Source organism: Sporichthya brevicatena (genome assembly GCF_039525035.1).
Lineage (GTDB): Bacteria > Actinomycetota > Actinomycetes > Sporichthyales > Sporichthyaceae > Sporichthya > Sporichthya brevicatena.
The window spans coordinates 29696-86533 of sequence record NZ_BAAAHE010000030.1 but is presented as its reverse complement, the minus strand read 5'-3'; the positions used below and the strand labels follow the sequence as shown (position 1 = coordinate 86533).

At 72.0% G+C, this 56838-nt stretch carries 53 protein-coding genes (1 of these 53 running past the window's edge); 18 read left to right on the top strand and 35 right to left on the bottom strand.

Annotation, left to right across the window (positions count from 1 at the left end; genetic code table 11):
- The 5 genes from ABD401_RS17440 to ABD401_RS17420 form a co-directional block, all read right to left on the bottom strand.
- Window positions 1–306, bottom strand: the beginning of a protein-coding gene (locus tag ABD401_RS17440) for an ATP-binding cassette domain-containing protein (RefSeq protein ID WP_344607032.1). 672 nt of this gene lie to the left of the window's left edge; only the first 306 of its 978 coding nucleotides appear in the window; its start codon is at window positions 304–306; the stop codon falls past the left edge of the window.
- A 77-nt stretch (window positions 307–383) separates the two neighbouring features.
- Window positions 384–2033 carry a choice-of-anchor G family protein gene (locus tag ABD401_RS17435; protein WP_344607030.1) on the bottom strand — a complete coding sequence of 550 codons (1650 nt, stop codon included), beginning with the start codon at window positions 2031–2033 and terminating at the stop codon, window positions 384–386.
- A 133-nt stretch (window positions 2034–2166) separates the two neighbouring features.
- Window positions 2167–2652 carry a CAP domain-containing protein gene (locus tag ABD401_RS17430; RefSeq protein WP_344607028.1) on the bottom strand — a complete coding sequence of 162 codons (486 nt, stop codon included), beginning with the start codon at window positions 2650–2652 and terminating at the stop codon, window positions 2167–2169.
- Window positions 2653–3018: 366 nt separating this feature from the next.
- Window positions 3019–4983 (bottom strand): ATP-binding protein, encoded by a 1965-nt coding sequence (locus ABD401_RS17425; RefSeq protein WP_344607026.1) that lies wholly within the window; start codon window positions 4981–4983, stop codon window positions 3019–3021.
- A 7-nt stretch (window positions 4984–4990) separates the two neighbouring features.
- Window positions 4991–6214 (bottom strand): EAL domain-containing protein, encoded by a 1224-nt coding sequence (locus ABD401_RS17420; protein WP_344607024.1) that lies wholly within the window; start codon window positions 6212–6214, stop codon window positions 4991–4993.
- A 321-nt stretch (window positions 6215–6535) separates the two neighbouring features.
- Between ABD401_RS17420 and ABD401_RS17415 the strand changes: the two genes are divergently transcribed.
- Both ABD401_RS17415 and ABD401_RS17410 read left to right on the top strand, forming a co-directional pair.
- On the top strand, window positions 6536–7924 hold the full coding sequence (locus ABD401_RS17415) for a putative glycoside hydrolase (protein WP_344607022.1): 1389 nt from the start codon (window positions 6536–6538) through the stop codon (window positions 7922–7924).
- An 85-nt stretch (window positions 7925–8009) separates the two neighbouring features.
- Window positions 8010–8987: a lytic transglycosylase domain-containing protein gene (locus ABD401_RS17410; protein ID WP_344607020.1), complete on the top strand. Its 978-nt coding sequence runs from the start codon at window positions 8010–8012 to the stop codon at window positions 8985–8987.
- 24 nt (window positions 8988–9011) lie between these two features.
- Here ABD401_RS17410 and ABD401_RS17405 read toward each other — a convergent pair whose 3' ends face one another.
- Complete coding sequence (locus ABD401_RS17405; RefSeq protein ID WP_344607018.1) at window positions 9012–9695, bottom strand: hypothetical protein; 684 nt, start codon at window positions 9693–9695, stop codon at window positions 9012–9014.
- 100 nt (window positions 9696–9795) lie between these two features.
- Window positions 9796–10344, bottom strand: a complete 549-nt coding sequence (locus ABD401_RS17400; protein WP_344607016.1) for an RNA polymerase sigma factor — start codon at window positions 10342–10344, stop codon at window positions 9796–9798.
- Window positions 10345–10363: 19 nt separating this feature from the next.
- Between ABD401_RS17400 and ABD401_RS17395 the strand changes: the two genes are divergently transcribed.
- From ABD401_RS17395 to ABD401_RS17385, 3 genes are all read left to right on the top strand, one after another.
- Window positions 10364–11299 carry a serine/threonine-protein kinase gene (locus ABD401_RS17395; protein ID WP_344607014.1) on the top strand — a complete coding sequence of 312 codons (936 nt, stop codon included), beginning with the start codon at window positions 10364–10366 and terminating at the stop codon, window positions 11297–11299.
- 328 nt (window positions 11300–11627) lie between these two features.
- Complete coding sequence (locus ABD401_RS17390; protein ID WP_344607012.1) at window positions 11628–12161, top strand: C40 family peptidase; 534 nt, start codon at window positions 11628–11630, stop codon at window positions 12159–12161.
- 348 nt (window positions 12162–12509) lie between these two features.
- Window positions 12510–14120, top strand: coding sequence for an HNH endonuclease signature motif containing protein (locus ABD401_RS17385; RefSeq protein ID WP_344607068.1), 1611 nt, complete (start codon window positions 12510–12512; stop codon window positions 14118–14120).
- Between the two features lie 63 nt (window positions 14121–14183).
- Here ABD401_RS17385 and ABD401_RS17380 read toward each other — a convergent pair whose 3' ends face one another.
- Window positions 14184–15113, bottom strand: coding sequence for a TIGR03619 family F420-dependent LLM class oxidoreductase (locus ABD401_RS17380; protein ID WP_344607010.1), 930 nt, complete (start codon window positions 15111–15113; stop codon window positions 14184–14186).
- 61 nt (window positions 15114–15174) lie between these two features.
- Between ABD401_RS17380 and ABD401_RS17375 the strand changes: the two genes are divergently transcribed.
- On the top strand, window positions 15175–15591 hold the full coding sequence (locus ABD401_RS17375; protein WP_344607008.1) for a TIGR03668 family PPOX class F420-dependent oxidoreductase: 417 nt from the start codon (window positions 15175–15177) through the stop codon (window positions 15589–15591).
- A gap of 9 nt (window positions 15592–15600) precedes the next feature.
- Here the strand turns inward: ABD401_RS17375 and ABD401_RS17370 are convergent, their stop codons facing one another.
- Window positions 15601–16590 (bottom strand): LLM class flavin-dependent oxidoreductase, encoded by a 990-nt coding sequence (locus ABD401_RS17370; RefSeq protein ID WP_344607006.1) that lies wholly within the window; start codon window positions 16588–16590, stop codon window positions 15601–15603.
- A 68-nt stretch (window positions 16591–16658) separates the two neighbouring features.
- Between ABD401_RS17370 and ABD401_RS17365 the strand changes: the two genes are divergently transcribed.
- Both ABD401_RS17365 and ABD401_RS17360 read left to right on the top strand, forming a co-directional pair.
- A complete protein-coding gene (locus tag ABD401_RS17365; RefSeq protein WP_344607004.1) occupies window positions 16659–18632 on the top strand; it encodes an acetoacetate--CoA ligase in 1974 nt (657 codons plus the stop codon).
- 46 nt (window positions 18633–18678) lie between these two features.
- Window positions 18679–19689 carry an LLM class flavin-dependent oxidoreductase gene (locus tag ABD401_RS17360; RefSeq protein WP_344607002.1) on the top strand — a complete coding sequence of 337 codons (1011 nt, stop codon included), beginning with the start codon at window positions 18679–18681 and terminating at the stop codon, window positions 19687–19689.
- Between the two features lie 21 nt (window positions 19690–19710).
- Here the strand turns inward: ABD401_RS17360 and ABD401_RS17355 are convergent, their stop codons facing one another.
- Complete coding sequence (locus tag ABD401_RS17355; RefSeq protein WP_344607000.1) at window positions 19711–20049, bottom strand: STAS domain-containing protein; 339 nt, start codon at window positions 20047–20049, stop codon at window positions 19711–19713.
- Window positions 20050–20216: 167 nt separating this feature from the next.
- On the opposite strand from ABD401_RS17355, the gene ABD401_RS17350 reads away from it, so the two are divergent.
- Window positions 20217–20960, top strand: coding sequence for a GAF and ANTAR domain-containing protein (locus tag ABD401_RS17350; protein ID WP_344606998.1), 744 nt, complete (start codon window positions 20217–20219; stop codon window positions 20958–20960).
- A gap of 35 nt (window positions 20961–20995) precedes the next feature.
- Window positions 20996–21292 (top strand): DUF6665 family protein, encoded by a 297-nt coding sequence (locus tag ABD401_RS17345; protein WP_344606996.1) that lies wholly within the window; start codon window positions 20996–20998, stop codon window positions 21290–21292.
- Window positions 21293–21295: 3 nt separating this feature from the next.
- Here ABD401_RS17345 and ABD401_RS17340 read toward each other — a convergent pair whose 3' ends face one another.
- Window positions 21296–23365, bottom strand: a complete 2070-nt coding sequence (locus ABD401_RS17340; RefSeq protein WP_344606994.1) for an acetate--CoA ligase family protein — start codon at window positions 23363–23365, stop codon at window positions 21296–21298.
- A gap of 119 nt (window positions 23366–23484) precedes the next feature.
- On the opposite strand from ABD401_RS17340, the gene ABD401_RS17335 reads away from it, so the two are divergent.
- The 5 genes from ABD401_RS17335 to ABD401_RS17315 all read left to right on the top strand — a co-directional run bounded on the left by ABD401_RS17335 (window position 23485) and on the right by ABD401_RS17315 (window position 29762).
- A complete protein-coding gene (locus tag ABD401_RS17335; RefSeq protein ID WP_344606992.1) occupies window positions 23485–24156 on the top strand; it encodes a GntR family transcriptional regulator in 672 nt (223 codons plus the stop codon).
- Window positions 24157–24251: 95 nt separating this feature from the next.
- Entirely contained in the window at window positions 24252–25850 is a 1599-nt protein-coding gene (locus tag ABD401_RS17330) for an acyl-CoA carboxylase subunit beta (protein WP_344606990.1), read from the top strand.
- Window positions 25851–25859: 9 nt separating this feature from the next.
- On the top strand, window positions 25860–27860 hold the full coding sequence (locus ABD401_RS17325) for an acetyl/propionyl/methylcrotonyl-CoA carboxylase subunit alpha (protein ID WP_344606988.1): 2001 nt from the start codon (window positions 25860–25862) through the stop codon (window positions 27858–27860).
- Window positions 27861–27903: 43 nt separating this feature from the next.
- Entirely contained in the window at window positions 27904–28761 is an 858-nt protein-coding gene (locus ABD401_RS17320; protein WP_344606986.1) for a mycofactocin-coupled SDR family oxidoreductase, read from the top strand.
- Complete coding sequence (locus ABD401_RS17315; RefSeq protein ID WP_344606984.1) at window positions 28758–29762, top strand: TIGR03617 family F420-dependent LLM class oxidoreductase; 1005 nt, start codon at window positions 28758–28760, stop codon at window positions 29760–29762. The genes ABD401_RS17320 and ABD401_RS17315 overlap by 4 nt, the downstream gene beginning before the upstream one ends.
- Before the next feature lie 55 nt (window positions 29763–29817).
- On the opposite strand, the gene ABD401_RS17310 is transcribed toward ABD401_RS17315, so the two are convergent.
- From ABD401_RS17310 to ABD401_RS17265, 10 genes are all read right to left on the bottom strand, one after another.
- Window positions 29818–30864, bottom strand: a complete 1047-nt coding sequence (locus ABD401_RS17310) for a CaiB/BaiF CoA transferase family protein (RefSeq protein ID WP_344606982.1) — start codon at window positions 30862–30864, stop codon at window positions 29818–29820.
- A gap of 4 nt (window positions 30865–30868) precedes the next feature.
- Window positions 30869–31276: a VOC family protein gene (locus ABD401_RS17305; protein WP_344606981.1), complete on the bottom strand. Its 408-nt coding sequence runs from the start codon at window positions 31274–31276 to the stop codon at window positions 30869–30871.
- Window positions 31277–31280: 4 nt separating this feature from the next.
- Window positions 31281–32030: an SDR family NAD(P)-dependent oxidoreductase gene (locus ABD401_RS17300; RefSeq protein WP_344606979.1), complete on the bottom strand. Its 750-nt coding sequence runs from the start codon at window positions 32028–32030 to the stop codon at window positions 31281–31283.
- Between the two features lie 2 nt (window positions 32031–32032).
- Window positions 32033–32962 (bottom strand): cyclase family protein, encoded by a 930-nt coding sequence (locus ABD401_RS17295; RefSeq protein WP_344606977.1) that lies wholly within the window; start codon window positions 32960–32962, stop codon window positions 32033–32035.
- A 67-nt stretch (window positions 32963–33029) separates the two neighbouring features.
- The gene (locus ABD401_RS17290; RefSeq protein WP_344606975.1) at window positions 33030–33806 is read right to left on the bottom strand and encodes an enoyl-CoA hydratase-related protein; all 777 of its coding nucleotides are present in this window, start codon (window positions 33804–33806) and stop codon (window positions 33030–33032) included.
- Window positions 33807–33817: 11 nt separating this feature from the next.
- On the bottom strand, window positions 33818–34648 hold the full coding sequence (locus ABD401_RS17285; protein ID WP_344606973.1) for a phytanoyl-CoA dioxygenase family protein: 831 nt from the start codon (window positions 34646–34648) through the stop codon (window positions 33818–33820).
- Window positions 34645–36201, bottom strand: a complete 1557-nt coding sequence (locus ABD401_RS17280; RefSeq protein WP_344606971.1) for a long-chain-fatty-acid--CoA ligase — start codon at window positions 36199–36201, stop codon at window positions 34645–34647. The genes ABD401_RS17285 and ABD401_RS17280 overlap by 4 nt, the downstream gene beginning before the upstream one ends.
- Window positions 36202–36215: 14 nt before the next feature.
- A complete protein-coding gene (locus ABD401_RS17275) occupies window positions 36216–36950 on the bottom strand; it encodes an SDR family NAD(P)-dependent oxidoreductase (RefSeq protein WP_344606969.1) in 735 nt (244 codons plus the stop codon).
- Window positions 36951–36973: 23 nt separating this feature from the next.
- Window positions 36974–38086, bottom strand: a complete 1113-nt coding sequence (locus ABD401_RS17270; protein ID WP_344606967.1) for a nitronate monooxygenase — start codon at window positions 38084–38086, stop codon at window positions 36974–36976.
- Window positions 38083–39696, bottom strand: a complete 1614-nt coding sequence (locus tag ABD401_RS17265; RefSeq protein ID WP_344606965.1) for a flavin-containing monooxygenase — start codon at window positions 39694–39696, stop codon at window positions 38083–38085. The genes ABD401_RS17270 and ABD401_RS17265 overlap by 4 nt, the downstream gene beginning before the upstream one ends.
- An 89-nt stretch (window positions 39697–39785) precedes the next feature.
- Between ABD401_RS17265 and ABD401_RS17260 the strand changes: the two genes are divergently transcribed.
- Window positions 39786–40529, top strand: coding sequence for an IclR family transcriptional regulator (locus ABD401_RS17260; protein ID WP_344606963.1), 744 nt, complete (start codon window positions 39786–39788; stop codon window positions 40527–40529).
- Between the two features lie 18 nt (window positions 40530–40547).
- Here ABD401_RS17260 and ABD401_RS17255 read toward each other — a convergent pair whose 3' ends face one another.
- From ABD401_RS17255 to ABD401_RS17210, 10 genes are all read right to left on the bottom strand, one after another.
- Window positions 40548–42179, bottom strand: a complete 1632-nt coding sequence (locus ABD401_RS17255) for a flavin-containing monooxygenase (RefSeq protein ID WP_344606961.1) — start codon at window positions 42177–42179, stop codon at window positions 40548–40550.
- Between the two features lie 89 nt (window positions 42180–42268).
- Window positions 42269–42790, bottom strand: coding sequence for a hypothetical protein (locus ABD401_RS17250; protein ID WP_344606959.1), 522 nt, complete (start codon window positions 42788–42790; stop codon window positions 42269–42271).
- A complete protein-coding gene (locus ABD401_RS17245; RefSeq protein WP_344606957.1) occupies window positions 42787–43125 on the bottom strand; it encodes a hypothetical protein in 339 nt (112 codons plus the stop codon). The genes ABD401_RS17250 and ABD401_RS17245 overlap by 4 nt, the downstream gene beginning before the upstream one ends.
- A 38-nt stretch (window positions 43126–43163) precedes the next feature.
- A complete protein-coding gene (locus ABD401_RS17240; RefSeq protein ID WP_344606955.1) occupies window positions 43164–44678 on the bottom strand; it encodes an ABC transporter substrate-binding protein in 1515 nt (504 codons plus the stop codon).
- Between the two features lie 70 nt (window positions 44679–44748).
- Window positions 44749–46686 (bottom strand): branched-chain amino acid ABC transporter permease, encoded by a 1938-nt coding sequence (locus ABD401_RS17235; RefSeq protein WP_344606953.1) that lies wholly within the window; start codon window positions 46684–46686, stop codon window positions 44749–44751.
- Complete coding sequence (locus ABD401_RS17230) at window positions 46683–47381, bottom strand: ABC transporter ATP-binding protein (RefSeq protein WP_344606951.1); 699 nt, start codon at window positions 47379–47381, stop codon at window positions 46683–46685. Before ABD401_RS17230 ends, ABD401_RS17235 begins: the two co-directional genes overlap by 4 nt.
- A gap of 25 nt (window positions 47382–47406) precedes the next feature.
- Entirely contained in the window at window positions 47407–48765 is a 1359-nt protein-coding gene (locus ABD401_RS17225) for a hypothetical protein (RefSeq protein WP_344606949.1), read from the bottom strand.
- A gap of 54 nt (window positions 48766–48819) precedes the next feature.
- Window positions 48820–49896 (bottom strand): DUF3533 domain-containing protein, encoded by a 1077-nt coding sequence (locus ABD401_RS17220; protein WP_344606947.1) that lies wholly within the window; start codon window positions 49894–49896, stop codon window positions 48820–48822.
- Window positions 49893–50432, bottom strand: a complete 540-nt coding sequence (locus ABD401_RS17215; RefSeq protein ID WP_344606945.1) for a MarR family winged helix-turn-helix transcriptional regulator — start codon at window positions 50430–50432, stop codon at window positions 49893–49895. The genes ABD401_RS17220 and ABD401_RS17215 overlap by 4 nt, the downstream gene beginning before the upstream one ends.
- 49 nt (window positions 50433–50481) lie before the next feature.
- Window positions 50482–50880 carry a hypothetical protein gene (locus ABD401_RS17210; protein WP_344606943.1) on the bottom strand — a complete coding sequence of 133 codons (399 nt, stop codon included), beginning with the start codon at window positions 50878–50880 and terminating at the stop codon, window positions 50482–50484.
- A 68-nt stretch (window positions 50881–50948) separates the two neighbouring features.
- On the opposite strand from ABD401_RS17210, the gene ABD401_RS17205 reads away from it, so the two are divergent.
- Window positions 50949–51968 (top strand): CobW family GTP-binding protein, encoded by a 1020-nt coding sequence (locus ABD401_RS17205; RefSeq protein ID WP_344606941.1) that lies wholly within the window; start codon window positions 50949–50951, stop codon window positions 51966–51968.
- Window positions 51969–51976: 8 nt separating this feature from the next.
- Here ABD401_RS17205 and ABD401_RS17200 read toward each other — a convergent pair whose 3' ends face one another.
- The 3 genes from ABD401_RS17200 to ABD401_RS17190 form a co-directional block, all read right to left on the bottom strand.
- Window positions 51977–52279 carry a hypothetical protein gene (locus tag ABD401_RS17200; RefSeq protein WP_344606939.1) on the bottom strand — a complete coding sequence of 101 codons (303 nt, stop codon included), beginning with the start codon at window positions 52277–52279 and terminating at the stop codon, window positions 51977–51979.
- 135 nt (window positions 52280–52414) lie between these two features.
- The gene (locus ABD401_RS17195; RefSeq protein ID WP_344606937.1) at window positions 52415–53401 is read right to left on the bottom strand and encodes a hypothetical protein; all 987 of its coding nucleotides are present in this window, start codon (window positions 53399–53401) and stop codon (window positions 52415–52417) included.
- Between the two features lie 104 nt (window positions 53402–53505).
- A complete protein-coding gene (locus tag ABD401_RS17190; protein WP_344606935.1) occupies window positions 53506–55035 on the bottom strand; it encodes an acyl-CoA carboxylase subunit beta in 1530 nt (509 codons plus the stop codon).
- A gap of 216 nt (window positions 55036–55251) precedes the next feature.
- On the opposite strand from ABD401_RS17190, the gene ABD401_RS17185 reads away from it, so the two are divergent.
- On the top strand, window positions 55252–55605 hold the full coding sequence (locus tag ABD401_RS17185; RefSeq protein WP_344606933.1) for a DUF1801 domain-containing protein: 354 nt from the start codon (window positions 55252–55254) through the stop codon (window positions 55603–55605).
- A 123-nt stretch (window positions 55606–55728) separates the two neighbouring features.
- Here ABD401_RS17185 and ABD401_RS17180 read toward each other — a convergent pair whose 3' ends face one another.
- Window positions 55729–56739 carry a spirocyclase AveC family protein gene (locus ABD401_RS17180; RefSeq protein ID WP_344606931.1) on the bottom strand — a complete coding sequence of 337 codons (1011 nt, stop codon included), beginning with the start codon at window positions 56737–56739 and terminating at the stop codon, window positions 55729–55731.
- Between the last annotated feature and the right edge of the window lie 99 nt (window positions 56740–56838).

Below are 56838 nucleotides of genomic sequence, written 5' to 3'. Positions count from 1 at the left end.
GCCGACCATCTCGAGGTTCTCGTAGCCGGTGAGGTGCTCGTCGACCGCGGCGTACTGCCCGGACAGACCGATGCGCGCACGGACGCCCGCGGGGTCGGCGAGCACGTCGACGCCGGCGACCTGGGCGGTGCCGGCGTCGGGGACGAGCAGCGTCGTGAGAACCCGCACCGCCGTCGTCTTGCCCGCACCGTTCGGCCCGAGCAGCGCGACGACCGACCCCTCCTCGACCTGCAGGTCGAGCCCGCTGAGCGCCTCCACCGTCTTGTACCGCTTGACCAGGCCGGTGGCCCGGACCATGTCCGTCATGACTCTCCTGCCGTGTGGCCGGACGGGGACCACGGGGTACCCAATCACGACCCACCGACAGGAGCAGAACGAATTTCCTATCGCCGCGCGTGTCGACCGCGGGGCCGGGAACGGACGGCGCTCAGGGCCCCGCCCGCGACCAGCATCGTCAGACCGGCCGTCCCGATCGGCACGATCCCGGCCGCCCCGGTGTTCGGGAGCGCGGGCGTCGCGGTCGCGTCCGTCGGCGCGGGCACCTCGTCGGCGTCCGGCGTCACCGCCTCCGGCAGCGTCGCGGACGGGGTCGGGGTCGGTGTGGGAGTCGGGCTCGGCGTCGGGTCCGGGGTGGGCGTCGGGTCGGGCGTGGGGGTGGGGGTGGGGGTCGGCTCCGGGTCCGCGGGCCCGGCGTTCGGACCGACCGAGGCGGACGCGAGCTTGATCTCCGCGACCGACGGGCTGCCGGGCAGCACGGCGACGCGCAACGCGGACTGGGTGAAGCGGCCGTCCGCGGTCTCCTGCACGTTGGCCTGCAGACCGAGCACGTTCGGCAGCAGGTTCGCGATCGTGTCGTCGAGGAGGGGGTTCAGACCCGCGACCACGCCGGTGATCGCGCCGGTCACCAGGTTCACGACCGGCGTGACGACCGACAGCAGCGTGCCGACCTCGATCGGCAGCCCGAGCACGGTGACCGTCAGGTCCTCGAGCGAGCCGGTGATGTCCGCGAGCAGGTCGTCGAGGATCCCGGTGATCGTCGGCAGCAGCTGTGTGGTGAGCGTCGTGGTGATCAGCGGCAGCAGTTCGGTGTTCGGCGGGAGCGAGTCCAGGTCCGGCCCGGCAAGGTCGACGAGGTGCCCGACGTCGACGCTGATCCGGCCCTCGAGGAGGTTCACCTGCAGCGAGCCGTCGTTGCTGTTGATCGTGCCGAGGGCGTCGACGAGGTCGACGAGCCTGGGCAGGCCACTGATCTCGACGATGCCGAGGTCGGCGGGGTCGAGCAGGAAGTTCAGGGTGTCGACGATCGCATCCACCGGCACCTGCAGGCCGGCGAGCGTGGTGCGCAGTCCCCCGAGAATCTGCGCCACCGCGGGGCTGCGGAGGTCGAGGCTGATGTCCGCGATGCCGTAGGTACCCGTCTGGGCGCCGCCCGCCCCGGCGGCCTGGACGGCGCGCGCGGCGATGGACTCGATGTTGAGCCCGAGCTCACTGATCAGTCCGGTGTCGCCGCTGCCGAGCAGCCCGCTCAGGTTCAGCGCGGCGTTCGCGAGCGGGACGCCGGCCCCGCCGACGGCGATCGCCCCGGAGTCCGTCACCGCTCCGGCGGCGGCCACCGCGCTGCCGTCGGCATTCGCCTGGGCGTACTGGCCGACGGCGCCGAGGGTGAGGATCGGGTTCGACCCCAGGAGGTTGACCGGCCCGAGCGAGACGGGGATCGCGTTCAGCAGGTCGAGGTCCAGCGGGTTGGCCTGAAACACCTGCGGGACGGACCCGAGGTTCGTCGCGCCGGCCGGCAGCACCGCGAGGAGGTTGTCGAGGTTCAGCCCGAGGACGCTCCCCGACAGGAACCGGCCCGAGGCCTGCGCGACCGGGTCGTCGGCGGTGGCCGGCCCGGCGGTGAGCAGCAGCCCCGCGGCCGAGAGACCCGTCGCCGTCGTCAGCGCGACCGCGCGCCGGCCCGCGCCGGCCCGCGGGTTCGGTCGCCGGTGCGTTCCGCGCCGCCGCGTGCTCGTCGACCCGCGATGTGCTGCCATCCCTGGCTCCCCCTGCGTCGTCCGGTCCGTCGGCCGTCCATCGGTCGGGGGCCGGTCGACCTGAACGGATCGACCGGATTCGCGGGTATGGGAAAGCTCACCTAACCCCAGGTCGGGCCCGGGTCAGCCCGGGTCAGTACCCGAAGTCCTGCACCCAGTAGTTCCCGGTCGCGTTGTGGCCGACGCCGATGGCCCGGAAGCGGCAGTTGAGGATGTTCGCGCGGTGGCCCGGGGAGTTCAGCCAGCCGGTCATGACGCGTTCGGTCGAGGGATAGCCGCGCGCGATGTTCTCCCCGCCCGGCTTCTTGAAGCCGGTCTTCCTGATCCGCGCGATCCACGAGCGACCGTCGGCGCTGGTGTGACTGAACAACGTCGTCCGCGCCATGTCATCGGCGTGCCGCTGCGCCGCCGCCGTCAGCTTGGGGGCCACCTTCACCGGCTTGCAGCCCTGCTTCGCCCGGGCGGCGTTCACCGCGGCGACGATCTCCTTCCGCAGCTGGCCGCGGGTCGCGTCGCTGACTGCGACGGCCTCCGCGGAGGTGCTCTGCAGCATCGGGGTGAGGACGGTCAGGCCGAGGACCGCCGCCGCGGCGGTGCGGGCCAGGGGGGCATGCGACATCGAGGGTCTCCTGAAGGAACGTCGTGAGGTGTCTCGGACCCGCTCGTCGAATGGCCGTCGCGGTTCGCTGTGAATGTCGGACTTGGACCGGTCGCCCTTGAGGAACCGTGAGGTGCGTCTCGCCGCCGCGCCGAGCAACCATCCGTTCGGACGATCCCGGATCGAAACGGGCCGAACCGGATCTCAAGACCCAGGGCCGCCGGGCCGGGGTTTCTCCTGATCAAAGCAATCTGACGGTTATTCAGACCTTGTCAGCTTTGGTGCAGCTCGTTCCCAGGGGGTGGCCGGTGAACGTCCAGCAGGTTCCGCGGGCCGATCGCCGGTTGCTCGACGTCCGCGTCGCGGAGTTCCTCGCGCAGTGAGCCGTCAGGACCCGGGGATCCGGGCCAGCCGGACGTCGTCGAGGAGCGAGAGCAGGCGGCCGACCTGGATCGGCTTGGTGAAGTAGTCCACGGCTCCCAGGGCAAGGACCCGCTCCGCGCGGCCCGGGGTCGCGTCGGCGCTGACCACGACGACCGGCACCGCGGCCGTCCGCGGCTCGGCCCGCAGTCGCGTCAGCACGTCCTCGCCGCGCAGGTCGGGCAGGTGGAGGTCGAGCAGGATCAGGTGGGGCGGGTCGGCGATCGCGAGGTCGATGCCGACCTGTCCCTGCCCGGCCGTCACGAGCCGCCAGTCCGGCCGCCGACTCACGATCTCCTGCAGGAGGCGGACGTTCGCCGGGTTGTCCTCGACGGCGAGGACGACGAGGGTCGACTCCGCGCTCGCCCGCGCGGCCGGCAGCCGGATCTCTCCCGTCGGCCGGTCCGCCGCCGTTCCCGGCGCCGCGGCCGCGGGGAGCACCAACCGGAACGTGCTGCCCGCGCCCAGTCGGGACTCGACCTCGATGCGCCCGTCCATCGCGGACGCGAGGCGTTGCGAGAGCGCGAGCCCGACCCCGGTCCCCTCGATCTCGCTGTTCGTCGCACCCAGCCGCTCGAACGGGGTGAACAGGCGGTCGAGGTCCTCCGCGGCGATGCCGACGCCGCTGTCGGTCACCTCGATCGCGGTCGTGGCGTCCCCGACCCGGCACCGCACCACGACGAAGCCGCCCGGCCGGTTGTACTTGACCGCGTTCGAGACGAGGTTCAGCACGACCTGCTTGGTGCGCTGCCGGTCGGCCAGTACGTGCCCCGGGCTGCCGACCACGTCGGAGACGTCGAGCGCGACGCCGCGGTCGGCGGCCAGCGGGGCCATCAGCTCGACCACCTCGCCGACGACGGCCGAGACGCGAACCGGCTCCAGCGACAGCGTGAGCTGCCCCGCCTCGATCCTCGAGATGTCGAGCACCTCGTTGATCAGGTCGAGCAGGTGGACCCCGGCCCGCCGGATCTGACGGGCGCTCTCCTTCTCCCCCTCGGGCAGGTCCATCTCCAGCAGTTGCGCGAACCCGAGCACGGCGTTGAGGGGCGTGCGGAGCTCGTGGCTCATCCGCGAGAGGAACTCGCTCTTCGCCCGGTTGGCCTCCTCCGCGGCGACCCGGGCCGTCTGTGCCTCGGACTTCCACAGCTGCCAGCGGGACGCGACGTCCGTCAGCCGGCGGGAGACGACACCGATCTCGTCGCGGCCCGGATCCACGAAGTCGGGGACCTCCCCCTCGCGCAGGCCGTCGGTCCGGGCGACGACCCGTTCCAGACGGCGCGTCACTCCCACCGTGAAGGCCAGCATCGCCGCGACGCCGCCGGCGATCCCGAGGCCGAGCGCGACGACGGTGATCACCGTCCCGCGGTCGATCCACCGGTCCTCGGACCGCAGCCGCCGCTCCGCGAGCAACCGGTCCTCGGTGCGCCAGACGTCGGAGAGCAGCTCGCGCAGCTCGTCGGTCGAGGCCTTCTGGCGGTCGACCCAGGTGCGGACGAACCGCGAGTCGGCGTTCCCCCGCGGGGGCTCGCGCAGCTGGTAGCCGTCGTCGAGCAGGGTGCGCACGCGGGCCAGGCGCGCGGCCTGGTCCGGCGAGTCGCCGACGAGCGCCGTCAGCTCGTCGAGCACCTGGGGCAGACGTCCCCGCGCCGCGGTCGTCGGAGCCAGGTACTGCCGGTCGCCGGTGGCGAGATACCCCCGGATGCCGGTCTCGCCGTCGATGACCAGGCGGTAGGCCTGGGCGAGCTTGTCCTGCGCCTGCCGGGTGTCCTCCACCCGCTCCTGCGAACGGTCGGTCTGCGCGAGGACCGAGAGGAACACGACGGCGGCGACCACGAACGCGAACAGCGGCAGGGCGAGGACGAGCACGCCCTTCGTGCGGAGGGAGCGGTCCGACCACCACCGACCGAAGACGCCCCGCTGACGGTCCGTCATCTCGGTTTCACTCCGGCGGCCGACCGTCGTCCCCGCGACAGAACCGCAGCACCTCGTCCAGCGGCAGCGGACGGGCGATCAGGTACCCCTGCGCCCACGGCACGGCCAGCTCCCGCAGCGACTCCAGCTCGGCGGCGGTCTCGACCCCTTCCGCCAGGACCCCGGAACCGGTGTCCGTCCCGAACCGGACCAGCGCGCTGGCCAGGGCCCGGCGCGTCGGATCCCGGTCTACGCCGCGGGTGAGCGACAGGTCGAGCTTGACGATGTCGGGCGAGAGCGCGACCAGGTGCTGCAGCCCGGCGTACCCGGCGCCGGTGTCGTCGACGGCGAGCCGCGCGCCGCCCTTGCGCAGCGGTTCGGCCGCGGCGTTCAGCGCGTCGTAGTCCTCGACCGGCACCTGCTCGGTGAGTTCGAGAACCAGCCGCTCGAGCACCGGCTCCGTCACGGTCGCGAGGCGATGGGCGCGGTCGAGCAGGACCGACGGCGTCAGGTTGACCCCGAGGAGGACGTCGGCGGGAAGCGCGTTCAGCGCCGCCAGGGCCTCCTCGATCGCCAGCATCTGCAGTTCCACGCCCAGCCCCACCCGGTCCGCCTCGGCGAACCAGACGTCGGGAGTGCGCGCGAACTCACCGGGGAACCGGGCGAGGGCCTCGACCCCGACGACCCGGCCGGTGCGCACGTCCGCGACGGGTTGGTAGAGGACGGTCAGAGCCCGCTCGTCGAGGACGCGGCGGATCCGTGCCTCCTGCTGCGACCGCTCGCCGCGTTCGGCCTCGGCGTACGCACGCTGCTCGTCGACCTTCGAGCGCAACCACCGGTTGTGCAACCGCAGTTCCTTGTGCAGGGCGTTCGTCTGCAACAGGTTGCGGACCCGGAGCACGACCTCCGTCGCGTCGAAGGGCTTGGTCACGAAGTCGTGGGCGCCGGTGGCCAGCGCGCGCCGCATCGCCTCGGTGCTGACGTCCGCGGTCAGCACCAGCGCGGGCAGGTAGGAGCCGGCGGCGCGTTCGACGATCCGCTCCAGGACGGCGTAGCCGTCGAGGTGGGGCATGTGCAGGTCGACCAGCGCGAGATCAGGACGCTGGGCCAGTCCGGCGACGGCCTCGCGCGGGTCGGTGTACGCGCGCACGTTCCGCAGACCGGCGCGCTCGAGGATCGCCGTCAGCAGCGCGACATTCGCCCGGTTGTCGTCGACGACCAGGACGTCCGCATCGGCGAACCGCTCCAACATGTCGAGATCCCCGCCCCCCGGTGCGTGCGCCCGACCGCCACGGCGCGAGAACTGCCTCCCCGCCTCCCTCACCGACTGCAGTCGGGGAACTACGATCTGTACGTATCCCGATCGCGCCCGGACGAATCCTGCGATGTGGCGGATTCACCAATTTCGTCCCGGCCTCGCCCAGCCCGATCGGGTGCAAGATCACCGAAGTCCGTGCGGCGGACCCGCGTTCTGCCGCACTCTGATCTTGACGACTGACCTGATTCGGGGGGCACAACCATGACCGGTGCACGACGGCCGAACCTCCGGCGCGCCTTGGCCGCCGCTGGGGCTATGGCCCTGCTGACCACGCTGGCCGCGTGCAGCAACGATGACGACGACCCCGTGGCGGAGCCCGCCCCGGCAGCCACCGAGAGCGCGGCACCCAGCGAGGAGCCCGCGCCCACGACCAACCCGGACGCCTCCGGCCCCGAGGCCGGCTACGGCGTCGGCGCGGTCAACGTCCGCTCCGTCCACCTCACCTCGTGGGCGTGGGGCGACGCGGCGACCAAGGACCCGGTCGTCGCGCTGATCAAGGCCGGCAAGCTCGACAACGTCCAGCTCGACATCAAGGACGAGGACGGGATCGTCGGCTACGACTCGCAGGTCCCGTTGGCCGTCGAGGCCAAGACGGTCTACAAGCCCAACGGCACGGCGCGGTTCGACCTCGCCGCGACCGTCAAGGAGATCCACGACCTCGGCGCGACCATCACCGGGCGCATCGTGGCCTTCCGCGACCCGCGGTTGGGCAAGTGGGCGCTGAACGCGGGCAAGATGGACATGCTCATCCAGGACAGCGCCGGCAAGCCCTACCCGGCCGGCAACTACGGCGTCGGGGCGTTCACGAACTTCGCGAACAACGACGTCATGGAGTACAACATCCAGCTCGCCGAGGAGGCGGCCAAGGCCGGCTTCGACGCGATCATGTACGACTACGTCCGCAAGCCCGAGAACAGCGGCCAGGTCTACCCGGGCATCGGGGACAAGACCCCGGCCGAGGGCATCACCGCCTTCCTCGCCAAGGCGGCCCCGCGCATCCGCGCGGCGGGCGCTGCCGCCGGCGCCGCGGTCTACGGCATCTCGTCGTTCGCGCCGTCCTCGGTCGCCCAGGACATCCCGGCGATGGCCAAGGTTCTCGACTTCGTCTCGCCGATGATCTACCCGTCGCACTGGAACAAGGGCGAGTACTCGGTCGCCTCCCCGGTCGACCAGCCGTACGACATCGTCAAGCAGTCGATGATGGACTTCAACCGGATGATGATCGGCACGAAGTGCCAGGTCGTCCCGTGGCTGCAGAACTTCAGCTGGCCGAAGACCTACACCGCCGCGGACGTGGCCGCGCAGATCAAGGCGGTCAAGGACACCGGCATCAACAGCTGGTACCTGTGGAACGACTCGTCGAAGGTCGGCATCGGGGCCCCGGCCCTGCAGCCGGGCAAGGCCGAGGACAACAAGCCGGGCCAGATCCTCTACTCGATCAACAAGCCGGGCAACAAGTCCGAGGGCAGCACGGACATCGAGAAGGCCCGCAAGGTCTTCGAGGCCTACCTGGCCTGGCTCGAGGGCGGGCGTCAGGGCACCTTCAAGAACCCGCTCGACGAGCCGGCCGCGACGCCGGAGCCGACCTCCTCGTCGTCGGACAGCGAGTCCTCGCCGGAGCCGTCGGCGACGGCCACGCCGTAAGTAGTTTCAGCAGCAGCAGCGCGACAGGCGCGGCGCCCCACCCGGGGCGCCGCGCCTTGCACGTTCTGCGCCTAACCTCGGACCGATGAGATCCACCCGCACCGCCGTTCGTGCCCTGGCGGCCCCGCTCGCCGTCGCCCTCGCGGTCGCCGGGTGCGGGGACCTGACGGGGTCCTCGGCCGGCGAACCTGGGCCCGCGGCGGCGAACGCCGCGGCGGTCTCCCCCGAACGGGACGCGGTGCTCACCCGGCCGCTGGCCGGCGAGCAGCCGCTGCTGCCGCCCGATCCGCAGCAGCTCGCCCAGTACCTGACCGTCGCCGAGGACGTCGTGCGCGACCGCGCCGAGAGCCCCGCCCGGGTCGCCGCCGCGGGCTGGGCCGCCCAGCACGCGTACCGCGCCCTGCACAGCCGACCGGAGTGGCAGCGCACGGTGCTCGCCGCGCTGCCGGCGCCCTACCGCAAGCTCGCCCGGCACCAACTGCGGGCCGGGGAGGCCCTGGCGAAGCTCGTGAGCAAGCCGGCGACCACGATGCCGGCCTGGCGGATCGTCGAGCCGGAGCCGGCGGCGAACCTGCGCCGCTACTACGCGGCGGGCGAGCGGCGCTTCGGGGTGCCGTGGGAGGTCCTCGCCGCGATCAACCTCGTCGAGACCCGGATGGGCCGCATCGTCGGATACTCCACCGCCGGGGCGCGCGGGCCGATGCAGTTCATGCCCGCCACCTGGCGCGCGTACGGGCGCGGCGACATCGACGACGCGCACGACTCGATTCTCGCCGCCGCCCGCTACCTCGCCGCGAACGGCGGGGCGGACGGCACCAGCGCCGGCCTGCGGCGCGCCGTCCGCCGGTACAACAACTCCGAGCACTACGTCACCGGCGTCCTGCAGTACGCGGCCGTGCTCCGCGCCGACGAGCGCGCGTACGCGTCCTTCCACGCCTGGCAGGTGTACTACCGGACCCGTGCCGGGGACGCCGTGCTCCGCGTCGGGTACTCCTCGCGGACCACTCCCCCGGCGAAGCAGTGGCTCGCGGAGCACCCCGAGGCGCGGGTGCGGTACTTCTGACCGCACCACGCGCCTGACGGCACGTCAGTCGTCCGCGATACCCGCGGCTTCCTTCGCGAGGTGCTCGACCTGGTCCGCCGGCACCGTGTCGGAGACGTCGACGACGCCGACGCGCGGGCCGACCTGCAGCACGATGTAGCCGCCGTACACGCGGTCGCTGTCGAACGCCGGGAAGTACACGACCTTGCGGTCCGCCTCGTCGATCACCGTCACCGGGTCGCCGTAACCGAAGTCGCCGCCCTGGATCGCCGCGCACTCGTCGACGAGCGACACGATCTCGTTCGCGGCGACCCGCGCCTCCTGCGCGTTCAGGGTCTGCGCGAGCTGGTGGGTGACCTGTCGGTTGTCGCTGCCGGTGAGGCGGGTCCCGATCCGCGTGACGCCCTGGACCGGCAGGACGTCGGCGAAGGTGCTGTCGCCGGTGCACGGACCGAGCCGCGCGTTCTGGCCGAGCGACGTGCGGTCGAACGAGTGCCCGGTGACGTCGAAGTACATCCGCTCACGCAGCAGGTTCTCCTCCGACAGCGCGTCCGCCGGCCCGCCCGTCGGGTTCGCCGCGGGGGTCCCGGCCGGTGTCGCGGCGGGCGAGGGCGTCACCTGACTGACCTCGGCGTTGTCGTCGCCGCTCAGCAGGGCCGCGGTGGCGCCACCCCCGATCCCGAGCACGGCGGCGGTGACGGCGGCGATGGTGGCGGTGCTGCGCTTCATGGTGTCCTCCCCTGTCGTCGACGGGCGGCGCGGTCTGCCGTCCCACCCCGCTTGATGCGCGGGGCCGCGGTTTCGTCGGCGACACGTTGTGTGAGCTGGATCACAGTCGTGCGCGCAGGAACGTGCGAGCCACGGAGATGCGCTCCCGAACGGTCGAGAGCGGCGTCCCCGTGATCGCGGCGATCTCCTCGTACGGGAGCGAGCCGAGGTCGCGCAGCACGAACGGCTCGACGACCTGCGGTTTCGCCTCCTCCAGGCGGGCGAGCGCCTCCATCAGGTCGATCCGCGTCCCCGCGATGACGCTCGTCGTGCGGGGGTCCGCCGTCTCGGGCAGCTCGATCGCGCCGTTCTCGATCGCCTGCCGCCGCAGCCGGCGGTACGTCATGCGTGCACTGTTCGAGGCGATGACGGTGACCCAGCCGCGGAACGTGCCGACACCGCGGTAGCTGCCGAGATTCTGCGCGATCGCGACCAGCGCGTCCTGCGCGGCCTCCTCGGCGTCGTGGGTGTGCGGCAGGAACCGCGAGCACCGGCGCACGACGAACGGGCGGAGCTCGCGGAGCAGCTCCTCCAGCGCGGCCGCGTCCCCGGCGCGGGCGCGCGCCACGAGGGCGTCTTCGAGCGTCGTCGTACCGTCGTCGGAATCCACGGGCTGTCATGGTGTCTCAATGCAGTCGATCAAGCGAGTCGGTCGGTACCGACTCGTGCGTGTCATCGGGTCGGGCGCCTTCGCGACGGTGTGGCTCGGCGACGACCCGGCGCTCGAGGTGCCCGTCGCCGTGAAGGTGCTCGCGGACAACTGGGTGAACAACGCCGACGTCGTCGAGCGGTTCCTCGCCGAGGCGCGGATGCTGCGGCGCATCGACGACCCGCGCGTGGTGCGCGTCTTCGACGTCGGGGTGAGCGAGGCGGAGGCGCGGCCGTACTTCGTCATGGAGTACGTCCCCGGCGGGACGCTCGCGGACCGCATCGGGACGCTGAGCCCGGCGGACGCCCTGATTTTCGGCGTCGCGACGGCCGAGGCGGTGCAGGTGCTGCACGACGCCGGCGTCGTCCACCGCGACCTCAAGCCCAGCAACCTGCTCCTCGACGACCGGGTCACGCCGCCGCGGCTGATCGTCTCCGACCTCGGCAGCGCGAAGCTGCTCGCCGAGGCTTCGGGCATCACCGTCACGACCGGGACGCCGTCGTACATGGCGCCGGAGCAGATCAACCAGAGCGCCGGTTTCGACGCCCGCGCCGACGTCTACGCCGTCGCGGCCGTGACCTACCACCTGCTGGCCGGCGAGCCGCCGTTCTCGCACCGCACCGCGGCGTCGGTGGTGCACCGTGCCCCCGACTCCCGCCCGGTGCCCGTCGCCGCGCAGGTGGGTCGCCCCGCCGCGCTCGACTCCCTGCTCGCGCGGGCCCTGAGTTGGGACCCCGCGGCGCGCCCCGCGAGCGCGACCGAGTTCGCCCGCGGGTTGTCCCGATTCGTCCCGGAGGGGGCGGACGGCCCCGAGCCCACCGCCCCGGCTCGGGAGCTCCCCGGCGCCGTGGTCGTCGCCGGTTGCGTCCTGCTCGCGGCCCTGTGCTTCCTGCTCACGTACCTCGTGCTGGCGTGAGCGTGCCGGTCAGCCCGTCGGTGAGCCCGCCTGTGAGATCGCCGTGAGATTGGCAATGTCGATCGCATGAGCCCGAACGGTCAAGGCGGGGGCCGAGGTCGCCGATAGGAGTTCTCGGTGCCTGCACCGGGCACCGCCGCGAGACGTGCACGCCGAATCCCGTCGCCTGTCCCGCGGTCCGTACTACCGACGAGCGGCGGGAGCGGGAGAACCGGCAAGGCGGGCGCGAACCTGCGCGCCCTCGGGGTGAAGCCCTCCGCGGAGGGCCGGGCGTCCCTGGCGTCCGAATCCGACAGGTTTCCTTCCGCAGGCGGTCCTGGGGATCTCCATGACTCTTCCGCCCGCGATGACGCACGCCCGCATCCGCCTCCGAACCCACGTCCGCCGGATCGTGGCCACCGCACTCTCCCTCGTCACCCTCGTCACCCTCGCCGCCGTCGTCGTGCTCGGCGCCGGCGCCCTCGGCAGCAGCGCCGCCGCGGCCGGCCCGGTCGGCAAGACGCTGCGCCTGCAGAAGGTCGACCGCGTCCTGCACACGGCGAAGGCGCTGAAGGGCACGCCGTACGTCTACGGCGGCACGACCCGCCGCGGCTTCGACTGCTCCGGCTACACCCGCTTCGTCTACGCCAAGGCCGGCGAGAAGCTCCCCCGCACCTCCGGGCAGCAGTTCGCCCGCGCCCACAAGGTCGCGAAGAACAAGATCCGCCGCGGCGACCTCGTGTTCTTCCACCGCGGCGGCCGCGTCTACCACGTCGGCATCTACGCCGGGGACAAGCAGATCTGGCACGCCCCCCGCCCCGGCCAGAAGGTGAAGCTCGAGAAGATCTGGACCTCCGCCTGGCGCGCCGGCCGCGTCCTCTGACGTCAGCCCGCCCGGCTGTCAAGAAAGGGTGACACCCCTTACTCCGCAGTAAGGGGTGTCACCCTTTCTTGACGTGCACTGGAGATGACATCTCTTGTGCAGGCCTGACGTGCACTGGAGATGACATCTCTTGTGCAGGGGCCGGCGGTGCTGATGATGCGTCAGAGGCGTTGTCCTGCCGGGGTTCCAGGGCCGCGGCGGACCCAGGCGTCGACGAGAACAGACTGTCGGTGGTGCCGTCTAGGTTGATCAGTGATGACGGGGACATCGACAGCAGCAGCGGTTCCCACGCCGGGCGCGTGGGGCATCTCGTTGGGCATCGCGCCCAGCGAGGCCGAGCGCGCGTCGATGACCGGGGCCGAGTCAGTCGCGTTGCTGCGCGCCGCACAGCGGCAACTCAACGCCGCCCACGCGGTCTGGCTGGGCCTGGTGGCCGAGGTCGGGACCCGCGCCCTGGACTCCGAGGACGAGATCGTGCGCCTGCCCGCCCCGGACCGCTGGGGCGCCGACGAGGTCCGCACCGCGCTGCGGATCTCCGCCTACTCCGGCAACGAACTGCTCGACTTCGCCGGGGCCGTCGTCCACCGCTTCCCGAAACTGCACGCCGCCATGGCCGCCGGGGACCTGAGCATCGAACGCGCGAAGGTGATCCACTTCTGGACCCGGGACATGAGCGACGAGCACGCCCACACCGTCATCGACGAAGTCCTCGACCACTGCTCCCTTGACTCGGAGCGGCCGTGGACCAGTGAGCAGATCGGGGCCCGGTGCCGCAAACTCGGCATCCAACTCGACCCGGACTGGGCCCAACGACGGTTCGCCGAGGCCCACCGCGAACGGCGGGTGATCTCCTGGCGCAACGAGGACGGCACCGCCACCCTCGCCGCGCAGAACCAGGACCCCGCCCGCGTCGCCGCCGCCATCGCCCGGGTCCGCAAACTCGCTGATGACGCCAAACGGTCCGGGGATCCGCGGCCGGTGGATCACCTGCGCTCGGAGATCGCGCTCAACCTGCTCGACGGCACCTACGCCGACCTCACCGACGGCCAGATCCTCGCCCACCTCGCCACCACCCGCCCCGCCGACGCGGAGATGGGTGAGACCGACGTGCCGGAGCCCGAGCCGGAGCCGGCGCCCGCACCGCAGCCCGAGCCGGAGGCGGCGCCCCAGCCGGTGGCGGTGGCGCGGTCCCCGCACCGCGGGGTGCAGCTGACCGCGAAGGTCTCCACCCTGCTCGGGATCGACCGCGACCCCGCCGAACTCGCCGGACAGGGGCCGATCCACGCCGAGTACGCCCGCGACCTCGCGAAGCAGTTGTCCGCCGGGCAGTGGCGCTTCGCGGTCACCGGCCCCGACGGCTACGCGATCTCCTCCGGACTGGTCACCGCACGGCCGATCCGCTGGGAGCGGCGCCGGGCGGACGACCACGGCATCGTCGACCTCCTCATCCCCGCCGACCTGCTCGCCGCGCTCCTGGACGGCACGCTCACCAGCCCCACACTCAAGCCCTGGTGGCCGGTACTGGAGGACATCGCCGACCACGCCGCCGCACCCGCGCACACCGAGGACGAGGAGACCGGGGCCAAGGACGCCCGGCGCCGCTTCCCCCGCTCAGGACTACGCCGGGACACCCAACTCCGGATGACGACCTGCCAAGGCCCCGGCTGCCGCCTCCCCGCTGCCCGCTCCGAGATCGACCACACCCTCGACCACGCCCGCGGCGGTCTGGCCCTCGCCGGAAACCTCGGACCCCTGTGCGAGCACGACCACGACCTTAAATCGAAAGGCGGCTGGCAACTCATCCGCCTGTCCGACCACAAGGTCCGCTGGATCACCCGCCTCGGCGCTGTCTACGACGTCGAGATCCCACCCCTGATCGAACCCGACCGACCCGGCCGAGCCAGAGCACCCGGGGAACGACCACAACCCCGCCCCGCACCCGACGAGCCAGCCGCCTGAGGCTCCCGGGGCGGACAAGGTCGCCCGTCGGTCCTCGCCGCGGCCAAGACCCCTGACGTCTCGTCAGACCGTTACGCCTTCCAGCACGGCGAGGGCGGTGTCGAGGGCGGCGGCGGGGTCGGAGTCGAGGGTCCCGACGGCGGGGTCGAAGTTGAGGTCGAGGAACAGGTGGTCGACGCCGGCGGCGGCGTAGCGCTCGACGTCGGCGGCGATCTGCTCCACGGTCCCGGTCAGCGGCTTCCCGCCCGGAGCCATCGGCGCCGCGGTCACCACCGTCACCCCGCGGCAGACCAGCGCGAGCTCGGCCGGGTCACGGCCACCGGCGAGTGCGAACTCCGACAGCCGGGCCCGGACCTCGGGGACGCGATCCAGCGGGAGGCTCCCGACCAGGTGCCCCCGGCCGAACCTCACCGCGCGGCGGAGCGCGTTCTCGGTGTACCCGCCGACGAACAGGGGCGGGTGCGGCCGCTGCACCGGGGCGGGCAGAACCTCGCCCGGAGGCAGCGTCACGAACTCGTTCGCCGCCGCCTCCCCCGTCCAGGTCGCGACCAGCGCCTCCAGGTACGCGTCGAACCGGGCCCCGCGCCGGACGAACGGCGTCCCGACCGCGGCGTACTCGTCCTGCGACCAGCCGAGCGACACTCCGACGTCGAGGCGACCGCCGGACAGCACGTCGAGGGTCGCCAACTGCTTCGCGAGCAGGACCGGTGAGAACAGCGGCAGCATCAGGGAGCAGGTGCCGAGCCGGATCCGACTGGTGAGCGCGGCGACGTAGGCCAGGGGGGTGATCGGGTCGACGACGCTGCGGATCGTCGCCGGCCAGGTCGGGCCGGGTGCGGCCGGGAAGCTGTCCCGCGGCGAGTCGGGGTACAGCAACCGCTGCGAGGTCCACAGGCACGACCACCCGAGCTCCTCCGCCCGGCGGGCGACGGTCGCCTGGTTCGCGGGCGTGGCCCAGCGACCGGCGTACGGGAGGGCGAAGCCGAGCTCCATGACCGGCGAGCCTAGGCCCGCACGCGCGTCCGGCCGACGCGACGGAACTACGCTGCGTCCCGTGACCCCCGACGAGGCGCGGACCGCGTTCGCAGCGGCGCGGGTGGTCCGGCTCGCCACGGTGAACGCAGCCGGTGTCCCCCACCTCGTGCCGATCACGTTCGCGCTGCCGACCCCGGACGTCGTCGTGTTCGCCGTCGACCACAAGCCGAAGACGACGACCGCGCTGCGCCGCCTCGCGAACATCGCCGCGAACCCGGCCGTCGCCCTGCTGGCCGACGAGTGGTCCGAGGACTGGACGCAGTTGTGGTGGGTACGCGCCGACGGCCTCGCCGCGGTGCTCAGGGACGAAGACCCGCACCGCGACGAGGCCGTCGCTGCGCTGTGCACGCGCTATGCGCAGTACCGCGACCGTCCACCCGCCGGGCCGGTGGTGTGGATCGAGGTGCAGCGCTGGAGCGGCTGGACCGGCTCCTGAGCCGGACGATCAGCCCGCGTTGACCTTCGGCAGGATCTCCTCGGCGAGGCGCTTGAGGTCGTCCATCGTCTTCTCGGTCGGGACGTCGGCGAACGGCGGCCACAGCAGCGGCATCGTCATGCCGGCTTCCTTGTAGGCCTTGAGCCGGTCGGTGATCTGGCCGACGGAGCCGACGAGCAGGTTGGTGCCCTTGCCGGCCGGGGACTGGTCCATGTCCACGTCGGTGATGACGAACCAGATCATCGAGCACATGTCGAAGTTGTCCGGCAGCGCCTTGCCCATCTCGCCGAGCTCGTTGTTGATCTCGGTCTTCCAGCGGGCGATCTCCTCGGGCGTGTCCTGGATGCCGATCCAGCCCTGGAGGCCGTACTTCGCGATGCGCTTCGCCGAGCGCTTCGGGTCCTTGAGGCCGGAGAAGTAGATCGGCGGGCCGGGCTTCTGCAGGGGCTTGTGCCCGAAGCCGCACAGGTCGAAGTCCGCGAACTCACCGTGGTACTCGAAGAGGTCGTTGCTCCAGATGCCCTGCATGATCTCGATCGTCTCCCGCACGTGCGCGTGGCGGCGCGGGAAGATGTCCGACGCGCTGGCCGCCGCGAACTCCTCGGGCATCCATCCGGACCCGACGCCGACGTTGAGGCGTCCGCCGGCGAGGTGGTCGATCGTCGCGAGCTCGGTCGCGAGCACGCCCGGCGACCGGTAGGGGGTGTCGATGATGCTCATGCCGACGCGCAGCTTCGACGTCTTCGCCGCGAGGTACGGAATCAGCGGGTACCCCTGGAACCACTCGCCCCGGGCGGCGACCGGCATGCCCTTCGGGAACTCCGACATCATGCCGAAGGAGTACTGCAGCTCCTGGCGGTCCGACGCCTCGGGGACGACGATCCGGTCCAGGGTCCACACCGAGTCGAAGTCGAGCTGCTCGGCGAGCGCCGTCAGGTCCTCGATCTCCTTGAGGGTGACCTTGGTCCGGAAGTTCGGAAGGTACAGAGCGAGCCTCATGCGTGCGGCCTCCTTGCCGTGCGTTGTCAGGTGGGAGTGACCCTAGCCACACCTCCTATGGTTTTCGGATGAATGCCGACGCGTCCGGAGCCGAAACCCTCAGGGAACCCTCGCCCGCCCGCATCGCCGCCTCCCCGCTGCGCGCATACCTGGACTGGCTCGAGTCCCGCGAGGCCCGCCCGTTCCCCGACCACGACGCCCTGTGGGCCTGGTCGGTCGAGGACATCGACCGGTTCTGGACCTCCCTGGCCGAGTACTACGACGTGCACTTCTCCACCCCGTGGACGCAGGTCCGCACCGCCGACCCGATGCCCCGCACCCGGTGGTTCCCCGGGGCGCGGCTGAACTGGGCGGAACACCTGCTCCGGCCCGGCGCGGACGACGACGTCGCGCTCGTCTGCCTGACCGAGGGCGGGACGCCGGCCCGCGAGATCACCCGGGCGGACCTGCGCCGGGCGGTCGCCGCCGCGGCGGGGTGGCTGCGCCGCGCCGGGGTCCGGCCCGGGGACCGGGTCGTCGCCTATCTGCCGAACACCGAGCACGCGGTGATCGGCGCCCTCGCGGCCGGGACGGTCGGCGCGGTGTGGGCGTGCTGCTCACCCGACTTCGGCGCCGAGGGCACGATCGGCCGCCTCGCCCAGCTGGAGCCGACCGTGCTGATCGCCACCGACGGCTACCACTGGAACGGCAAGGAGGTCGACCGCAGCGACGTCGTCGCCGAGCTGCGCGCCCAACTTCCGACGCTCCGTCACTTCGTCCACGTCCCGTACGTGTTCGACCGGCCGCACCCGGAGAACTCGACGCCCTGGGGCGACCTGCTCGCCGAGGACGCCCCGGCGGAGTTCGAGCCGGTCGAGTTCTCGCACCCGCTGTGGGTGCTGTTCACCTCCGGGACGACGGGCCTGCCGAAGGGCCTCGTGCACGGGCACGGCGGCATCACCCTCGAAGGCCTGAAGTGGGCCGGCCTGTACGCGGGTCTCGACCCGAACGAGCGCCTCTTCGCGTACACCTCGACCGGGTGGGCGCTGTGGAACATGCAGATCAACGCCCTCGCCACCGGCGCGAGCATCGTGCTCTACGAGGGCAGCTTCAACCACCCCGTCGGAGCGGTGTGGGAGGCGGCCGCACGCACCGGCGCGCACGTCGTCCTGCTCGGCGCGGCGGTGGTGACGGCGACGTCGAAGTCCGGCATCTCCCCGCGGCGCGAGTTCGACCTGAGTGGCCTGCGGCACGTCATGGTCAGCGGGTCGGCGCTGCCGTCGGACGGCTACCGCTGGGTCATGGAGCACATCAGCCCCGACGTCCGCATCGACTCCACGAGCGGCGGCACCGACGTCAGCGGCGCGTTCGTCGGCGGCAACGAGTACGCCCCGGTCCAGGTCGGGCGCATCGGCGGCAAGCTCGCGGGCTGCGACTGCGCGGCCTGGGACGACGACGGCAAGCCGCTGGTCGACGCCGTCGGCGAACTCGTCGTCACCCAGCCGATGCCGTCGATGCCGGTCCACCTGTGGAACGACCCCGACGCCGCCCGCTACACCGAGGCGTACTTCGACACCTGGCCCGGCGTGTGGCGCCACGGCGACTGGGTGACGATGCACTCCGACGGCAGCATCACCGTCCACGGCCGCTCGGACGCCACACTCAACCGGCACGGAGTGCGTCTCGGCAGCAGCGACTTCTACGACGTGCTCGAGACGATGCCGGAGATCACCGAGACGCTGGTCATCGGCAACGACCTGCCCGACGACGGGTACTGGCTCGGCCTGTTCGTGGTGCCCGCGCCGGGGCACGCGCTGGACGACGCGCTCCGGCAGAAGATCGTCGACACCCTGCGCACCCGCCTGTCCCCCCGGCACGTCCCCGACGAGATCGTCGAGGCCCCGGCGGTCCCCCACACCCTGTCCGGCAAGCGCCTCGAGGTCCCGATCAAGAAGTTGCTCCGCGGCACGCCCCTGGAGCGGGCCGCGAACATCGCCGCCGTCGACGACCCCGACGCCCTGCGCTGGTACGCCCGGTACGCGGAGCAGTTCCGGCGGGAATGACACCGCCCCGTCCGTCGCTGCACCTGTCGTGAGTGAAACTTCAGCGGTGACCGAGACCCTGCCCGTCGGCGTACTGGACTTCGTGGGGATCGAGTACGGCGAGACCGCCGGCGACTCGATCCGCGGCGCGGTGGAGATCGCGCGCGGGGTGGAGGCCGCCGGCTACCACCGCTACTGGGTGTCCGAGCACCACAACATGCGCAGCCTCGCCTGCAGTGCGCCGGAGATCCTGATCGCGCACATTGCGGCGCAGACCGAGCGGATCCGCGTGGGCGCGGCGGGGATCATGCTGCCGAACCACGCGGCGTTCAAGGTCGCGGAGCTCTTCCGCACCCTGCTCGCCATGCACCCGGGGCGGATCGACCTCGCCCTCGGCCGTGCACCGGGCACCGACCCGCTCACGGCCCACGTGCTGCGCCGCGGGCTGAACATCGACCCCGGGGCCGAGTTCCCCGGGCAGGTCGCCGAGCTGGTCGCGTTCCTCGGCGACGGCTTCCCCGAGGGCCACCCGTACGCACCGCTGGTCGCCGCGCCGGTGATCGAGGAGCAGCCGGAGATGTTCGTGCTCGGCTCCAGCGGCTACGGCACCCGGTTCGCGGCCGTCAACGGCCTGCGCGCGGCGTTCGCCCACCACATGAGCCCCGAGATCGCCGTCGAGGCCCTGCGCGCCTACCGCCGCGAGTTCGAACCCCGCCGTCCCGGCGACGAGCCCTACTCCGTCATGTCCGTGCTGACGTTCGCCAGCGACGACCCCGACGACGTCGCCGAGTTCGAGGCGGCGTGGACGCTGATGATGCGCAACCTCGCCCGCGGCATCAAGGACCCGCTGCGCCCGCAGGACATCGTCGAGCTGGCGCGCTCGGAGTCCTTCCGCCGCGCCGAGCGGGACCGCACCCGCATGGTGGTCGGGGAGGCCAAGGCCGTGGCCGAGCGCCTGCTGGAGCTCAAGGAGCAGGCCCAGGTCGACGAGATCGTCGTCGTCACCCCGAGCCTGGACCGCGCGCGGCGGGCCCGCAGCCTCGCCGACGTGGCCGAGGCCTGGCGCCAGGCCGCCTGACCCCGCGGGACGGGCCCGCGGTCAGTCGACGCCGACCGCGCAGGAGACGTCCGGGTGGATCTCGAAGACGGTGTCGAGCCCGGTGATCCGCACGACCCGGAGCACACGCTCGTTGATCGCGGCCAGGCGGAGGGTCCCGCCGACGGTGCGCAGGCGCTTGAGCCCGCCGACGAGGACGCCGAGGCCGCTGGAGTCCACGAACGTGACGTCACGGAGGGAGACGATCACGTCCGTCGCGCCCTGATCGGCGAGGTCGGAGAGCACGGAACGCAGCACGGGGGCCGTGTGGGCGTCGAGCTCGCCGCGGACGTGCGCGACCGTGCTGACGCCTTGTGTTTCCACTGAGACGGTGAGATCCATGGGTGCCTTAGAAAGTCGCACCGCCGGTGTCTTCAGCGGAGTCGGACATCTCGACACTAGCGCACCTTTCGGTTGACAGGGGCCGCGTCGGCGAACGAAAGTCGGCCTCCCCACCCCCGATCCGCGCGAATCTCCGGCGCGGACACCACTCGACAGGACGACGAAGCGTGGACGAACGGCCGGATCTCGCCGGGACGCTGCTGGCGTTGGCGGACGACTTCGTCGCCCTCGGCCGCGTGACGCTGGCGATCGCGGACGAGCAGGACCTCCTCGCCGCGGTCGCGCGGGTGGCCCAGGCGCGGATCGAGCCAGCGGAGTGGGTCAGCATCACGACCCTGGCCGGCGGCGAGTTCCGCACGATGGCCAGCACGGACCCGCGGGCCGAGCGGGCGGACGCGATCCAGTACGCGGTCGGCTCCGGGCCGTGCGTCGACGCGATCCTGGAGGAGAACGACGTCCTCGTCCGCGACCTGCGGACCGACGAGCGCTGGCCGACCTTCGGCCGCCGCGTCGCCGACGAGTTCGGCGTCCGCAGCATGATGGCGTTCCGCCTGACGATGGACGTCAAGGACACCATCGCCGCGCTCAACGTCTTCAGCTGCGCCGTCGACGCCTTCGACGCCGGAGCCGTGGCCACCGGGCGGCTGATGGCCACCTACTCGGCGCTGGGGCTGAACTCGATCGCCGACCGGCGCCGGGCCGAGGAGCTGCAGCAGGCCCTGGGGACCGCGCGGGAGATCGGGATCGCGATCGGCGTCCTCATGGTCAACGAGCAGCTCACCCGCGAGCAGGCGTTCGACGTCCTGCGCGCCCACAGCCAGGACCAGAACCGCAAGCTGCGCGAGATCGCCGCCCACGTCGCCGAGACCGGCGCGCTCCCCCACTTCAACGGGCACGCTGCCCAGAGCTGACGACGCTCCGGCCACGACCCACGTACCGTGGAGGGATGCGTGATCTTCGCCGGAGCTGGAGCTACCACGAGTCCGTGCTCAAGGAGCTCTCCGGCGAACGCGCCAACACCCTCGGCCGCGCCGGCGTCCGGCTGAACGAGGCCCTCACGGCCTACGCGTCGGTCCTCGAGACCGGCGCCGACCCCGATCGCGTCGAGACGGCCCTGACCGAGGCCCGCGACGCCGCCTGGGCCCTCGTCGTCCAGCGCGAGTGCGCCGGCTTCCGGTCCAAGGACTTCACCTGGCTACGGGAGCACTGGGGCGTCCCGGAGGAAGTGCTCCGGCGCATCTGACAGTCAGTCAGACTGGCCGCGGTCCAGCAGGACGTCCACCGCGACCGCTCCGCTCCGGCCCACCACCAACGGGTTCACCTCGAGTTCGCGCACCCCCGGCGCTCGGCCGGCCCGGCTGATCCGCTCCACGGCCGCCACCGCGGCCTCGACGTCACGCGCGGGCGCACCCCGATGACCGGCGAGCAGGGGCCAGCACCGCAGCGAGGAGAGCAGGGCCCGCGCGGTGTCGGCGCTGACGGGCGCGAGAGCGTGGGCGAGATCGCGGTGCAGTTCGACCTCGGTGCCGCCCCGGCCGACGGTGAGGACCCCGGGCCACCCGTCCGCCGGGGCGGTCACCGACACCAGCAGCTCCACTCCCCCCGGGATCTGCTCCTGCACCAGCACCGCCTGCGCCCCCGGGACCGACGACAGGAGCTCCGCGGCCTCCACGACCGCGCGATCCGCCGGCACGTCGAGCCGCACCCCGCCGAGCTCGGTCTTGTGCTCCAGCCCGGGCGCGACCGCCTTCAACACGGCACGACCGCCGACCTTCGCGACGGCGGCGGCCGCGGCCTCCGCCGACTCGATCAGGACGGCTTCGGGAGTCCGCACCCCCAGGCGGGCGAGGAGCTCCCAGCCGTCGGCGAATCCGCCGACGGACGCCCCGTCGACCGCCACGGGCGATGCGACCGGCGACGGAGCGGCGGCGCCCAGGACCCGGGCGGCCAACGCCACCGACGACAGGACCGGGACCCCGGCGTCCGTGAGGATGCGGCGCGCCTCGGCGGTGGCGTCCTCCCCGGCCATCCACACGACGACGAGGGGCGGGGCGCCGGCGGGCGCGTCCCGCACCACCCGGGCGAGGTCGACCGCGAGCGTCCGGGCCACCTCGCCGACCAGCATCGTGAGGACGACGACCACCGCGTCGATGCTCGCGTCGGCCCGTACGGTCGCGCACACCCGGGCGAACGCGTCGCCCCCGTCGTTGAACTGCTGCGCGGTGACGTCGACCGGGTTCTGCACCGCCCCGAACGACGGGACCAGGGCAGTCAGCGCCTCCTGGGTCGCGGAACTGAGCTGCGGGACGGAGAGGTCGGCGTCGGCGCACCGGTCCGCGGCGAGGATGCCCGCCCCACCGGAACTGGTGAGAACGGCGACGCGGCGCCCGGTCGGCCGGGCCTGCCCGCGGAGCAGGGCCGCGGCCGCGAGCATCTCCTCCACGTCGTCGACGAGCACGACTCCGTGCTCCCGGGAGACCAGGTCGAACGCCGGGTGGTCGCCGAGCATTGCCCCGGTGTGGGAGAGCGCGGCCCGGCGCCCGGTCTCGCTGCGCCCACTGCGGAGCACGACCAGCGCGGTGCCGGCCGCCTCCGCCTCGACGGCCAGGCGCGCGTAGTCCTCCCCCCGGGGGAGGGACTCGGTGTACATCGCGAGGACCCGGATCTCCGGATCGGCCACCAGGACGCGCCCGATCTCCGTGAGGTCGACGTCGGCCTGGTTACCGGTGCTGACCCAGGCACTGAGATCGAGGCCGCGGGCCGCGGCCAGGTCCAGCAGCGATCCACCCACCGCGCCGCTCTGCCCGACGTACGCGATGCCGCTGCCGGTCTCGAGCGGTCGCGCGGCGGCCGCCGAGAACGTCGCGAAGAGGCGGCTGCGGGCGACGAACAGTCCCTGACAGTTCGGTCCGATCACCCGGACACCGGCCGCCCGCGCGGCCGCGACGAGGTCGGCCTGGAGCGCCGCCCCGTCCGCTCCGACCTCCGCGAACCCGGAGGCGAAGACGACGACGGCCGCCGCGCCGACGGCACCGGCCGCCTCCACGGTCGCGACGACGTTCTCGGCCGGGGTCAGGCACAGCACCAGGTCGACCGGACCCGGCACCGCGGCCAGGTCCGCATGACACGGCAACGACCCGAGCTCGGAGTACTTCGGATTGACCGGCAGCACTCGCCCGGCGTAGCCGCGGTCCCGCAGCCACTCCAGCGGCCGCGCCATCGGGTGTCCCGGTCGCCCGGACACTCCGACCAACGCCACCGAGCGCGGTCGGAACACCCGGGCCCAGTCCGTGACCCGATCGTCCGGCAGGCTCATCGCCGTCCTCCGCTCACCCGGGCACCCCTGCCCTCATCGCCATATCGGACACAATTTTGTATCCAATGTCCAGCGGCCGACCCAGCGATCGGAACGTTAGGCTGGTCCGGGAGGTGCCGATGGCCGCGATCGAACCCGCTCCCCCGCAGCGGACCACGACGGTGGAGCGCGCGATCTCCGAGATTCGCGCCCTGCTCCGGAGCCGTCAGCTCGTGCCGGGGCAGCAGGTCCGCCAGGAGGCCCTCGCCGGCCGCCTGGGGGTGAGCCGGATCCCGGTCCGCGAGGCACTCAAGGCGCTGGCGGCCGAGGGCATCCTCGACCACGAACCCAACGTCGGCTACACGGTCGCCCGGCTGAACGCGGCCGAGCTCGCCCAGATCTACCTGATGCGCCGGGCCCTGGAGACCGAGGTGCTGCGCGCGCTCCCCCGTCTAACATCGCTGCAGGTCAAGGAACTTGCGGCACTCAACGACGCCATCGGCGAGGCCGTCGAGCGCGCGGACGTCGCGGAGATTCTCGCCACCAACCAGGCCTTCCACTTCGCGGTGTTCGGCCTGTCCGGCCTCGACCTCGTCGTGGCCGAGATCGAGAAGCTGTGGCGCCGCAGCGAGCCGTACCGGACGCTGCACCTCTACGACAGCGACGGGCGCAAGCGGATCGTCCGCGAACACCGCCGGATGATCACCGCACTGCGCCAGGGCGACCACGAGCAGGTCGTCGCCCTGATGGACGCGCACCGCGACCTCACCGTGAGCGACCTCCACGCTGCACTCGCGTCACCGTCCAGCTGAGGCCGATTGCCTACTAAATTGCATACAATCTTGTGCTCGGCGCTCCGGAATCGCTAAGGTCGGCCATCCGTTCCTGGCCGTCCCGGAGGTCATTGATGACCGTGCTGCGGTCTGCGCTCGACCTGACGTCCGAGACGTACACGTCCAACCGCGCCCACCAGCTCGAGCTGCTCACCGCCTTGACGGAGCAGCTCGCGGTCGCCGCGGCCGGCGGCGGCGAGAGCGCCCTCCGGCGGCACCGGGAACGGGGGAAGCTGCCGGTCCGGGAGCGCATCGCCCTGCTGCTCGATCCGGACTCCCCCTTCCTCGAGCTCTCGACCCTCGCCGCGTGGGGCACCTCCTTCACGGTCGGCGCCTCGACGGTCACCGGGATCGGGGTGGTGTCCGGCGTCGAGTGCGTCGTCGTCGGACACGACCCGACCGTGCGCGGCGGGGCGATGAACCCCTACTCCCTGCGCAAGATCCTGCGCGCGCTGGAGATCGCCCGCATCAACCGGCTGCCGGTCGTCAACCTGGTGGAGTCCGCCGGGGCGGACCTGCCGACGCAGGCCGACCTGTTCGTCCCCGGTGGGCGGATCTTCCACGAGCTCACCGAGCTCTCCGCCCTCGCGATCCCGACGGTCGCGCTCGTCTTCGGAAACTCCACCGCCGGCGGTGCGTACGTGCCGGCGATGTGCGACTACGCCGTTCTCGTGGACCGGCAGGCGAAGGTCTTCCTCGGCGGCCCGCCGTTGGTCCGCATGGCGACCGGCGAGGAGTCCGACGACGAGTCACTCGGCGGCGCCGAGATGCACTCACGGATCTCCGGCCTCTCCGACCACCTGGCGGCCGACGAACTCGACGCGATCCGGCTGGGCCGGCAGATCGTCGCACGCCTCGGCTGGCGCAAGCAGGGTCCGCCGCCCGCCCCGCACGTGAGGGATCCCCGGTACGACCCGGACGAGATCCTCGGCATCGTCTCGGCCGACCCGAAGATTCCCTTCGACCCGCGGGAGGTGATCGCCCGCACCGTCGACGACTCCGACTTCGACGAGTACAAGCCGCTCTACGGCACGTCCCTCGTCACCGGGTGGGCGACGCTGCACGGGTACCCGGTCGGAATCCTCGCGAATCACCGCGGGGTGCTGTTCAGCGAGGAGGCGAAGAAGGCCACCGAGTTCATCCTGCTCGCGAACGCCTCCGACGTCCCCCTGGTCTTCCTCCAGAACACGACCGGCTACATGGTCGGTCGGCGCTACGAGGAGGGCGGCATCGTCAAGGACGGCGCGAAGATGATCAACGCCGTCACCAACAGCACGGTCCCGCACCTGACCGTGAACATGGCCTCGTCGTTCGGAGCCGGGAACTACGGCATGGCGGGGCGCGCCTTCGACCCACGCCTCCTGTTCTCCTGGCCGGGGGCGCGGCTCGCCGTCATGGGGGCGACCCAGTTGGCCGGGGTGCTCTCGCTCGTCGGCCGGGCCTCCGCCGCCGCGCAGGGACGGCCCTTCGACGAGGAGGCCGACGCCGACCGCACGCGAGCGATCGAGGCACAGATCGACGGCGAGTCACACGCGTTCGCCGTCTCCTCCCGGCTCTACGACGACGGCGTCGTCGACCCGCGGGACACCCGCACGGTGCTCGGGATGGCCCTGTCGGCTGCCCACTCGGGCCCGGTCAGCGGACGCCGCGGCTTCGGCGTCTTCCGGATGTGAGGCTCCGTCATGACGTTCCGTCCTGTCCGTAAGCTCCTCGTCGCGAACCGCGGGGAGATCGCCGTCCGCGTCCAGCGCACCGCGCACGACCTCGGGATCGCCACCGTCGCCGTGTACTCGGACCCGGATGCGGACGCCCCGTTCGTGGCGCTGGCCGACGAGGCGGTCCGCCTGCCCGGCGCCACCCCGGCCGAGACCTATCTGCGCGGGGACTCGGTGATCGCCGCCGCGCGCAGCACGGGCGCGGACGCCGTCCATCCCGGCTACGCCTTCCTGTCCGAGAACTCCGGGTTCGCCCGCGACTGCCAGGACGCCGGGCTGACCTTCGTCGGTCCGTCCCCCGCGGCCATCGCGGCCATGGGGTCCAAGCTGGAGGCCAAGGCCGTCATGGCCGCCGCCGGCGTCCCGGTGCTCCCGGGCGCGACCGTGGGACCCGGGGACGACGCCCGGGCGGCGGCCGACCGGATCGGCTACCCGGTCCTCGTCAAGGCCGCCTTCGGCGGCGGTGGCCGCGGCATGCGCGTCGTGCGGAACCCGGACGAGTTGGCCGGCGCCCTCGAGCAGGCCGCGCGTGAGGCCGCCTCGGCCTTCGGGGACGGCACGGTCTTCCTCGAGCGGTACGTCGAGCGGCCCCGGCACGTGGAGGTGCAGATCCTCGGCGACCACCACGGCACGGTCGTCTCCCTGTTCGAGCGGGACTGCTCGATCCAGCGCCGGCACCAGAAGATCGTCGAGGAGTGCCCCTCCCCCGCGGTCGACGCGCAGCTGCGCGCGGACCTCGGTGCGGCGGCCGTCGCGGCGGGCCGGGCGATCGGTTACACCAACGCCGGGACCGTCGAGTTCCTCCTCGAAGAGAGCGGGGCGTTCCACTTCCTCGAGGTCAACGCCCGCCTGCAGGTCGAGCACCCCGTGACCGAGATGGTCACCGGGCTCGACCTGGTCGCGCTCCAGCTCCAGGTCGCGGAGGGCCGTCCGCTGCCGGAGAGTGTGCGGGCCGCGCGCCTCGACGGCCACGCGATCGAGGTCCGCCTCTACGCCGAGGACGTCCCGGCCGGGTTCCTCCCGACCACCGGCACCCTCGACCGGTTCCACGTCCCCACCCCGGCCGGGGTTCGCGTGGACGCCGGGGTGTCGGACGGCTCCGTCGTCGGCCCGCACTACGACGCCATGCTCGCGAAGGTCGTCGCCCACGGCGGGACCCGGGACGAGGCCGCGCGACGACTGGCTCGTGTCCTCGCCCGGGCCGAGCTCCACGGCGTCGTCACCAACCGCGACCTGCTCGTGGGCCTCCTCGGCGACGAGGAGTTCCTCGCCGGACGCGCCGACACCGGATACCTGGACCGTCACCCGGAGCTGACGAACCCTCAGTCCGGCGCGGCGGCTCGCATCCACGCCACGGTGGCGGCGTTGGCCCGTCAGGCCCGCAACCGCTCCGCGGCCCCGGCGCTCGCCGGGTTCCCGTCGGGCTGGCGCAACGTGCCCGCCCCGCCGCAGTCGGTCTCCTACGCCGTCGGCGACCGGACGTACGCGGTCACCTACACGTTCCACGACCGCGGTGCCTTCGGCCGGGACGTGGACGTCGCGGTCGACGGCGAGGCTCTCCCCTGCCGGCTCGTCACCGCCGTCCCCGAACGGGTCGTGCTGGAGAGCGGCGGGGTCCGCCGGAGCTACCGCGTCCACACCGTCGGCGACCGCACCTACGTCGACGGACCGGACGGCGCCGCCACTCTGGTGGAACTGCCGCGACTGCCCGAACCCGGGTCCGTCGCGGCCCCGGGCTCCCTGCTCGCCCCCATGCCCGGGACGGTCGTCCGCGTGCTCGCCGCGACCGGCGAGTCCGTGACGCCGGGTCAGGCCCTCGTCGTGCTGGAGGCGATGAAGATGGAGCACACCGTCACCGCGCCCGCCGCCGGAACGCTGAGCCGCCTCACCGTCTCCCCCGGCGACCAGGTGCAGCCCCAGCAACTGATCGCCGTCATCGACGAGCAGCAACCCGAACACGCAGCCTGAAACACGCTGCCGAAACCGCACCACCCGACGATCGGAGCGAGCCATGGGACTTCTCGACGGCAAGGTCGCGCTGGTGACCGGAGCGGCCCGGGGGCAGGGGCGGGCGCACGCCCTCACCTGTGCCCGCGAGGGCGCGGACGTCATCGCGGTGGACGTCCCCGACGACCTGCCCTCGGTGCCGTACCCGCTCGGGACCGCGGAGGAGCTCGCCGAGACCGCCCGGGGCGTCGAGGAGCACGACCGCCGGGTCCTCACGGCGGCGGCCGACGTCCGGGACCAGGCGGCCCTCGACGCCGTCGTCGCGCAGGGCGTGGCGGAGTTCGGCCGGATCGACATCCTGGTCGCGAACGCCGGCATCTGGACCCGCGCGCCGTTCTGGGAACTCACCGACGCGCAGTGGGAGGAGATGCTCGCGGTCAACCTCACGGGTGTGTGGCACAGCGCCAAGGCGGTCGCCCCGCACATGATGGAGCGCCGGGCCGGGTCGATCGTCGTCATCTCCTCGGCCAACGGCGTCGAACCCGGCCAGAACTACGCGCACTACTGCGCGGCGAAGCACGGGGTGGTCGGACTGATGAAGAACATCGCGCTCGAGCTCGCCCCGTTCGGGGTCCGCTGCAACGCGATCTGCCCGGGCGCGATCGACACCCCGATGGTCAACCAGCCGGCGGTCTACGACATGTTCGCCGGACGCGAGGGCGGCACGCGCGAGGACATGCTCGCGGGCGGCCACGCCTTCCACGCCCTGCGCGGCACCGGGTTTCTCGACCCCCAGGTGATCGCCGACGCCGCCCTGTTCCTCAACTCGGACCTGGCCGCCGCGATCACCGGGGCCACCCTGCCCGTCGAGGCCGGCCACCTGCTCCTGCCCGGGCTCAACCTGGCCCCGGTGACGGCGTGACCGAACCCCGGTTGCGGATCGACGCCCGGTTGCGCAACGACCTCACCACCATCGCCGAGGACGTCCGCGCCTGCGACGAGCTCGGCTTCGACGGGGCCTGGAACACCGAGACCGTCAACGACCCGTTCGTCGCGCTCACCCTCGCCGCGGAGCACTCCCGGCAGGTCGAGATCGGGCCGTCGGTGGCCATCGCCTTCGCCCGGACGCCGATGACGGTCGCCTACCCCGCCTGGGACCTGCAGCGGTTCTCCGGCGGCCGGTTCGTGCTCGGGCTCGGCAGTCAGATCCGCCCGCACGTGGCCAAGCGCTTCTCGATGCCGTGGGGACGACCGGCGGCCCGCATGCACGAGTTCGTCACCGCTCTGCGCGCGATCTGGCGGACCTGGGAGACCGGCGAGCGTCTGGACCACCGCGGGGAGTTCTACGAGCACTCCCTGATGACGCCGAACTTCACCCCGGCCCCGAACCCGTACGGACCGCCCAAGGTGTTCCTCGCCGCCGTCGGCCCGAAGATGCTGCAGACCACCGCCGAGGTCGCGGACGGGTTGTTCGTGCACTCGTTCTGCACCGAGCGCTACCTCCGCGAGGTCATCCGGCCGACGCTGGAGCGGCACCGTCCCGACGGGGCCGCACCGCTGGAGATCGCCCACTCCCCCTTCGTCGCGCTCGACGAGGCCGACCGCGAGGCGGTACGTCGCCAGATCTCCTTCTACGGCTCCACGCCCGCCTACCGCCCGGTGCTCGACCTCCACGGCTGGGGCGATCTCCACGACGAACTGAACGCGCTGTCGAAGCAGGGACGCTGGGACGACATGGTGCCGCTGGTGTCCGACGAGGTGCTCGACGCGATGTGCGCGTCCGGCACCGAGGAGGAGGTGGCGGCCGCGCTCCACCGGCAGTTCTCCGGCCTCGTCGACCGCATCCGGTTCAACCGCCCGGGTGACATCCCCTCACCCCGACGCTTCGGCGGTCTGCTCGCCGCCCTCCGCGCTCAGTCGTGAGTGCCCCTGCACAAGAGATGTCATCTCCAAAGCAATGCACTGGAGATGACATCTCTTATGCAGGTTCGGCGGGGGGGGCGAAGCGGGGAGCCGGGGCGGGTACCGGGACTCCGTCGACCTCGATCAGCGCCCGGCGGGCGGCGTGGTGCGGGAAGTCGGCGAGCTCGTCGCGCCGCAGCACCGGGGACACGCAGGCGGCGGTCCCGGCGAAGGCGTCCAGCCACTCCGCCCGGGTGCGCCCGGCGAAGATCTCCCGGAGCTCGCTCTTGAGCGCCGGCCAGTCCGCCGCGCGCCGGTCGCGCCACCGCGGGTCGTCGGCCCGACCGAGCACCTCGAGCAGGGCGCGCCAGAACGGGTCCAGCAGCGCTCCCACCGCGACGTGCTGCCCGTCGGAGGTCTCGTAGACCTCGTAGAACGGCGCCCCGGAGTCGAGCAGGTTGGTCCCGCGCGGCCCCGGCGGGTCGAACGCGTACGTCGCGCTCGCGAGCAGCATCGCGCCGTCGCACATGGCGGCGTCCACGACGCGACCACGCCCGGTCCGCCGGGCGTCGGTCAGCGCGGCGAGCGCACCGACCACCGCGAGCATCCCGCCCCCGCCGTAGTCCGCGACGAGATTGAGCGGCGGCGTCGGGGCCTGTCCCGCCCGCCCCACCTCGTCGAGCACACCGCTGACGGCCAGGATGTTCAGGTCGTGCCCGACCTCCTGGGCCAACGGCCCCTCCTGCCCGTAGCCCGTCAGGCGGACGTAGACCAGGGCCGGATTGCGTTCGTGGCACGGACCCGGACCCACACCGAGCCGTTCGGTCACCCCGGGTCGGTACCCCTCGATCAGCACGTCGCACGAGGCGACGAGGTCGAGCAGCTCATCGGCCGCCCCCGGCGCCCGCAGGTCCAGGACGACCGACTGCTTGCCCCGGCCGAGGACGTCGACCCGGCGGCGAGCCTCGGCCGGGACCGCCGGCGGTTCGGGGCGGTCGACGCGGAGCACCGTCGCCCCGAGGTCGGCGAGCATCATCCCGGCGAAGGAGACCGGCCCCAGCCCGGCCAGTTCGAGCACACGGACGCCGGTGAGCGGAGGATCCGCGGACGCTGAGGGTGCCACGGGCCTAGTTCGGGCGCGCGTCGACGAACTCGACCCAGTTACCGTCGGGGTCCTCGACGATCACCATCCGGCGGCCGGGCGCGTACTCGGTCAACGGCACCGCGATCGGGACCCCGGCCGTCTCGCAGTCGGCGAGCAGCACCGTCACGTCCGGGACCGAGATCGTCCAGTACCGCAGACCCGTGGAGGCGTAGATCCCGCCCGGGGCCGACCGGGCCGGCAGCGGCTTGCGCAGGGCGAGCAGCTTCACCACGGTCGTCCCGCAGCGGAGGCGGTAACTCACGCCACCGGGGAGCGGGGTCTCCCCGTCGGGGACCAACCCGACCACGCCGCGGTAGAAGCCGAGCATCGGTCCGGGGTCGTTGGTGACGATCCCGATGTCGACCGAGTCCTTCGTGGGCGTCAGTGCCACGCCGTCACCCGACCATCGTCAGGCCGCCGCTGACCGACAGCACCTGCCCGGTGATGTACGCGGCCCCCGGGGAGGCGAGGAAGACGACCGCGGCCGCGACGTCCTCCGGAATGCCCAACCGCCGCATGGGAATGGCCCGGACCCGGGACGCGGCGTGCGGGTCGGGCATCGACCGGTAGAGCGGTGTGTCGATGACGCCGGGACAGACGCAGTTCACGGTGACCGCGTGTCGTGCACCCTCGCGGGCCAGCGCCTTGGTCAACGCGATCACCGCTCCCTTGGCACTGGAGTACAGCGCCTCGTGGAGACTGCCGATCCGGCCGGCCTCACTGGCGATGTTGACGATCCGCCCGCCGCGCGCCTGCTCCAGCATCAGACCGAAGAACTCGTGGGTCACCGTCAGCGTGCTGAGCAGGTTGAGGTCCAGGACCTCCTTCCAGAACGCCGGATCCGTGTCCGGGAACGGCATCGGACGGTCCCACCCGACGCTGTTGACGAGGATCGTCGGCGTCCCGAGGTCCGTGAGGACCTGCCGGCGCATCTCGTGCACCTCGTCCAGCACCGTCACGTCGGTGACGAAGGCGGCGACCTCCGGTGCCGACCCGAGGCCCTCGAGCGTGACCGCCATCGCGTCGGCGTCCCGGTCGACGATCGCGACGACGGCCCCGCACTGCACCAGCAGCTCGACGACACCGCGGCCGATCCCGGACGCACCGCCGGTGACGACCGCGATCTCGCCCTTGAGGTCGATCACCGCTACACGACCGCGACCGGGTTCACCGGCGAACCGGTACCACCCTGAATCTGCAGCGGGCTGACGGTGAACAGGAACTCCCAGCGCCGTTCCTCCTCGCACACCGCGGCCAGGCCGGACAGGTCGAGGTTGTCGAGCAGGTGCACGCCCATCGCGACCAGACAGCACACGTGGATCGGCAGCGGCCAGCGGTTCGTGTTCGGCGGCATGATGTCGTTGGCGCCGTCGCAACCGAGCATCGCGATGTCCCGCTCGGCGAGCCACGGCACGCATTCACCGTCGAGACCGGCCAGGCCGTGCCCGGGGTCCCACGGTCCCTCGGCCTCGCGGCGGGCGTCGCGGCCTGTCGAGACCAGCAGGATGTCCCCGGGACCGACCTGAACGCCCTGGGCCTCGCACGCCGCGTCGAGGTCGTCCGGAGTGACGCCGTCCCCGGGCTCGAGCCAGTCGACACCGCGGGTCCGCGGGATGTCGAGGAGCACGCCGCGCGAGGCGACCCCGCCCGCCATCGCCATGACGCTGTTGCGCGTCGCCCCGGTGCTCATCACGTCCGACGCCGGGCGCCCGTTGTACATGACGCCCTCGTGGAAGACGTGGCAGAGCGCGTCGAGGTGGGAGACCCCGAGCCCGTGGAAGGCGAGCCCGATGTAGTCGATGCACGCCTCGGCGCCCGGGACGCCGGTCCCGTGCCGGGCGTCGCCCGCGAGGATCATCATGTGCTGCGCCGGGACCGGGTTCTCCACCGACGGAGCGACCGGCAGCACCCGCCCGCAGTTCACCGTGCGGCCCACGACGTTCCGGGCGGCCCGCGCCGTGTGCTCCGGCGTCAGCAGGTTGAGGGTCCCGCGCTCGTCGTCGTCACCCCAGCGGCCCCAGTTCTTGACCTTCTCGAACAGCGCGTCCATGCGGGCGTCGCTGACGCGTTCCACCATGGCGGTCTCCTCATTTCTCGGTTGCGCAACGACGTGACGACTGACGAACGGGCAATCTGACGAACTATCAGCCTGGGACGGGTGCCCGGCCGGACTGCGGTCGCGCGTCCGGCCAGTGCGGGGTGTGGTCCGGGGTGACCTGGCCGGCGACGAGCCCGTACGGGACCACCCACGCCGCCAGGGCACGCATCTGGGCGTTGACCGCCACCTTCGAGGCGCGGATCGCCCGCTGGTTGCCGGCGGCGAGCCGGTCGGCCAGTTCGACCGCCGCGGCCTCCACGTCGCCGTCGACCACGAAGTTGACGAGGCCGAGGCGGTGCGCGTCCTCGGCCGAGACCGTCTCGCCGGTCATCAGGTAGTACTTCGCCCAGTTGGGTCCCGCGAGCAGCGGCCAGACGAGTTGGGCTCCGTCGCCGGCGCCGGCCCCGATCAGCGCGTGGGTGTCGGCGAACGTCGCGCCACGGTGGGCGTAGACGACGTCGCAGAGGAGGGCCAGGGTCACCCCGAGCCCGCGGGCCGGCCCGTTGACGGCCGCGATCACCGGCTTGTCCAGCGCCAGAAGGTTGTCCACCACCTGCCGGCCGATCTTGTAGGTCGCCGCCGTCGGGGTGGTGTCCATCGGCTCGTGCAGGTCGCCGCCCGCGGTGAAGGCACGCCCGGCGCCCGTGAGCACCAGGACGTCGACGTCCGGGTCGAGGTCGACGTCGTACGTCAGACGCGCGAGCTCGTGGTGCAGCCGGTCGTTGATCGCGTTCAGCCGCTCGGGGCGGTTCAACCGCGCCACCAGGACGCCGTTGTTCCGCGCGTCGAGTTCGACGTGCCGGTACCCCGTCGGGTCGATCACCGCGCTCCCCCTCAGTCGCCCGGTCGCCAGATCACCGGGAACCGCGGATGGTCGAGCGGCTGACCGACGTCGACCAGCGGCTCGATGCCGCCCCGCACCAGCCCGGTGTAGACGACGTCCTCGGGCACATAGAGGTTGATCAGGTTCCACCGCGGTTCGTCGGTGAAGTTCCCCGGCGACTCGTGGACGGTGAGCATCGTGTGCGCGGTGGCGTCGCCGGGGCGCAGGTGCAGCGGTTCGGACGGCGGGCACCGCTCGGCCAGGTCCGGGTAGGTCTCCAGCAGCGAACGGCCGCTCGGGGAGAGCTGCCCGTCCCGGTCCCGCCAGCCGAGCGGACCCTCACGGTGCGAGCCGGAGAAGAAGCGCAACGAGCCGCGCTCGGGCGGGATCTCGTTGAGCGCGATCCAGAAGTTCACGTAGCCCATGCGGTCGAAGACCGCGGCCGAGAAGTCCTGGTGCGGCGGGGCCGGCTCGGACTTGCGCTGCCCCGCCGGCTGCCGGCACACGACCTGGTCCCGCAGGTAGCGGACCCCGACGTCGCGGCGTACCCCCAGCGCGTGGGCGGCCTTGCCCATCGCCGGGTCGAACGCGACGGACCGAAAGGGCTCGATGCCTTCGTAGCCGGGCAGCTGGTACTCGGCGAACCAGTCGAAGTCGATGTCGACCCCGCGCCGGGCCGTGTGTCCGGTGCCGTCGGGGCCCAGCAGCCGCTGCGCTCCCTCCAGCAACTGCGCGGCGACGTCGGCCGAGAGGAAGCTCTCGAGCTTGACCCATCCGTTCTGCCGGAAAGTCTCGCTCTCCTCCGGCCGGATCTCCCGGACGCTTGAGGTCACTGTGGTCATGCCGTCACTCCTTGCTCCTGCCGAGCGCGCTCGCGGAGGTCACGTCGCCGGACCTTGCCCGAAGCGGTGCGCGGCAGCGCGTCGATGAACTCGATCTCCTTCGGCACCTTGTAGCGCGCGAGGCGCTCCCGGGCGAAGGCCTGCAGGTCCGCGGCGTCGACGTCGGACCGACGGACCACGTAGGCCTTCGGGACCTCACCCCACTGAGGGTCCGTCAGCCCGACCACCGCGGCTTCGAGCACCGCGGGGTGCTCGCCGAGCACACGCTCGACCTCCGCGGGGTACACGTTCTCCCCGCCGGAGATGAGCATGTCCTTGATGCGGTCCTTGAGGAACAGGTAGCCGCTCTCGTCGTAGCACCCGGCGTCGCCGGTGTGGAACCAGCCGTTCGCGTCCACCGACGGGTCGACCGTGCCGTCGCTGCGCCAGTAGCCGAGCATCATCGCCGGCGACTTCACGCAGATCTCGCCGACGACGCCCGGCGGCACGACATCGCCCGCGGGGTCGAGGATCTCGGTCTCCATCCCCGGTGTCCGCTGCCCGACGGAGAGCATCCGCTCGGCGAGGTCCGGGCCGTGGTCGTCGGGTCCGAGCAGCCCGATCACCGAGTGCTCGGTCATGCCGTAGGTCTGGGTGAAGCGGCAGCCGAAGGTGTCCATGCACCGCTTCAGCAGCTCCGGCGACATCGGGGCGGCGCCGTAGTAGATGTAGCGCAGCCGGCTGTAGTCGAGGGTCTCGGTCCGGGGGTTCGCCAGGATCATCTGGAGCATCTCGGGAACGGCGACGAAGGCGGCCGCCGAATGCGTCTCCACCGCGTCGAGCACCGCGTCCGGGGTGAAGTTCGGCATCAGGACGATCGTGGCGCCCTGCATCGTGACCCAGAACGGGAACAGCGACCCGCCGACGTGGAAGTTCGGCATCGGGCAGAGGATCGACTCGCCCTCGTACCACCGCAGCGGTTGCTGCGGGACGTTGTGGGCGAGGTCGAGCATCCCGGCGAAGGAGCGGTGCGGGATCACGGCGCCCTTCGGGAAGCCGGTGGTCCCGCTCGTGTAGATCTGCAGGACCGGGTCCTCGAGGCACGGGGTGACGTCGACGGGCCCGGCGGGCTGGGCGTCGCGCCACGTGTCGAAGTCGCGCGGGTCGTCGCCGCCGTCCATCACGCGGACGTGATCGACGCCGGTGTCGGCGATCGCCTCCGTACCGACCGGCAGCAGGTCCGCGTCGACGGCGAGCAGCCGGCTCCGGCTGTCGGCGAGGATGAAGTGGATCTCCGGCGCGGTGAGGCGGTAGTTCACCGAGATCAGGACGGTCCCGGCCTTCGCGCAGCCGTGGAGCATCTCCAGAAAGCGCTCCGAGTTCTTGCCGATGTAGGCGACGCGATCGCCGGCACGGAGGCCGTCGGCGAGCAGCGCCGTCGCGATCCGGTCCGACCGGACGTCCAGCTCACGGAAGGACGTCCGGCGGTCCTCGCACCAGATCGCCGTCCCGTCCGGGTCCTGGGCCGCTCGCGCGCGCAGGATCGCCGGCACGGTCCGGTCGGTCTCACCCATGGTCTCCACCACCATCACTTCGCCGACAACCGCAGCCCACCGTCGAGGCGGATGACCTCGGCGTTCAGGTACGGGTTGGTCACGATGTGCCCGACGAGTTCGGCGAACTCCTCGGGGTGCCCCAACCGGGGCGGGGACAGGACGGGCCGGGCGACGTCGGGGCCGAGCCCGGCGGCCTTCGGCACCGCGAACAGCCCGGGAGCGACACCGCAGACCCGGATGCCCATCGGCGCCAGGTCGCGCGCCGCGGGCAACGTCATCGCGACGACGCCGCCCTTCGCCGCCGCGTAGGCCACCTGCCCGACCTGGCCGTCGTAGGCCGAGACCGACGCGGTGGTGACGATGACGCCACGCTGACCGTTCTCGTCCGGTTCGTTGGTCCGCATCGCGGCGGCGACCGAACGCAGCACGTTGAACGGGCCCCACAGTCCGTGCCGGAGCGCCTGATCGAACTCCGCCAGCGGGTGAACGCCCCCGCTCCGGTCCACGAGCCGGCGGGACGAGGAGAGCCCGGAGATCGCCACGGCACTGCGGATCGGGCCGTACTCCCGCGCGGCCGCACACACCTGCGCGACGGCATCCTCGTCGGTCCAGTCGTTCTCGAGGAGGACGACATCGGCGTCGTGGCCGGACGGGTCCGGCCCGGCCACCACCACCGTGGCGCCGAGCTTGTGCAGCGCGCGGGCGGTGGCCACGCCCAGCCCGGAGTCCTGGTCGAAGACCAGCGCCACCGCGTTCGCCCGCGTCACTGCCGCCACCTCCGGTCCGGCGCTCACTCCGCGACCAATCGCCGCTCGAGGTCCTCGACGCACTCGATGTACTCCTCGACCATGTCGAGCAGCAGCCGGGACGCCTTCGAAACCTTGGTCAGCTGACCGATCACCTGTCCAGCGGGACACGTCAGGAGTTCCAGCCCGCCCGTGTCACGGTCGCGGGAGGCGCGCTCGATCCGGCGCATCGCGTCCTCGACGAGGAACCCCTGCGCCGGCATGGGCAGCGGCTTCGGCGAGCCCTCGGCCTCCCACGCGTCGGACCACGCCGACCGGACCACCCGGCAGGGCTTGCCGGTGATCGACCGGGTCTGCACGGTCTGCCAGGAGTCGGCCGTGACGATCTTCTGCACCATCTCCGGGCTGAGGTCGGACTCCTCGGTGGCCAGCCACATCGAGCCGGTCCAGACCCCGGCGCCGCCCAGCGCCATCGCGGCCGCCATCTGACGGCCGGACGCGATGCCCCCGGCCACGAGCACGGGCGTCGGGGCGACTGCGTCGACGACCTGCGGGGCGAGCACCATGGTCGACACCGATCCGGCGTGGCCGCCCGCTTCCGAGCCCTGCGCGACGATGATGTCGACACCGGCCGCCACACTGCGCACGGCGTGCTCGGGCTTGCCCGCGAGGGCCGCGACCAGCCGGCCCTCGGCGTGGGCCCGCTCCACCACCCCGCTCGGTGGGGTGCCGAGCGCGCTGACCACCAAGCGGCAGTTGGGGTGCCGGTAGACCACCTCGAGCGCCTCGTCGTAGTCCCCGAAGTCGACGCCGCGATAGGTCGCCCGCTCCTCGTCCGTGCCCGCCGGGAACTCGGCGACGCCGTACCGGTTCAGCAGGTCCGCCACGAAGGCACGGTGCTGCGCCGGGAGGTCGGGCTCCGCACCGGGTCCGGAATCCGTCGCCCGGGGCGGGAAGGCGAAGTCGATCCCGTACGGGCCGCCGTGGCTGTGCCGGTCGATCCAGTCGAGCTCGATCTCGATCTCCTCCGGCGTGAACACACTGGCGCCGAAGACACCCAACCCGCCGGTCCCGGAGACGGCCGCCACCACGTCGCGGCAATGGCTGAAGGCGAACACCGGGAACTCGATGCCGAACAGGCGTGCAATGTCGGTCATCGCAGCACGAACCCTCGGTAGCCGTCCGCGGCGACCTCCGCGCACAGTCGGCGGAAGTAGCCGAAGTGGCCGAAGTAGAAGACGTACGCCCGCTGCTTGCCGGGAATGTTCGCGCCGTTGATCCACGAGTCGGCGCGGGAGATCATCGAGCTCTCCGCCTGTTCGTTGACCTGGCGCATCCACTCCCGTTCGGCGGCCGCGTCGGCCTCCATCTCCCGGATCCCGTTCGCCTCCAGATGGGCGATGCAGTCGGTGATCCACTCGACGTGCGTCTCGATCGTGATCGGGAGGTTCCCGAGGGTGCTGCCCGGCCCGGTGACCGTGAACAGGTTCGGGAAACCGGCGGTCTGCAGACCCAGGTAGCCCGAGGGCCCGTCGCGCCAGGCGTCCACGAGCGAGAGCCCGTCCCGTCCACGGACGTCGATCCCGAAGTACGGACCGGTGACGGCGTCGAACCCGGTCGCGAGGATCAGGACGTCGAGCGGGTACTCGGCCTCGGCGGTGCGGACCCCGGCCGGCGTCAGCGTGACGATCGGCTCGGCGCGGATGTCGACGAGGGTCACGTTGTCGCGGTTGTAGGTCTCGAAGTAGTTCGTGTCGACGATCGGCCGGCGGGACAGGAACGGGTGTCGCGGAACGAGCTTCTCCGCGGTCACCGGGTCCTTGACGATCTCGCGGATCTTCTCCCGCAGGAACTCGGACACGGTCCGGTTCGCCTCGTCGTCGCTGACGAGGTCGCGGAACGACCCGTTGGCGAACCGCACTCCCCCGTGAAGCCAGAGGCGCTCGTAGGTCTCGCGCCGTTCCTCGTCCGAGACCTCCAGGGCCCGCTTGCCGTTGTGCTGCCACGGGAAGCCGCTCGCGGAGACCTTCGCCTGCGCCCAGATCTCGTCGTAGTTCGCCTTGACGTCACGCCAGAAGTTCTCGTCCACGGTCTCGTGCCGCGCGGGGATGCTGAACTGGGGGGTCCGCTGAAACACCGTCAGGTGCTCGGCCTGCTCCGCCACCACCGGGATGCACTGCACCCCGGAGGAGCCGGTGCCGATGACGCCGATCCGCTTCCCGCGCAGGTCCACGGGCTCGTGGGGCCAGGATCCGGTGTGGTACCACTCGCCGCCGAACTCCGACAGACCCGGGAGGTCCGGGACGTACCGGGCGATCGACAGGTGCCCGATCCCGGTGACGAGGTAGCGGGTGGAGAGCGTCTCCCCGCCGTCGGTCGTGACCGTCCAGCGGGCCGCCGCCTCGTCGTACACGGCTGAGGTGACGCGGGTGTCGAAGGTGAAGCTGCGCCGCAGGTCGTGGCGGTCCGCCACGTGTTCGAGGTAGCGGAGCAGCTCCGGCTGCACGGGGTACTTGCCGCCCCACTCCCACTCCTGCAGGAGTTCGGAGTCCCAGGAGTAGCAGTAGACGAAGCCGTCGGAGTCGCAGCGGGCGCCCGGGTACCGGTTGTAGTACCAGACCCCGCCGACGCCACCGGCCGCCTCGAATCCGCGCACGTCGAGACCGAGCCGGTCGCGCAGACAGTGGAGCATGTACAGGCCGGAGAAGCCGGCCCCGATCACCACGGCGTCGACGTTCGTGACGTCGCGCTCCTTCGCCTGCTGCATGTCCGGAACGCTAGGAACAGGGTCAGGACCGGTCAACGCGAGGTGCCACTCAGTGGCACGTTGACGCCGCCTCAGATAACCTGCGCGGCATGCCGGAACCACCCGACGCGGTCCTCGCCCGCGCGTTCGCGCTCCTGGACGCCGTCGCCGCCGCCGCGCCCGAACCGCTGGGCCCCAGCGAGCTGGCGCTGGCCACCGGACTGCCGAAGTCGACCGCGTTCCGACTCGCCCGTCAGCTGGTGGCGATCGGCGCGCTGCAACCGGGCAAACGCGGTTACCGCATCGGTCTGCGCCTCTACGAACTCGGCAACCGGCACTACCCCTCCGGGGTGAAGGAGGCCGTGCAGCCCTACATGGCCGACCTGTGCCGCGCCACCGGTCTCACCGTCCAGGCCGGCCTGCTGGACGGCGCCGACGTCGCCTTCCTGGATCGGCACGTGCCGCGGGGCGTCGGGACCGCACGGCGCCGCGCGGAGATCCGCGTACCGGCGCACCTGTCCGCCGCGGGCAAGGTGCTGCTCTCGAGCCTCCCGGCCCGGATCCTGGACGGCCTTCTCCCCCGCGACGAGTTCGACGTCGACGACCTGGCGGAGGAGCTCCGGCGCATCCGCCACGACGGTTTCGCCCTGGAGTACGGCGCCACCGATCCGGCGTTGGGCTCGCTGGCGGTTCCGCTCGCCACCTCCGGCTCGCGTGTGTTCGAGTCCGCTCTCGAGCTGCGCGGGCCACGCGAGGCGATCCGGCCGGACGAACTGCTCAGCGCCGCCCGGCTCGCAGCCTCGACGATCACGCGCGTCGCGGCCCGTGCCCGCGCCCGCCCGATGCGGGGCTGAGGACGCGGGCCCGCTCCGTCACGCTCCCGACGCGACTGGGGACGGTACGGCCGCGGTCGCGAACTCGAACCCGCGGTAGCCGGCCGCCACGACCTCGTCGAGCTTGCTGCGGTAGGTCGGGATGCCCCAGCTGTACGGCAGGAAGCGCCGCGGCTTGCCCGGCACGTTCCCGCCGACGTACCACGCGCCGTCGGCGAGCAGGTAGTACTGCGCCGCCTCGTACACGTGCGCCGTCCAGGCCTCGGCGGCCTCGGTCGTCGCCTCGATCCGCTCGTAACCGTGCGCGCGCGCGTGGTTGACCAGTTCGGTCACGAAGTCGACCTGAACCTCCGCCGAGCGCGGGATGTTGCCGTAGGTCCCGTGCGGCCCGCTGTCGATGAGCAGGTTCGGGTACCCCGGCACCGCGACGCCCAGGTAGGTGAACGGGCCGTCGGCCCAGGTGTCGTTCAGCGAGACCCCGTCGCGCCCCCGGATGCCCATCTTCAGCAGCGCACCGGTGAACGCGTCGAATCCGGTCGCGTAGACGATCACGTCGAACTCCCGCAGCCGATCCTCGGACTCGATGCCCGTGGCGGTGATGCGGCGGGTGGGGTTCGCACGCAGGTCGACCAGTTCGACGTGCGACCGGTTGAAGGCCTCGTAGTACCCGTTCTCCATCGGCGGACGCTTCATCCCGAAGCCGTGGTCCGAGGGGATCAGCTTCTCCGCGACCACCGGGTCGGTGACGATCGAGCGGATCTTCTCGGCGAGGAACCGGCTGAACTCCGCGTTGGCCGCGGGATCGGTCACGAGGTCCGCGTACGTGCTGAACATCGCCCGCATGCCCTGGCCGTTCCACAGCCGCTCGTAGTGAGCCCGGCGCTCGGACTCGGAGTCCTCGAAGGTCTTGCGGGTGGCGTCCTCGTGGACGAAGCCGCCGGACGTGCGTCGCAGGAGCTCGCGCAGCGCGGGGTAGTTGCGGCGGATGTCCTCCTGCTCCTGCGGGGAAAGCGGCTTGTTGTTCAGCGGCATGGCCCAGTTGGCCGTGCGCTGATAGACCGTCAGCGAGCCCACCTCGTCCACGATCGCCGGGATCAGCTGGATCCCGCTCGAGCCGGTGCCGATGACCGCGACCCGCTTGCCCCGAACGTCGACGCCCTCCGCCGGCCACTGGGCGGTGTGGTGGACCGGGCCCGCGAACTCCCCCGCACCGGGGATGTCCGGGAAGTGCGGCACCGAGAGCACACCGCTGGCCGCGACGAGGTACCGCGTCACGAACGTCTGCCCCGTCGCCGTCCGCAGCGTCCAGCGGCCGCTCGGTTCGTCGTACTCGGCCGCGGTCACCCGGGTGTTCAACTCGATGTCGCGACGCAGGTCGAACCGGTCGACGAACTCGTTGTAGTAGCGCTCCAGGTCGGGCTGCGCCGGGAAGGTCTCCTTCCAGTCCCAGGACTGGAGGAGCTCCTCGTTCATGAAGTAGGCGTAGCTGTAACCCTCGGAGTCCGTGCGCGCGGCGGGGTACCGGTTCCAGTACCAGGTGCCGCCGACGCCGCCGCCCGCTTCGAGCAGGCGCACCGACCAACCGTGCTCGCGGGCTCGGTAGAGCTGATACAGGCCGGTGAGTCCACCGCCGACAATCAGGACCTCGTACTCCGTGCTCGCGTCCGGCATGGGGACCTCCCGGCTCGTCGTTCGGTGGTGGCGCCGTTGGTCGCACGACGCTAGGGAGCCGACTCGGCTCCGGCAATCGGCCGTGCCACTCAGTGGCACATGGCGCAGGGCGCCAGGACGTCGCCCTCGTCCGGCCCGAGCGGGCGCACGGCCTTGTCCCGCACCAGCAGGCAGTCCGGCCGGTGCGCCCACCGCATGCCGGGGCCCGTCACCAGGCCGCCGACGTCGTCCGGCGGCCGAGCATCGACACCGGGCAGTGGCTCGGCGAACGCGTTGGCGAAGTCGATCCGCAGCTGCGCCCGGCACTGCCGGGTCCGCCGGAAGCCGACGAGGATCCACCACGCCCCGCCCAGGGCGAAGACACCGAACCCCGCGGCCGCGAGCACGATCCAGCCGATCTGCTCCCGGAAGACCTCCTCGCGGGACGCGCCGTTCCAGGCCACGGCGACCACGACGGCGCCGACCGCGCCGAGCACGCCCGGCCCGGTCAGGTCGGCCCGTCCCCACGGCGCGGGCGAGCCCAACCGGGCCGGCGCGGGCGCGGCGACCCGGCGCCGGCGTGGAGTCACCACGTCCCGCGGCGGAGCTTCGAGGTCGGCGACGGCGGTCACGTCCGCTCCGGGACGCCCCGCGCGGCGAGCTCCTCACGCACCAGGTCGACGAGCGCGCTGCGCCGTTCGACCTGCTCGCGGTGCAGCAGCTCGTTCTGACGGTGCATGACGCGCCACTCGTCCCGCAGATCCGCCGAGATCCAGAGCACCGCCGCGACGGTCAGCAGCATCAGGCCGACCAGACCACCGGAGATCAGGTACGGGATCTGTCCGGCGATGTACTCGGTCCGGGCCGTGCCGAGGTAACCGAGCAGCAGGACGACAGCCGCCAGCACCACCGCCCCGACGGCGACGGCCCGGTCCCACTGCAGCCGTAGATACCTGAACAACTCCATGCTGGTTGCCTCCTTCGTCGTCCGAGTTGGTCGCGCGGCTACTGCTTGAGGCAGCGCAGCTTGGAGCCGAGGGGCGCGGTCACGCCGTTGGCGTTGAGCAGGAGCACGTAGTAGCACGGCGGCGCGCTCGCCGGTTTCCCCTTCACGAACGTGACGCCGGGGCTGAGACCGCCGAGCTTCTCGGACTTCAGCTGCCAGAGCCCTTCGAGGATCAGCGCGGTCGTGACGTCCCCGGTTCGTGCCCGGTCACCGACCTTCGCCATGGCCGCCTCGAAGAGCTTGCCGGCCGACCAGCCCTGCATGACGCTCTGATCGAGTTTCAGACTCGGGGCGAAGCGCTTGGCCGCCGCGTGGAACTCGGCGGTGCCGGCCGTGTCGGTGGTCGAGTACGGAACGGTCGGCGACGCCAGGTACACCGTCGCCTTCCGCAGCACCTGGTCCTCCGCCACCGCGGGCGGCACCGCGAGGGCCATCGTGGCCAGCTGCGGCTTGTACCCGAGGCGGTCGCAGGACCGGCCGAGTCGGGTGACTCCCGAGCCGTCGAGCGCGAGCCAGAGGACGTCGACCTTCGCGTCCTTCATCGCCTGGCACTCGGCCGTGAAGTCGGACTGGGTCAGCGAGACCGCCTTCATCAGGCCGACCCCCAGACCGGCCGTCTCCGCCGACCGGGGGAAGTTCCCCTTGATCGCGGTGCAGATGGAGGCCTCGACGCAGTAGATCAGCCCCGCCGTCTTCGCGCCCGTCCGCGCCCGCGCGGCTTCGACCAGGGACCCGTCGTAGGACGCCGCCGTGGGAGCGCCCTGCGGGAAGACCCACTCGCTCTCGAACCAGGCGGTGTCGACGAGGTCCCCGCCGATCACGGGGATCTTGTCCCGTTCGGCCTGCGCGCGCAGCGCGCCCATCGTGATCGGCTCACCCGCCCCGACCATGGCGACCATGCCGCGCGCCTTCAGCGTGTTCCAGTTCGACGCCACGCGCGCCGAGTCGGAGCCGTCGTCGAGCGAGATGACCTGGACCGGGTGGCACTGCACCCCGCCGGCGGCGTTGACCGCGGCGGCCCACATCTGCATTCCCTGCCGCAGATACCCGGTCGTGGACCCGATGAGCCCGGAGGTCGCCAGCGTCTGCCCGATCACCAGCGGCTTCCGCGGCTCGGTGCAGCCGCCGCCGGCCGTCTGGGCCGCGGGGGCACCGCCGGCCGGCTTCGTACGCCCGGGTGAGCCACCCGGCACCGGTGCCGCGGTTCCGGTCCCGACTCCGGAAGCTCTGCTCGCCACCGCACCCGTGCTGCCCGAGTCGGGAGCGGTGCCGGGGGGCGGCGGCGCGAGGCCGGAATCGGCCGGGGTCATCTCCCCGCCCGCCGGCACCTGTCCGGGAGCGAGCGTGGGGACGACCTGCGCGCTGTACCCGTTGCCGACCGCGGCGAGGCGCTCCTCCTCGAGCTGCGTCCCGCACCCGGCGGTGAGGACGACCAGCCCCAGCGTCGCCCAGGCCGTGGCGACGCGCTGCCCGCGCGAGAAGAAGGTTCGTCGACGTGCTGGGGATCGCTTCACAGCGGCCTCCGGGAGCCGGGGCGAGCCGAGCTCGCGCGGGAACGGGTCGTGGTGGGACGGAGCGCGCGACTCATGCGTCGGCTCCGACGAGCGGACGGTCGACGACGGCCCAGGACGACGGTGGTTCGTCGGCCGCGGTTCGCCGGCGTTCCTCGGCCGGGCCGTGGGCCCGGTCGGCCAGCGTCACCGACTGTCGGGAGAGCCACTGCCGGACCGCGCCCTGGGAGGCCGCGGCCACGGCCATCGCCCCGACCCCGAACGCCAACTGGAGCCACTGGGCGGTGTCCGGGTCGTCGATGTACACCGGGACGACGTAGAGCAGGAACGGCGCGACGAAGGCCGCCGTCACGGTGCGCCGGCCGGCGACGGCCAGGACCGCCAGCACGACCAGCGACTGCACGAAGTTGAAGGCGTCCTGCGTGACGGCGCCGAACAGCGACGCGTACAGGGCTCCGCTGACGCCCGCCAGGAAGCACGAGATGCAGAAGACGATGACGCGCGAGACGTTGACCGACGCCCCGAGCGTCGAGAGCGCGACCGGGGAGTCGGACATCGCCCGCAGCAGGCGGCCGAGGCGGGAGTGCTCGACCGCGAGGACGAAGAGCACCGACGCGATCGCGATCCCGAGCAGGAGGTAGTAGTACGCGCGGTCGCTGTCGAGGCCCGGTGCGCGCTCGGTCAGCAACTGCCCCCCGCCGAACATCCACGACTTGGCGTACGCGAACTGGGCGAGCACTATTCCGAAGCCGAGGGTGGCGAGCGCCAGGTACAACCCGGAGAGGCGGATGGCGGGGACCGAGACGATCAGCGCCAACGGCAGGCACGCGAGGCCACCGAGCACGACCGCGGCGTAGAACGGCACGTCCTTCGCGAGCATCTGTCCGAAGGTCGCGGCCCCCACCGCGGCGAAGCCGAAGTGGCACAGCGAGATCTGACCCGAGGACCGGACCAGCAGGTGCAGCGAGGCGAACAGCACCACCTGGGTGAGCGCCAGGTTGTAGCCCGGGAGTTCCTCGGTGGCGAAAGTCGGGACGAGCAGCGCGAGGCCGAACGCACCGGCGTAGCCGACCGCGCGGGTGCGGGTGCCGAAGGCACTCGCGGGCGGTGGCGTCGGGCGGGCCGCCCGGCCGATCTCGACCAGCTTGCGTCGCGGGATCAGCAGCAGACCGAGGAACAGGACGAGGAAGGGCGTGGCCAGGTCGATGCCCTGCAACTGCTCGGACGTCCCGACCGCCTTGCTCAGCACGGCCTGCACGACCCCGACCAGGATCCCGCCGGCGAACGCGGTGGGGACGCTCTGGAACCGGGCGATCGTCGCGGCGCCGAACGCGTTGACGACCAGCAGGGTGAGCACATTGACGTCGAGCTGGTTCTGCACCGCGGCGAAGAGGACGCCGGACATCGCGGCGAACGAGGTTCCGATGACCCAGGCCGCGCGGCGCACCCGGACCGGTGAGGTCCCGGCCATGGAGAGCAGCTGCGGGTCGTCGACGACGCCGCGCATCGCGGTGCCCAGCCGGGAGAGCCGGAAGAACAGGAACAGCGCCACCGCAGAGGCCGCACCGATCCCGAGGGTGATGAGGTCGTCCCACCCGACCGCGACACTGGCGAGGTCGAACGCCTTGTCCTCGGGCAGGAACTGCGGGAAGAACCGCGTGCTGTCGCCGTAGACGAGGCCGAGCAGCGCGCGGATCGCCACCAGGAGCCCGACGGTGCCCACGATCTTGTACGCGATCGCGACCGGTGCCAGGGCGACCGCGAGGCGCTCCAGGAGCAGCCCGGCGACCGGGCCGAAGCAGAACACGACCAGCAGGGCCGCGACGGGCCACGGCAGGTCGGCCTGGTCGCGGAGGCTGTAGAAGACGAACGCGGAGGCGGCGCACACCGCGCCGTGGCCGATGTTGAACACGCCGCTCGTCTTGTAGGTGAGGACGAGGCCCATCGCGCACAGGCCGTAGATCGACCCGGTGACGACCCCGATCACGAGGAACGGCAGGTAGTCGCTCATCCGCGTCCGCCACCCACGTACTCCGCGGCGAGCGCCGCGACGTCGACCTCTCCGACCTCGCCCGCGAAGGCGATCTGACCCCGATTCAGCAGGAAGACGAAGTCCGCTGCCTCCAACGCACGGGTGACGTACTGCTCGACGAGCAGGAGGCTCGCGCCCTCGGCCGAGAGGCGGGCGAGGAAGGCGAAGATCTCGTCGACGATCGTCGGTGCGAGGCCCATGCTCACCTCGTCGAGGAGCACGACACGGGGACGCTGCATGTAGGTGCGCGCGAGGGCGAGCATCTGCTGCTCACCGCCCGACATGGTGCCGGCGAGTTGGTTCAACCGTTCGCCGAGGCGTGGGAAGGCGGTGACGGCCCGTTCCAGCGACTCCGCCTCAGTGCCGGCCTTCGACAGCAGCACGAGGTTGTCGCGCACCGTCAGGCTCGGGAACACGCCGCGTCCTTCGGGGACGTGGCAGACACCGCGAGCACAGAGCGCGTGCGGGGTCTGCGTCGTGACGTCCGCGCCGTCGAGCAGCACCCGCCCGCCGGTCGGGCGCAACAGGCCGGAGGCGACGCGCAGCAACGTGGTCTTGCCCGCCCCGTTCGGCCCGAGCAGCGCCACCACGGCACCGTCGGGCACGCGGACGCTCACGTCCCGCAGGACGGTCGTTCCGCCGTACCCGGCCGTGATGCCGTCGAGGGCGAACATCAGGCGCGACCGTTCGGCGCGGCGGTCATGAGGAACGCACCCCGAACCGGATCACGCCGGCCGTGGCGAGGGCGCCCACGACCGCCAGGGCCAGCAGCGTCAGGTACAGCGCGTCGACGCCGCGGCCGAGCGGGTACGCGGCGGTGAACTGCGTCCGGTCCGCGGTCGGGTACAGGTCGACCGTCGCCGGCACGGCGCCCGGCAGGGCGCCGGCGTCCGTGCCGGGGAGCAGGTCCACGGCCCCCGCGGCGTCGACCCCCGGCACCACGCCCGACCCGGTTCCCGCGGAGTCCGGCGCTCCGACCACGGACCCGGCCGCCGTCGGGGTGAGGTTCACGCTCGCAATCCCGTAGGCCGTCGTCTGCGTGATCGTCGTCGGGCCGTTCCAGTACGAGTTCGCCGGCGGGGCCGGCAGCGTGTAGGTCACGATGTACGACCCCGCGATGACACCGGTGGCCGTCTGCTCCGGTGCCTGGAAGCGCAGCGTGATGCCCGCGGCCTTCAAAGCGTCGAGCACCGGCTGGGTCGGGACGGCATAGCGCTGAGGTCCGTCCTGACCCGGCGCCGTCACGGTGAAGTAGCCGTCCTGGACCCCGAGGTCGGGGTCGTGGAACGTGGTGCCGGCCCCGGGGAACGGGAACGGCGGCGCGGGGATCGGGTCCTGATTGGGGACCCCCGGCAGCGGGATCGGGATCGGCACCGCGCCCGGGCTCTGGTCGGGGACCGTGAACGAGAGCCCGGGGACGGAGATCCGCCCGATCGAGCTCGAGGTCGAGCGCGTGAGCTTGCCCGAGTTGCCGTCGGCGGCGACCTCGGCGACGGTGCGGACGTTGGAGAGCACGCCGTACGGACCGAGCTTGATGGTGTCCACCGCCGTGCTGGCGACCGCGACCACGGTGCCGACCCGCTCCTCGACGACCGAGGCGGACGCACTCGCGCCCGCACCGGGCTCCCCCGCGACCGCGCGGGCCCGACTGTGCAGGTCCGCGCTCTCGGCCTCCAGGTTCATGCCTGGGTAGGCCACGTTCTGCGGCGGGGAGCCCGCGGTCGACGCGGCGACGAAGGGGTACGGCGGGGCGGAGAAGCCGAAGAGGCTCGCCCCGAGCCCGGGCAGCCCGGCCACCGTGTCACCGGCGTAGGGAAGGGCGGCGCTCGCGTCGCGGATGCCGAGGCTGTCCTGGACCACCCGCGCCACCGGCCCGCCGGCCTCGATGTCGATCCCGGTCGGGATGGACTCGTTGCCGACGGTGACTGTCGAGGCGTCAGTTCGCGCCAGTGCCTCGTAGGCCGCGCCGGCGGTCGCGCTACCGGCAGTGGCTCCCAACCAGGCGCAGGAGCAGGTCAGGCCGACGACGACACCGACGACGGAGGAGGTTCGGACCACAGGGGCCTCCGGGGGCTGAGTGCCCCCGAACGGTAGAAATCGCCATTCCGGCGGTCAACGCATGGTGCCACTGGATGGCACGGCGGCGGCCGCGCGGCGGCCGAGCAGATGGGAGGCCACGACGGTGACGACGATCCCGCCGATCGCGTACGCGGCGAGGACGGCCAGATGGCCGGCGTTGCCGTGGGCGCCGAAGTACACGATCCGGCGGACGGCGTCGGTGGCGGCACCATTCGGGAGGACGTCGCTGAGGGCCCGCCAGAACGACGGCAGCATCTCCGGTTGGTAGGCCCCGCCGGCGGACGGGTTGCCGAGCACGACGAACACGAGCACGGTCAGCCCGATGCCGAGGACACCGAGCAGAACCTGGAAGGCCATCGTCACCGCGGCGGTCGCGAACACGACGAGGGCTCCGAGCCACCACAGGGCGAGGAAGTGCCCGTCGAGGGCGTCGAGCATCGGGTCGACGATGACCGCTCCCCCGAGCCCGGACAGGACCGCGTACGGCACGACGGCAAGGAGACGGATCACCGCGCGGCGCAGGTTCGCGGGCCGCGCCCCCTTGGCCATGCCGAGCAGCGCCGCCATCAGGTAGCCGCCGACGATCCAGCCGAGCACGAGGTAGAACCCCGTCAGCCCGCGGGCGTCACCGTCCTGCATCGGCACGACGTCCTCGACCGCGACGGTGCGCTGGCGCTGGGCCTCCGCACTCTCGACGACCTGCTGCACCGCGGTCGCCACCGACGTGCCCCCGGCCGTGGTGATCAGCAGCCGGTCGCTCGTCCCGGACCCGTCCACGATCAGCGCGGCGGACAGCTTGCCCACGCGGATCGCCGCCCGCACCCGGTCCTCGTCGCTGACGGCGCGGGCCTTGATCGGATCCGAGGCGATGCCGTTGAACTCGTCGACGAGCTGCGCGGACACCTGCTCCGGCGCGACGACGGCGAGCGAGATCTGGTGGGGCTTCGGGGAATGGAACGCGCCGACGTAGGACAGGACGAACGCGAGCTGCAGCACGAGGACGCCGAACACCAGCCCGACCGTGCGGGGCGTCACCGCGTCCCGGAGCTCGGCGCGGAATCCCACCACGGCTGCGGTGTTCTGCGAATCGGAGTTCTGAGGGTCAGTCATGCCGGCCTCCTCGGGGAGCCAGTCCTGCCACGACCGGGGTCGTAGAGATCGGTCATCCGTCCGTCCGGGTCGAGTCGGCTCAGCAGCGCGTCGGCGATCTCGCGCAGTTGACGGAGTTGTGCCCGGGACAGCGGGTCCAACACGTGGTGCCGGACGTTGGCGACGTGACCGGGCGCAGCGGCGACCATGAGATTCCGGCCCGCCGTGGTCAGCCGCGCGTTGGTGGCGCGGCCGTCCTCGGGGCACGGGAACCGCTCGAGGAGGCCGCGGCCCTCGAGGCGCTTCACGACGTGCGAGAGCCGCGGCAGCGTCGCGTTCGTCCGCTGCGCGAGGGTGGTCATCCGCAGCGTGTGCTCGGGCGCCTCGGACAGCACCGCGAGCACGTAGTACTCGAAGTGCGTGACGCCGGCGTCGGCGCGCAGCTGTGCCTCCAGCACCCCGGGCAGCAGTTCGACGACGGCGACCAGCCGTAGCCACGCCGCACGCTCGGTGGCGTCGAGCCATCGCGGCTCGGCCGGCACCGGGGAGGTGTCCATGACTCCAGCCTACGCCGTTAGTTGAAGGAACAAGTTATTCGCGGGGGTCTCACGCGGTGACGCAGGCCATCAGCGCGGCGAAGTACACGACGCCGGCGAACAATGCGTGGAACGTGACCGAGGCCGGGAAGTGCCCGGTCACGACGGCGCGGATCGCGGCGCCGTAGTCGCGCAGCAGCGAGGACGACTGCCCCGACGATCGCCGCCAGCGCCCGCGGAGCACCTCGTCGCCGAGGGTGTTCCCGACGGTGATCAACCCGAGGGCGACCCAGCCCCACGTCGCACGATCGGTCACCAGGAACGCGATCCAGGGCACCAACCCCGCGACCGACAGCCCGACGTGCCCCAGCACCACGCGCGCCTGCTGCTGGTGCCGGTTCCAGCCGGCGAGCAGCAGAACCCCGACCGCGCCCTGGAGCACCCAGGCCGCCAGCACGAAGTAGGCCACGACGCGACCGTACTCCGGGGCGCAACCCGGGACGGTCCGTCAGATCCGTGCACTGCCATCATGACGGCGTGAGTTCGCAACGGGTGCCGGTGGTGGTGCTGACGGGGCACCTCGGCTCGGGGAAGACGACGCTGCTCAACTTCCTGCTGCGCCGCCCGGGCGCGCGGGTCGGGGTCATCGTCAACGACTTCGGTGCGGTGAACGTCGACGCGGGCCTGGTCAGCGGGCAGGTCGACGAGCCGGCCTCGATCGCCGGCGGCTGCATCTGCTGCCTTCCCGACGCGGGTGGACTCGACGACGCCCTCGCCAAGCTCACCCACCCGCGGCTCGGCCTCGACGTCGTGATCGTCGAGGCCAGCGGCCTCGCCGAGCCCACGACCCTGGCCCGGCTCGTGCGGTTCTCCGCGGTCGAGCGGGTCCGGCCCGGCGGGGTGGTCGAGGTCGTCGACGCCGCGGAGTACTTCGACACCGTCGACAACGGCCTCGGGCCCGCCCCGCTGCGCTTCGAGGCCGCGACACTCGTCGTGGTGAACAAGCTCGACCGCGTCGACGCCGCGGACCGGGAGAAGACTCTCGCGCGCATCACCGAACGCGTACAGGCCCGCAACGCCGACGTCGCGATCGTGCCCGCGGAGCACGGCCGCATCGACCCCGACCTGATCTACGACGCCGCCGCGACCGAGGACCCGCCCGACCAGCTGCCGTTCGGGGAGGCGCTGCGTGCCGAGTCCCCGGTCGAGCCCCCGCACGTCCACGCCGAGTCGGTGACCGTCGCGGTCGACGGAGCCGTCGAACCCGCCGGCATCGTCGATCTGCTGTCCGATCCCCCACCCACCGCGTACCGGATCAAGGGCACGGTCACCGTCGCCACCCGCGGCCGCCCGCAGCGGTACGTGCTGCACGTCGTCGGCCGCTCCGGCGACCTCGTCCCGGCCAAGGCATCACCCGGGACCCGGAGCGAGCTCGTCGCCATCGGCCTGGACCTCGACCGCGAGCAGGTCCGGCGCCGCCTCGAGCGGGCGCTGACCCCCACGACCGACCCGACCCCCGAGGGCCTCGCTGCCCTCCGCCGCCTCCGCACCCCGTAGGCGGAGGGTCAGGCGGCGTCCAGCCGTCGCAAGATCTCGCGCAGCATCTCGCCGTGCTCGCGCAGCGTCTCGCCGTGCTCGCGCTGGGTGTCCGCAAGCATCGCGAACCCGGTGGCGTGTGCCTGATGAAAGGCGAAGTGCTCGTCGAGCCGCGCAGTGTGCTCGCGCTGCACCTGCCGGATGTCCTGCACCGCGTCGTGCAGCTGAGCGATCTCGCCCCGGACGTCCGCGGTCCGTGCGCGCAACGAGCCGATCTGCGACTCCAGCGCGCTGACACGCGCGGAGAGCTCGTCGTACTCGTCACGGTTCACATTGGCCATTGTCCAACCCCCCGACGCCGCACGCTACCCGCGGTCGGGCTGTGGCACATGTGGGCTGTGGACAACGCAAGAGCCCCGATCGCCGACCGCGATCGGGGCCCTGTCTTGCGCCCGGTCAGGTAAGGATCAGACGCCGGCGAGCTCGCGAACCTTCTGCTCGCGGTCGATGGTGATGCCACCCTCGCGCTCCATGGTGGCCCACAGCTCGTCGCGCTTACGGCCCGGAACGAGGACGTAGGCGAACATGCGCGGCAGGGTCCAGGCGAGCGCGGGCTCGTCGGCCTTGCGGCCACCGATGTAGTGGAGGAGCGCCATGAAGAAGCAGGCCTCGACCATCATCAGCGCCGCGGCGACCCAGCGCGCCCAGGTCGGCAGCGACGAGTTGTGCGCGATCAGGTGGATCCAGCCGACGGTGAAGTAGGTGCCGGCCATGCCGTACGACGGCGCCATGAGCAGGAACCACTTCTGACGGCCCTTCAGGCGCGGGACGCCCCACGCGAGGATCTGGCCGACGGCGACGAACGAGGCGCCGTTGATGAACGCCCACCAGTACGGGAAGTTCAGGAACTCGAAGGGCTGGGTGCCGTAGTACTTGTAGACACCGAGGTTGATGCCGATGGTCTCCATGACCGCGTCGAGGATGCCGCCCATCGCGAGCAGCATGAAGTAGTGCTCACGCTTCGCGCCGTTGCGGATGACGAAGTAGCAGAAGTACGACATCAGGCCGAGGAAGGCGACGTAGCACAGGGGAATCAACGCCGGCACGGTCACACCGAAGTTGGTGTAGGCCGGGGCCAGGTTCGGCGCCCAGTGCAGGTGACCGAGCACATCGAGCATCGCTTCTTCGAGCGAGCAGATCAGGCCGCCGATCATGACGATGAGCGGCATCCAGTTGCGGCTGTTGATGATCGAACGGATCGCCCACGGCAGCGCCAGGATGACCACCGCGGCGCCCGCGATGAAGAAGAAGGCCACCTCGGCCCCGAGGCTCGCCGGGCCGAGAGTCGGCTCGTTCGACGGGATGACGTTCGGCGGCCACCCCTCCTCGCCGACGAGGGGGTTCCAACTGTCCCCACCTGCCGAAATTGCCCTCAAGGCCAATTCGTTCAACATGAGCGGCCGCTCCCGAGACGTGACGTGCGCTACTACCCGACCGTCAAGTTATACGGGACGTCCATACATGCTGTCCAGAGCGGCTTGCCCGGAATGTGCGCCCGTCAGAGCGGGCTCACCGCCCGCACGCGTGGGGTGAGGGTCTGCAGCTGCCGACGGCGGGGCAGCGTCGCGAGGGTGGCCAGCAGCCAGTCCCGGGTCTCGCTCGGCCGGAGAACGACGTCGACGCCGAACGCCTCCGCGGCCCCGATCACGCCGGCCTGCTCGGCGAACCGCTCGGTGAGCTCGGCCCGCCGGGCCGCCGGGTCCGGCGCCGCGTCCACCTCGCGCCGGTACATCTGCTCGACGGCGCTCTCGGGGCCCATCACCGCGGTCCGTGCGTGCGGCCAGGCGACCACCAGTTCGGGGTCGAAGGTGCGCCCGCCCGAGAGCACGACGTAGCCACCGCCGTACCCCTTGCGCGCAATCACTGTCAGCGTCGGCACCGTCGCGCCCCCGAGGGCCGTGATCAGCCGGGCGCACGCGCTCGCCAGCCCGGTGCGCTCGGCCTCGGCACCGACCGCCAGGCCGGGCAGGTCCATCAGGACGAGCACCGGGATGCCGAACGCGTCGCACAACGAGACCAGCCGAGCCGCCTTCGCCGCCGCGGCCGCGTCGAGCATCCCGGCCCTGTGCATCGGCTGGCTCGCGACGATGCCGAGAGGGTTCCCCCCGACCCGCGCCAGCGTCGTGATCAAGTTCGGGGCGTACTCGCCCTTGAGCTCGACGTCGCTGTCGGCGTCCACGATTCCGGCGATCACGCGGTGCATGTCGTAGGGCTGCCGCAGGTTCGCCGGCACCGCCTCGTCGAGCGCCGCGGCCGCCGCCGGGTGAGGGTCCGTCACCGGCTCCACCGGCAGCGCCGCCTGCGCGTTCGCCGGCAGCATCGCGAGGTACCAGCGCAGCGCGTCCAGCGCCTCGGTCTCGGAGTCGACGGCGAGGTCCACCGGACCGTGTCGGGCCTGCGCGTCCGCGCCGCAGGAGGCCTCCGCGTCGAAGTGCTCCCCGGTCGCGGCGGCGGCCAGCGCCGGCGGCGCCATCCCGAGCGCGGCCTGGCCCCGCACCGCCACGACGTAGTCGCAGAGCGAGGCCGCCAGCGTCGGCTGCCCGTACGCCGGGCCGAGCACGGCGGCGACCATCGGGACCCAGCCGGACAGCCGCGCCTGCGTCTGCTGAAGCGGGAAGCCGCCGCCGAACTTCCGGGCGTCGAGGCCCTCGGACACCCGGTGCCCGCCGCCGTCGAGGAGCATCACGACGGGGATGCCGCGCGAGGCGGCGATCCGCCAGCAGCGGTCCTGCTTGGCGTTGCCGAGGTCACCGTTGCTCCCGCCCGCGACGGTGAAGTCGGTCGCGAGCACGACGACGGGCCGTCCGTCGACGGTGGCCGTCCCCGCGACCAGGCCGTCGGCCACCAGGTCGGGTGAGCCCTCAGGACGCGCGAGCGCCCCGATCTCCCGGAAGCTCCCGGCGTCGCACAGGTGCGCGATGCGCTCCCTCGCGGTGAGCTTCCCCCGCCGGTGCTGGCGTTCGACCGCGTCCGGTCGCGCCGCGTCGAGCCCGGCCTCGGTCAGGACCTCGTGCGGGTACTCCGTCATCCCGGCCTTTCGCCTCCTGCCGACGCCCACTCGTCCGGGGCGGCTCCCTTAAGCTGATCGCGGTGGTACGCCACCGACTGCGCTTCCACGTGGCGACCCACGTGAATCATCGCGGAGAGGCCTGGGCCTTCAGGACATGTCCGGATGGGGTGCGGCGCCGTTGCGTCGACTTCATCGCACCGGTGCGCCCGACATCGGCTGACGGAAGGACATGACATGTCGTCGAAGGACGAGAAGAACCTGGCCCAAGTACTCGAGAAGATCTCCTCGATGGACGAGCCGAGGCGCTCGGCCATGCGGCGCGTGCACGACGTCGTTCTGGCGGCGGCGCCCACCCTCAAGCCGCGCATCTGGTACGGGATGCCGGCCTACGCGAAGTCGGCGAGCACGCCGGCGCTCATCACGTTGCGCAACGACGAGCGAATGAATCTCGCGCTCACCGAGAAGGCCCCCTTCCGCGCGGCCGGCGGCGTCGACGGGGAGCTGATGCCCGCCGCCTGGTACTTCGATTCGGTGGACGCCGCCACCGAGCAACGGATTGCGGAGATCGTCCGCTCGGTGGTCGGCTGAGGGATCAGGACAGTGCGCCTGCTTCACGCCGGAGCGCGTGAAGCACGGCGTACGCACCACGCGCCGAACCGCTCCCACCGCAAGCGGGTGGCTCGGGACATGCCGACCGGAGCGATGCCACGGTCAGCGGTTTCCGCTGACGAAGCCGTGGTCGAGGTAGCTCGGAACGTTCACGGACGTGTCCGCCTCGACGCCGACGAACAGGTTGAACGGGATCATCCAGCACGCGATGACGGCCAGGTGCGTGAACCCGACGACCGCGACCGTCGACACCACGGGCCGCAACCGCGCCGAGAGGTGCTCACTGCCGCGGAGCGCCAGGGCGTCGCCGTCCTGGGCGGTGTATCGCAGCGCCGTGATCATCGTCAGCACGCCGCCACCGCCGACGGCGGAGAGCAGCGGGTACTGGTGGAGCGTCCCGTCCCACAGCGAGATCGCGTGCGGGACCTCGGGGTACACGTAGACCTGCGAGTGGAGGATGAGCTGCTCGAAGCCCGCGGTCAGCGCCGCACCGAAGAGGAAGAAGAGGCTGAAGGCACTCAGCGTGCTCAGCCGCGGGCGGAGATCCCGCAGCCGCCGGATCAACCAGCAGCCGAGGATCGGGAAGCCGGCGACGAACCAGATGTACATCCCGAACACGAGCACCAGCGGTGTCACCACGGCCTCGCCGTTGGCCGCGTGCCACCCGGGGATGTACTGCGCCCACGAACCCAGGTTGATCAGGTGCGCGTTGTAGGCGTGGGCGGGCGCGACGTAGGAGGTGCACGCCTCCCAGAACCCGGACAGGCACGCCGCGACGACCAGCATCCCGTCGAACGTCAAGCGCCGCTCCCGCCGGACGCTGCGGACCCCGAAGTGCCAGATGACGACCAGGGCGGAGAGGAACAGCCCCCACTCCAGCGCATGCGCGCCCAGCGACCGCGTCCCGTCGTAGGAGTCGGGGCCGGGGTCGGCACCGCGGAAGCCGTCGCCCGTGACCCAACGGACCAGGGCCTGGGCGATCACGATCAGGAGGACGAGTCCGACACCCGCCCAGACGAGCACGGGCTTGGACGGTCGAGCTGCGACGCCGGCGGGCCGGGCGGCGGATGCCTCCGCGGGCCGACGCGTCGACTCTGCTGCTTCGACGCTCATGCGACGGAGCGTACTTGCACACGATGTCTAGAGACAATGTCCAAGCCGCGGCACCCGTCGACGCCGAAACCGGAGCACGCAAAAGCCCCGACCGCTGGG

Bases quoted from the DNA above. Each gene is read 5' to 3' on its own strand.
- ABD401_RS17435 (WP_344607030.1), bottom strand. From the start codon at position 2,033: ATGGCAGCACATCGCGGGTCGACGAGCACGCGGCGGCGCGGAACGCAC.
- ABD401_RS17430 (WP_344607028.1), bottom strand. From the start codon at position 2,652: ATGTCGCATGCCCCCCTGGCCCGCACCGCCGCGGCGGCGGTCCTCGGC.
- ABD401_RS17425 (WP_344607026.1), bottom strand. From the start codon at position 4,983: ATGACGGACCGTCAGCGGGGCGTCTTCGGTCGGTGGTGGTCGGACCGC.
- ABD401_RS17420 (WP_344607024.1), bottom strand. From the start codon at position 6,214: ATGTTGGAGCGGTTCGCCGATGCGGACGTCCTGGTCGTCGACGACAAC.
- ABD401_RS17415 (WP_344607022.1), top strand. From the start codon at position 6,536: ATGGCCCTGCTGACCACGCTGGCCGCGTGCAGCAACGATGACGACGAC.
- ABD401_RS17410 (WP_344607020.1), top strand. From the start codon at position 8,010: ATGAGATCCACCCGCACCGCCGTTCGTGCCCTGGCGGCCCCGCTCGCC.
- ABD401_RS17405 (WP_344607018.1), bottom strand. From the start codon at position 9,695: ATGAAGCGCAGCACCGCCACCATCGCCGCCGTCACCGCCGCCGTGCTC.
- ABD401_RS17395 (WP_344607014.1), top strand. From the start codon at position 10,364: ATGCAGTCGATCAAGCGAGTCGGTCGGTACCGACTCGTGCGTGTCATC.
- ABD401_RS17390 (WP_344607012.1), top strand. From the start codon at position 11,628: ATGACTCTTCCGCCCGCGATGACGCACGCCCGCATCCGCCTCCGAACC.
- ABD401_RS17385 (WP_344607068.1), top strand. From the start codon at position 12,510: ATGACCGGGGCCGAGTCAGTCGCGTTGCTGCGCGCCGCACAGCGGCAA.
- ABD401_RS17380 (WP_344607010.1), bottom strand. From the start codon at position 15,113: ATGGAGCTCGGCTTCGCCCTCCCGTACGCCGGTCGCTGGGCCACGCCC.
- ABD401_RS17370 (WP_344607006.1), bottom strand. From the start codon at position 16,590: ATGAGGCTCGCTCTGTACCTTCCGAACTTCCGGACCAAGGTCACCCTC.
- ABD401_RS17365 (WP_344607004.1), top strand. From the start codon at position 16,659: ATGAATGCCGACGCGTCCGGAGCCGAAACCCTCAGGGAACCCTCGCCC.
- ABD401_RS17355 (WP_344607000.1), bottom strand. From the start codon at position 20,049: ATGGATCTCACCGTCTCAGTGGAAACACAAGGCGTCAGCACGGTCGCG.
- ABD401_RS17345 (WP_344606996.1), top strand. From the start codon at position 20,996: ATGCGTGATCTTCGCCGGAGCTGGAGCTACCACGAGTCCGTGCTCAAG.
- ABD401_RS17340 (WP_344606994.1), bottom strand. From the start codon at position 23,365: ATGAGCCTGCCGGACGATCGGGTCACGGACTGGGCCCGGGTGTTCCGA.
- ABD401_RS17335 (WP_344606992.1), top strand. From the start codon at position 23,485: ATGGCCGCGATCGAACCCGCTCCCCCGCAGCGGACCACGACGGTGGAG.
- ABD401_RS17330 (WP_344606990.1), top strand. From the start codon at position 24,252: ATGACCGTGCTGCGGTCTGCGCTCGACCTGACGTCCGAGACGTACACG.
- ABD401_RS17325 (WP_344606988.1), top strand. From the start codon at position 25,860: ATGACGTTCCGTCCTGTCCGTAAGCTCCTCGTCGCGAACCGCGGGGAG.
- ABD401_RS17320 (WP_344606986.1), top strand. From the start codon at position 27,904: ATGGGACTTCTCGACGGCAAGGTCGCGCTGGTGACCGGAGCGGCCCGG.
- ABD401_RS17295 (WP_344606977.1), bottom strand. From the start codon at position 32,962: ATGGTGGAACGCGTCAGCGACGCCCGCATGGACGCGCTGTTCGAGAAG.
- ABD401_RS17285 (WP_344606973.1), bottom strand. From the start codon at position 34,648: ATGACCACAGTGACCTCAAGCGTCCGGGAGATCCGGCCGGAGGAGAGC.
- ABD401_RS17280 (WP_344606971.1), bottom strand. From the start codon at position 36,201: ATGGGTGAGACCGACCGGACCGTGCCGGCGATCCTGCGCGCGCGAGCG.
- ABD401_RS17270 (WP_344606967.1), bottom strand. From the start codon at position 38,086: ATGACCGACATTGCACGCCTGTTCGGCATCGAGTTCCCGGTGTTCGCC.
- ABD401_RS17265 (WP_344606965.1), bottom strand. From the start codon at position 39,696: ATGCAGCAGGCGAAGGAGCGCGACGTCACGAACGTCGACGCCGTGGTG.
- ABD401_RS17260 (WP_344606963.1), top strand. From the start codon at position 39,786: ATGCCGGAACCACCCGACGCGGTCCTCGCCCGCGCGTTCGCGCTCCTG.
- ABD401_RS17255 (WP_344606961.1), bottom strand. From the start codon at position 42,179: ATGCCGGACGCGAGCACGGAGTACGAGGTCCTGATTGTCGGCGGTGGA.
- ABD401_RS17245 (WP_344606957.1), bottom strand. From the start codon at position 43,125: ATGGAGTTGTTCAGGTATCTACGGCTGCAGTGGGACCGGGCCGTCGCC.
- ABD401_RS17235 (WP_344606953.1), bottom strand. From the start codon at position 46,686: ATGAGCGACTACCTGCCGTTCCTCGTGATCGGGGTCGTCACCGGGTCG.
- ABD401_RS17230 (WP_344606951.1), bottom strand. From the start codon at position 47,381: ATGTTCGCCCTCGACGGCATCACGGCCGGGTACGGCGGAACGACCGTC.
- ABD401_RS17220 (WP_344606947.1), bottom strand. From the start codon at position 49,896: ATGACTGACCCTCAGAACTCCGATTCGCAGAACACCGCAGCCGTGGTG.
- ABD401_RS17215 (WP_344606945.1), bottom strand. From the start codon at position 50,432: ATGGACACCTCCCCGGTGCCGGCCGAGCCGCGATGGCTCGACGCCACC.
- ABD401_RS17195 (WP_344606937.1), bottom strand. From the start codon at position 53,401: ATGTTGAACGAATTGGCCTTGAGGGCAATTTCGGCAGGTGGGGACAGT.
- ABD401_RS17190 (WP_344606935.1), bottom strand. From the start codon at position 55,035: ATGACGGAGTACCCGCACGAGGTCCTGACCGAGGCCGGGCTCGACGCG.
- ABD401_RS17185 (WP_344606933.1), top strand. From the start codon at position 55,252: ATGTCGTCGAAGGACGAGAAGAACCTGGCCCAAGTACTCGAGAAGATC.
- ABD401_RS17180 (WP_344606931.1), bottom strand. From the start codon at position 56,739: ATGAGCGTCGAAGCAGCAGAGTCGACGCGTCGGCCCGCGGAGGCATCC.